Source organism: Commensalibacter papalotli (ex Servin-Garciduenas et al. 2014), assembly GCF_000527695.1.
In the GTDB taxonomy this organism is placed as follows: Bacteria; Pseudomonadota; Alphaproteobacteria; order Acetobacterales; family Acetobacteraceae; genus Commensalibacter; species Commensalibacter papalotli.
This window is the reverse complement of record NZ_ATSX01000003.1, coordinates 1-57,671: the sequence shown is the minus strand read 5'-3', so window position 1 is coordinate 57,671 and position 57,671 is coordinate 1. Positions and strand designations below refer to the sequence as shown.

Genomic DNA, 57,671 nt, shown 5'->3' with positions numbered 1-57,671 from the left:
CTGGAGCTGCCGCCAGTTTTTCCTCTAGATCTTGTAAGTCATTATGTTTAAAAATAACACAATCAGAACCCTTGGCTCCTTTAATTCCGGCAATCATAGAGGCGTGGTTTTGTTGATCTGAAAAAGTAATCCACCCTCCAGACATACTGGTCAGGATTGTTTGTAAACTGGCTTGATTGGAAACATAGCCTGATACAAATAACAATCCTGCTTCTTTACCATGTAAATCAGCCAGCTCAGCCTCAAGAGCCACATGTAAAGGGTGTGTTCCTGCGATATTACGTGTTCCACCAGCCCCAGCGCCATATTCCTGCACAGCAGTAATCGCAGCATTCATGACCTCTGGATCAACACCCATTCCAAGATAATCATTTGAAGACCAGACTATAACGGGTTTATCTTGTTGTGGTAAGTTTCCTTTATCATAAACAGGATAATGTGCAGATCGCCTGCTTAGCGAAGTAAATCTGCGATAACGACCCTGTTGTTCGATTTCTTGTAATGCGGTTTGACAATATGCGTAAAAAGGATGCACAGGCATCGCATGCTCTGTCACTGGAACTTACTCCTAAAATATAATAAAGATATTTTTCTTAAGTGCATAACTTTATAAGTCTCTCTATTACTTTTAAAATAGTATTTTATTGTATATTGACTTGAACCACGTTCTTTTGCACGGAACCATCAGCTTTTGCCGTCATATGAATCTGTTGTGGTTTAGCCCCAGCTTTGACAATGGCCTGAGCAACATCTTGAGCATTTTGTTGAATGGTTTTTTGCATTTGCTCTTGTTGTGCATCAGGGGTCTGAGAAATCGGGGTTAGGATGGTTACAATAAACATCGCATCTGATTTTCTTTGTAATGCGTCTTTGACCAAGCCTGTTAACGGTTTGCCCCACTGTTCTGCAGGTGTCCCTTGAACAATTTCAATTGGCGGAGCCGGTGGAGGAGGTGCAGGAGGCGCAGGGGGAACATAAGGAATAGGTTTACGCCCAGCACTGGGGTTAAAGGTTCTTTGATCAATAAGTTGGCAACCGCCAAGTATTAAAAGGCAGCTGGTGCCCATAATGATTTGAGAATATTTGGTCATATTTTATACTATTTACAAACGATCTGTATTGATAGAGTTCATTTTAAAAAGAGTAGCTTAGTTAAGTAATGCACTTAGAGTTTTGCTTTTATCATATTCAAAAGAACATTGTCTGCAAAATAAGTATGAAATTGGAAATAAATTCAGAATAACAGGGTAAATTACACACAGATTTACCATCATAAGAAATTATAAAATTTAATACAATCTTATATTTGTAAAAAAAACGTGTAAATATAGTGATGCTTTATAATTTTCGATTTTAATCAAAAAAATATTGACACGTCTAAGATAAAGTTTTCACACTAAATTATATTAAGAAAATCAAAAATTTTTTAAATGATATGAATATGTATTTTTTCTATTAAAAGTCATTAAAAAACTGTGACGGATTTTTAAAATTTGAGTATGATGGTGAAGGCTTAGCAGACTTATGGAACATGGCGTTAGTTCCGAGTAATTAATATATATTAGGAGATTTTATTATCATGGCTATTAAAGTTGCAATTAACGGTTTCGGTCGTATCGGTCGTTTAGTATTACGCAGTATTATTGAAAAAGGTCGTACAGACGTAGAAGTTGTATTAATCAACGATCTTGGTAGTGCAGAAGCAAATGCACATTTATTAAAATATGATACCGTTCATGGTCGTCTTCCTGCAGATATTACGGTCGAAAATAATACCATGACCATTAAGCATGCAGGTAAAACTTTTGGTCCAATTAAAATTACCGCTGAAAGAGATCCAAGCAAATTACCGCTTCAAGGTGTTGATGTTGCTATGGAATGTACAGGTTTGTTTACAAGCAAAGCTGCTGCGGGTGAACTTTTAAAAGCTGGTGCTCGTAAAGTATTAATTTCTGCTCCTGGTAAAGAAGTTGATGCAACCGTTGTTTACGGTGTGAACCAACAAGTTATCACAGGTGACATGACTGTCATTTCTAACGCATCTTGTACTACAAACTGTCTTGCACCTATTGCAAAAGTACTCGTGGAAACCGTTGGTATTGAATTCGGTAGCATGATTACCATTCACTCTTATACAGGTGACCAACGTACAGTCGATACATTGCACAAAGATTTACATCGTGCACGTGCTGCTGCTCAAAATATTATTCCAACAACAACTGGTGCAGCAAAAGCGGTGGCTCTTGTTATTCCTTCATTAAAAGGAAAACTAGACGGTATTGCCATTCGTGTGCCAACACCTAATGTTTCTTATGTTGCACTTGAATTCGTTCCAAGCAAAATTCCAGGTTCAATCGAAGAACTAAATGCATATTTCAAAAAAGCAGCTGAAGGCGAATTAAAAGGTATTCTGGCTTATAATGACGAACCATTGGTCAGCTCTGATTTCAACCACACATTTGTATCTTCTACATTTGATGCAACTCAAACAGGGTTTATCGAAGGTGGTAAAATGATCCGCGTTGCTGGTTGGTATGATAATGAATGGGGTTTCTCTACTCGTATGTCTGATACAGCAGTATTGTTAGGAAGCAAATAATCATGGTTGATCAAAAAGCGTTTAAAACGCTTGATGATCTTGTTGATTGTAAAGGTAAAAAAGTCTTATTGCGTGGGGATTTAAACGTTCCCACTCATGATGGCAAAATATCCGATACCACAAGATTAGAGCGTTTAGCACCTACTATCCAAGAACTTGTGAAAAAAGGTGCTAAGGTTATTATATGCAGCCATTTTGCTCGTCCAAAAGGCAAAGTGGTTCCAGAAATGTCTTTACGTCCAGTGGGCGAGGCATTGGCTTCTATTTTAAAGTTGCCAGTTGCTTTTGCAGATAACTGTGTTGGTCCAGATGCTCAAAAAGCTGTGGATGCAATGAAAGACGGAGATGTTCTTTTACTTGAAAATACTCGTTTCCATGCGGGTGAGGAAAAGAACGATCCTACATTATCTCAGGACTTGGCTGCATTGGCTGATGTTTATGTTGATGACGCATTTTCTGCGGCTCATCGTGCACATGCATCGACAGAAGGGGTAACACGTTATCTTCCTTCTTTTGCTGGTCGCTTGATGGAAACAGAACTAAATGCGCTTAGCCGTGCATTGGAAAATCCAAAACGTCCAGTCGGTGCGATTGTGGGTGGTTCAAAGATTTCGACGAAACTTGACCTTTTATCCAATATGATCAGCAAAGTTGACGTATTGGTAATTGGTGGGGCAATGGCGAATACATTCCTTGCTGCCCAAGGCGTTAAGGTTGGTAAGTCATTACAAGAAGCAGAAATGCATGATACAGCCCGTGACATAATGAAAAATGCACAAGCTAAAGGTTGTAAAATCCTGCTTCCTGTAGATGTTGTTGTCGCTGGTGAATTAAAAAATGACCCAGTAACGAAAATTGTTGACGTGAATGCGGTCCCTGATGATCAAATGATTTTGGACGTTGGTCCTAAAACCGTTGAATTGTTGAACAAAGCGCTGACTGAACTGAAAACTTTGGTTTGGAATGGGCCTTTGGGTGCGTTTGAATTTACACCGTTTGATAAAGCAACCAATGCTGTGGCTCAAGAAGCTGCAAAATTAACCAAAGCTGGCAAGCTGGAAAGTGTTGCTGGTGGTGGGGACACGGTTTCTGCATTGAAACATGCAGGCGTTATCCATGACATTTCTTATGTTTCCACCGCTGGTGGGGCATTCCTTGAATGGTTAGAGGGCAAAGCCCTTCCTGGTATTGTCGCTTTGACAACATTAGCACGAGAAAGCTTTCCTTTATAGGATATAAAAAAAGGGCTGAGTTTTCAGCCCTTTTTTATTGTTATTTTAATTTATCCATTAATAATAAAAAATCTTTTTCATTTAATCGAGGAAATAAGGGCTTTTTATATTCTTTTATTGTTGTTTGAATAAAAGTAATTTCTGAATCTTGCCCCATATATATTGACTTTTCGATAATTATATTATCTAGAAAAAATTGTAAACCCTGATCATTTGTTAAAAAAATGAATTGACTTTCATTGAAGCCTGGCATGCTTCTAAGTATGTTAAAATAATGAATAATTGATAGATCGCTTATAACATTATAGGCATTTTCTTTTTTGATATCTTTTGTGGGTTTTATCAGCTTTCTACATTCTGAACTACCTGCGATAATGGCTAAACAAGCAATAACAATATAATGATTTTTTGGTATTTTTAGTTTTTGAGCTGTTTCTATTATTTTATCGCACTGTGGTAATATTTGTTCATTTTTTACGTCTGAGAATATAATAGAATTTACGTTTTCTAAAAAATTAGCAAATAAATTAAATTCTGAATGTATAGGAGCTTGATCACTTTCTTTTTTTAAACCAGATATGGCACTTAGTAGTGGCGTTTCATCTACTTTAGCTTTTTTAAAAAAGCTCTTAAGGATTAAAATTTCTTGTTTGCTTGTTTCCTCAAACTCTTGAGTTGTTTGTTGCCGTTTATGATGACCTTCTATTGCGGAGAGCATGCAGCTAAAGGTATTGTTGCTTTCATCTAGTGTTTGTAGCTTATCTATCAATTTTAAGGAGTTATCATTTAAGGACTCTTTATTTTTTTGAAATTTTTCTATATCAATAATTATATTTCTATCAAGTAGATATATGTTCATTATGCTTGTTCCTATAATTGAATTAAAAACCCATCGGTTACGTTTTTTTGATCCTTTGATTTTGATCAATTTATAATAATGCTTTTGTTAATGTTATTATAAATTTTGAATTTTTCAACATTATTTCACATACGAACTATATTGACAATATATTGTCATACTGTTAATTTGTTGTCATTATGACAATGCAAATCATATCTCAACAAAATAAAATAATTATCGGGCTTTTCAGAGCCTATCATGATATCAGCTTGATCGGCGACCAGTTGGCATCAGAGCATGGGTTGACGACATCAAAATGGAAAGTTTTGGGGGCGATTCGGTTAGAAAATACGGCATTAACAGTGCCACATATTGCGCGGCTGATGGGGTTAACGCGTCAGGCGGTGCAACGAACCATTGATGAGTTGTTGAAACTTGAATATATCCAACAGCTTCATAACCCTGCTCATAAAAAATCATCGCTGTTTCAATTGACTGAGATTGGTGAAAAGGCCTTTGATGCCATTAATAAAGAATGGGAAAAAATGGCAGTGAGTATTTTTAAAAATCTTAACAAGCAGGATATTGATATTACTGTAAAGAGCTTAACGGATATCATTGCCACAATTGAAAATATGAAATGACAAAAAAGCAAGTCCTGTCCCTTATCCATCGTATTACTGGGGTCATGGCCTTAGTGATTTTATTAATCTTTTGGCTTTCAACTGTTACGTCAGAATTAATAGGGAACATTGATTATATCAAAAGCGTAAAATTTTTAATTCCTTATGGTTTTTTCATTCTTATACCTGCATTAGTCGCAACAGGAGGAACAGGGTTTAATATTGCAGGAAAAATAAATAATAAGACTGCTTCTAATAAGAAAAAGCGCATGTCGTTAATTGCATTAAATGGTCTTTGTATCTTAATTCCCTGTGCTTTATATTTGCGTTATCTTGCTGTTCATGAACAGTTTAATTCCATATTTTTAATTGTACAAATGATTGAGCTCATTGCTGGTGGGGTGAATATTGTGATGTTGATACTCAACGTAAAGGCAGGAATAATTTTAACAAAAAATAAACCTATAAAAAAATCTTAATAATAAATCCATCACACTCTAAAGATTATTTTTAATAATAATATATTTTATTCTTAACATATAAAGATATTTTGTTATCATAAAATTAAGTTTTGAGTAATTTTAGTAAAGATAACGAGGTGAAAGTGATGGAAATTGAGCTGGTTCAGTTGGAATGTAAAGATGGTGATCTGGAATATAATTTAAATAAAGTTCGTCGTGCAATTAAGAATAGTTCAGATGCAACGGATATTATGGTGTTTCCAGAAACTTATTTAAGCGGCTTTCCTACGCAAGAAAATCTTAATATGGTTTCTCAAAGTTTGGATGGTTCCGGCATCCAGCAATTAAAATCCCTTTCCAAAGAAAAAAACATTGCTATTACCGTTGGTATGGCAGAGGCACATGAAGGTAAATTCTATAATACCACCGTGTTCATTACACCAGAAGACGGATTGTTGGCTTATTATCGTAAGACGCATTTATGGCTTACTGATCATGGTATATTTGATGCTGGGGATCGATATAGCTGTATTGAATGGCAAGGGGTTAAAATCGGTTTTCTGATTTGCTTTGATATTGAATATCCTGAATCTGCACGTGCTTTGGGTGAGTTAGGAACCGAGTTATTGATTGTTACCAATGGGAATATGGACCCTTATGGATTAACGCACAGAACTGCGATTATGGCCAGAGCACAAGAAAATCATATGTTTGCGGTGATGACTAATCGTGTTGGATTGGGAAATGATGGTTTGGTTTTTCATGGGGGCAGCTGTGTGGTGAATCCAATGGGACAGTTGTTATGTGAGGCGGGTCGTGAAGAATGTAGTATAAGAATGAACATAGACCCCAAACAAATGACTCAATTTCTAACTGAATTTAATTATTTAAAAGAACGTAGAATGAAGATAACGGGTCAGAAAATACAACATCATACCAAGCATTCAGATTGGATTATTTCTTAATAAATTCTTAGTTTTTTAATTATATATATTTATAGGGAATAAACCTATGCCTCATTTAACACGAACTCTTTCATTAGCAGCAGTGGTTTTATTCGGTGTTGCTTATATGGCCCCCATTATTGTTCTGGGAACGTTTGGGGAGTTGGCTAAAGAGACAAGGGGCAATGTCCCGATGGCTTATTTGGCTGCTGCTGTGGCAATGTTTTTTACTGCGTTAAGTTACAGCCATATGGCGAAAGCTTATCCAGTAGCAGGCTCTGCATATACTTATGTGCGTCGATCTATCAGTAATAAACTGGGATTTCTTGCAGGTTGGGTTATTTTATTAGATTATTTCTTTATACCGATGGTGATATGGTTGATCGGAGCATCCTTTTTACATGATGCGTTTCCGAGCGTTTCTTTGAGTCTTTGGTTAATTGCTTTTATTGTTGTGACAACGGTGATTAATGTGATTGGTTTGGAATTTGCGAAAAGTGTGAATAGCCTTTTAATGATTATTCAAATATTAATTATTGCGGCGTTTGTTACTTTGAGCATTCACTATGTAACTACGGATGGCACGACCCCTTTATTTTCGTTAAAACCTTTTTGGAATGAATATGCGCATTTATCCTATATCTTGGCAGGTGGAGCGGTTGCTTGTTACTCATTTCTTGGGTTTGATGCGGTAACAACGCTTGCCGATGAAACAAAAGATCCACAAAAAACAATCCCAAGAGCAATTATTTTGGTGACTTTGGCGGGAAGTGTTCTTTTTATTGTTACCTCTTATTTTGTGCAATTGGCGCATCCTTCATTTATTTTTCAACATATTGATTCCGCAGCTATAGAAATTGCAAAAAAAATTGGTGGGGATGTGTTTGTTTCATTCTTTCTGATTGGTTTAGTGGTTGGGCAATTTGCTTCTGGTGTTTCTGCACAAACCAGTGCGTCACGGTTACTATATGCGATGGGGAAAGATAATGTCATTTCAAAGAATTTTTTTGGGAAATTAAATAATCGTTTTTCAACACCTACCAATAATATTCTTCTATGTGGAGTGATTGCGTTGATCGGCACTCAAATAGATGTGTTAACCGCCGCGTCTTTTATTAATTTTGGGGCATTCTTGGCGTTTATGTTTGTCAATTTATCGGTTATTAACCATTTTTGGGTCAGGGAAAAGCAACGTTCTGGTTGGCAAATTCTTTCTTATCTTATATTTCCAGTAATAGGCTTAGGAACGACTTTTTGGCTGTTTATTAGTTTAGATAAACTAGCATTTACACTGGGTATAATCTGGTTATGTCTTGGCATTATCTATTTAGCCTTTTTAACAAATATGTTTAAAAAAGATCCACCAGAAATGCAATTTGATTGATGTGACTATTATTAATAAAAAAAGCCCCTTACCATGATGATAAAAGGGCTTTTTTAAAATATCAAAATAGCTTTATTAAACTATTTTAATTCAAACCATGCTTCGACTTCAACGCATGCATTCATAGGTAAACATGCAACTCCAAAAGCAGAGCGTGCATGTCGTCCAGCATCGCCCAGGATTTCTACAGCAAGGTCAGAGGCGCCATTCATAACAACGGCTTGTTGAGTAAAATCTGGGGTGCTGGCAACAAAGCCACCAAGGCGAACCAATCTTTTAATTTTTTCTAAATCAACTAAAGCAGCTTGAGCTTGTGCAAGGATATTGATCATACAAAAATGGGCTGCTTTGGCACCGGCTGCGACATCAACGTCTTTGCCTAATAATCCTGTTGCAAATAATTTGCCATCGACCAAAGGGAGCTGACCAGAGATAATCAAATTATTTCCGGTTTGCACGGTTGGTACGTAATTTGCTACGGGAGCAGCAGGGGTTGGCAGAATAATTTTTAATGCTTTCAAGCGTTCTTGTATGGTTGGCATACTGCTTTCCTTTAACTAACCAATTTAAATTTACGATTACGAGGATGGGGTGAAGAAGGAGGGGTTTCATCATCCTCTGGTAGTTCCAAAGGTAACATAGGAACCATATCCTCACCAACATGTAAATTATTGGGTGCATCAGCGAGGGATTCATTTAAATAAACATCTGAAAGCACTCTGAAACTATAATCTAAGAATGATGTTGCATATAGAGCATTGGGATCACCCTCTACCGTGCCAGCAATTCCAAATCGACTATAGGCAAAGTGAGATACATAATCTTGTAAGGGGGCACCATATTGCAACCCAATACTGACGGCCTGACTTAAACTGTCGAGCAGACCTTTGACCATAGCACTTTCTTTGGTTGGGGTAATGGAAATTTCCCCAAGTGTTCCGTCTTCATATTCCCCAGTACGCAGAAATAATCCACGTCCTGCAATACTTGCTTTCTGGGTAATACCCTTGCGACGAGGTGGTAAAGGCCTTTTGGTTCCACGTGTCAGCATTGCTTTTTGAGATAAAGGATAAGTAATTTGATTTGGCCGTGCAGGCATATGGGTTACAAATCCAGCCAAAGCTTGATGCATAGCATAATGAGCTTGCTGTGATGGTGGCGTCAAGAGTTGCTCGCCTGCTAAAGAGGCTGCTAGAGCCGATTCTAATGTTAACCCCTTATGAGCTAATCTTGCCAGCGTGCTGAAATTTAATAAGCCATCTTCTCTTAAAGGCGAGAAAATAGGAGCAAGGCCGCATGCTTCTGACCCTAATAATAAATCAGTAGGATTGCCAGGCAAGGAAAAGCTGGTATCAATTCGCTCAAGGCGAGATGCTGGTTCTTCAGAAGCCAACGCCCATATATCTTTTGCTGTTGAAGTCAACTCTGGTAAAGCGTTCCAATCAGGAGATAAAGGAAGGAAATCAGCACCACATCCTGCGTTTGCTAATAATGTTGCAAAGCAAGCCAAGCAACACGCAATATCCCTACCGTCATGACTGTCATAATCAAAACCCAGTTGAGCCAAGCATGCATCTAGGTTAGACAAGTAAATAATGCCAGCACTTGGTTGAGGCGTTAAGTCAAATTGTTTATTTTGGCTTTGTTTATCAATCGATTCTGTAAGCTCTGTAAAAGGCAACTCGCCATTCATAAAGTTGGCTTGCTGTCTATATAAGATACGCAATGTGTGCCCAGCAATCTCTAATACATGGCGATAAGCACGGGCATCAAATCCTGCCTCAGCAGAAGCAAATGCGGCCAAATTAATGGTAATGCCCAGTTTTTGGCTGGTATCATTTTTCCAAATACTGGCATTTGGACAGGCTTGCCTATGTAATAGGATATGCTCCCAATCTTCCACTGTAAATTGATCTGTCTGTTCGCATAACGGGAACACCCAATTGGCAATTAAGATATCGGCCTTAATCGGGGATACATCCAACTGATGCTCGGGGCACAGTTCTAGTATCGCGGTTGCTGCGTTGTTTTCCCAATCTTCGGGAATGGTTACAGAGTATAAGGGGGCATCGGGATCAATCGCAGTTTGCAGATTGCGCATCCTGACGCTATTCCAGAAATGTTGTGCTTTCATAATAGATAAAGTGTAAGTGCTTTTTCATCATAATATAAGAGCTATATTGGCTTAAAAATTTATACAGCCCTATGGATATAGTGGATATTGTGGATAAAATTATCGATCGGTAAAAATATGCTTTTAAAGGGGCAAAATTACTTATTTACAAAGTTAGTATTATGCAGTTTAAAGAAAGGGCTGAAAAATTAATTGAAAAGAATTTTTGCTCTTTTTTAACGAAAAGGGTATATTTTTGTTTAAGAGAATTCTATACAAGAATTCAAAGTAACCGTTATTAATAGATTGAATATATTGAACTAAGATCATGACAACATTTGGAACACGCCTTCATACGATGTTTAAAGGACGTTTGGTCGGCAAAGATGCTGATGGACGCTCTTATTACGAATCTCGTAAGTTAACCCGCCTTGGCGGTGGTGAGCACCGTCATGAGCGTTGGGTTATTTATAAAAAAAATGAGGATCCTTCAGCGGTTCCTCCTGAATGGTGGGTATGGTTGCATCACGGTGCTGATGTTGCGGTCCCTGCCTCTAAACGCCATCCATGGCAAGCCCCTTATCATTCAAATTCAACAGGTAGTGCAAACGCATATCATCCACAAGGCAGCGATTATGCTGGTGGAAAACGTGCCAAAGCAACTGGGGATTATGAAAGCTGGTCCCCTGGGGAATAAGGAATAGAGTTTATCCATATGTTTGTTACGTCCTCAAAAAAAACACAGCAGATTATAGAGCTTATTACAGGATTAATTGTTATTGTTGTGTTTATCACAGCAGTTACTTTTGCAATTATTGGACATGGGCAACGCAATGATGGTGGATATTCATTAAAAGCTTCTTTTGAGCACATTGATGGGCTGGATGTTGGCTCTGATGTTAAATTAGCGGGGGTTACCGTTGGTCAAGTTACTGGTCAAAAGGTTAATCCAAAAGATTACAAAGCCACGGTTGTTTTTACTGTACGCCCCGATGTCAGTTTACCCACCGATACAGCTGCTGTGATTACGAGTGACAGTTTGTTGGGGGGGAAATACATTGATCTTTCCCCTGGCGGTGATGAAAAAGTTTTAAAACCCAATCAATTTTTAACCCATACGCAGGGTTCAATTAGTTTACAAGAATTACTTAGTAAATTTATTTTTTCTGTTACAGACAACATGTCAAAAACAGATAATAAAACAACAGGTGATAAACCTTCTGATAAATTACAATAAAGAGCAAAGCTGATGATAGAATACCCTGTATGGTTGCAATCAGATCAACAGCCTGTTCTTTGTAAAGAAAAAATTAAAATCCTGAATGAGAACTATGTCGAGTTAATACAAGTGATGCAAGATTCATTTGAAGATGCTTTGATCATGGGGGTTAATGAACAAGGTATGAGGGATTTATTAAAACAAATTGTGGATCAGTTACGGAGTCCTGTAGTGTGAAAAAGTTTTTGCTTGCTTTATCGATGTGTTCGTTTTTTTTGGTAGAGATGAATGCGTATGCAGATCCACCAGCGGCGAATACATCAGATCTGAATAAACAACCAGTAACACATGTAGATAATACTTGGTACAGTCAGCCTAAAGCAGAAATTCGTATTTTAAATAAACTAGAATCTAGCGTTACAAACTTAACTATTCCTGTTGGTGGATCTGCGCAATATAAAACGCTAACTGTTGCTGTTAAAAAATGTATTGTGCGTCCAATAACTGCTTCTCCAGACAGTGCAGCTTTTGTAACGGTAACCGACAGTCAATTGCCAACCAATCCTTTTGCAGCTTGGATCTTTGTAGCAGAGCCAGGGGCTTCAGTATTTGAACATCCTCTTTATAATGTGAGTATTGTTGGATGCACAGGTGAGGTTGATAAAAATCCTATAGTAACGAAACCTTCTTCTACTCCTGCTACAGAGCAAAAAGGACAAAGTTCTCCTAATGATTTAGAACAATCTTTGGAACGCTCTATTCAATCTCAACACTAGAATTTATAAAAATAGATAACTTAAAAAGCCTTGAGTAGAAATACTCAAGGCTTTTTTCTATAAAACAAATTGAATATTTCATTTAATACGTGTTTGATTTATTATTTTATAGTAAAATACAAGACTTATATTTTTTATAGTTTTGAAGGCTTCTCATCGTGTCTTATCAACAGCGACAATATATCAAAAATCTTACGGGAATCTTTATCGTTCTGGCTGGAATATTCGCATTAGGATTTGCTTGGGTTGCCGAAAATATGTGGAATATGGCACCTTGTGGTTTATGTTTATTAGAGCGTTGGCCGTATCGAATTTTAATCGCTGCAGGTGTTTGTTTATTGCTTGTAAGAGGAAGTTTTGTTGCTTGGGTCAAGGCAATTATTGTATTGACTTTATTGGTTTCTCTTGGGCTTTCTTTTGTACATATTGGTGTAGAAGAGGGGTGGTGGTCCAGTCCGTTACCTGAATGTTATGCTGTGGCCAGTCATGCTCAAGATTTAGCAACACGTTTTATGGATATGCCTGATCGTCCTCATAAACCTTGCGATTTACCTTCTTATTTATTTTCGTGGTTACCTATTTCTTTGACTATGATGAATGGTTTTTATTCTCTGGTATTATTATTTTGGATTGTAATAAGCAGTGAGATAGAAAAGAAACATTCTGGTAAATTTCGCTAATTTTAATATTGTTGTTGTATTTTTTGGCCTTTTAAATTATTTGCTGGAGCGTTTCTTTTGAAAAATTTCTATTCTATTTATGAACATAATTTATTAAGAGGAGCGACTTGTAACTTTACTGTTAAATTGGCTGATCCTTTTGCCAATAGCCAACAAATTATCCAACTTGCTAACACTGTAGATAAGCAAGGGGGAGGTTTATGTGTGTTTCCAGAATTATGCCTAACAGGATACTCTATTGAGGATTTAAGATTACAACAAATTTTGTTAGAAACAACCATCAAAACTCTCGGTAAGATTTGCCAGGATACGAAAGAACTATCCCCAGTTTTAGTGTTGGGCGCACCATTGGTTTTTAAAGGTGCATTATATAATTGTGGTATTGTCATGCATAAAGGAAAGATTTTAGGTATTGTGCCAAAATCTTTTTTACCAAATTATCGTGAATTTTATGAGGCTCGTCAATTCATTAGTGGTCAATATATTCGTCAAGAAGAAATGAATCTGTTGGGGCAAACAGTCCCTTTTGGTATAGATTTACTTTTTACTGCCAAAGACTATCCAGACTTTGTTCTGGGAGTAGAAATTTGCGAAGATTTATGGGTGCCAGTTCCTCCAAGCAGTCATGCTTGCATGGCTGGGGCGACTGTCATTGCTAATTTATCAGCTAGTAATATTACGATTGGTAAGGCGGATAAACGAACTTTGTTGTGCCAAGCGCAATCAGCCCGAGGGATTTGTGCATATTTATATGCCGCAGCTGGACAAGGAGAGTCCTCAACGGATGTTGCGTGGGATGGGCAGTTATCTATTATAGAAAATGGTCAAGTGCTAGCACAAAGTGAACGTTTTCCCGAAGGGCAGCTTTGTTTAGTTGCTGATATAGATCTGGATATTTTACGACAAGAACGTTTACAAATGGGCAGTTTTCATCAAAATGAATCTGCGCGCTATCAATATCGCACTGTAGAGTTTACGCTCAATCCCTCATTGGAAGATATAGGATTAAAAAGACCGTTAGAGCGGTTTCCTTTTGTGCCTTCTGATGCCCACCGTTTGGAACAAGATTGCTATGAAGCATATATGATTCAAGTATCTGCGCTAAAACAGCGGATTCAAACTATTGGCGCCAAAAGGTTAGTGATTGGTATTTCTGGAGGGCTTGATTCGACTCAAGCGTTATTGGTTGCTGTGCAAGTGGTTGATGAGCTGAAGATGGGAAGAGATTCCATCCTAGGTTATACAATGCCAGGGTTTGGAACGAGCTCAGAGACAAAAAATAATGCTGAGGCCTTGATGGAAGCTTTGGGTATTCAGTGGCAATGTTTGGATATTCGCCCCGCAGCCGAACAAATGCTAAAAGATATGGACCATCCATATGCAAAAGGACAAGCAGTCTATGATATAACTTTTGAAAATGTACAAGCGGGGCTTAGAACGGATTATTTGTTCAGGCTGGCTAATCATCATAATGGTATTGTTATTGGAACAGGTGATTTATCTGAACTCGCACTTGGATGGTGTACGTATGGAGTTGGCGATCAAATGTCACATTATAATGTGAATGGGGGGCTTCCCAAAACGCTTATTCAACATCTTATTCGCTGGGTTATTCAATCAGAGCGTTTTTGTGATCAAGCAGGTGGAATTTTACAACGGATTATAGATACCGAGATTTCACCAGAGCTTATCCCTTCTCAGGATAATAAAACATTGCAAAGCACCGAGGAAAAAATTGGTCCATATGCGCTGCAAGATTTCAATTTATATTATATTTTACGATATGGGTTAAAGCCGTCCAAAGTTGCGTTTCTATCTTACTCTATTTGGTCAGATATTCAAAAAGGCACTTGGTTAGATGGTTTTCCAGAAGAGAAAAAGAAAGCCTATGCACTTGCTGAAATACGTCATTGGTTAGAAGTCTTTGTGAACCGCTTTTTTGCTTTTAGCCAATTTAAACGCTCTGCTATGCCTAATTCTCCTAAAGTCTCGGCAGGCGGAGGGTTATCCCCTCGGGGAGATTGGCGCGCGCCATCTGATGGAAATGCAACGATTTGGGTGAATGAATTGCTGGAAAATGTGCCAGAGAAGTAAGGAACTGCTTGATATCTTGTAAAGTGTGTATGCTTTACAAGATATCAATATAATTTTTAATTTAATTATTTTTTATCGTGTAATCTTTTATAGTTTATACAGCCTTGCTTGCTGTTATTTTCACAAGCTTTTTGATAATTTTCTTCTGCAGCTTTTTTGCTTGAAGAAACATTTATACCATGCTCATAGATTGCACCAGTATTATTGTAAGCATCACCATAGCCTTGAGCAGCAGATTTGTTGTACCATTCGAGAGCTTTTTTACCATCTTTTTTAACACCTCTGCCATCTTGATACATGACACCAAGGTTATATTGGGCAACGGCATCCCCTTTAGCAGCAGCTTGTTCAAAGAGTTCTTTGGCTTTACTATAGCTTTTAGGAACGCCTAATCCTTTTTGATACATATCGCCTAGATTAATCATAGAAGCAACATTACCTTGAGCAGCAGCTTTTTCATACCAATCTCTGGCGGTAAAGTAATTCTTTTTTACACCATATTTTCCGTTTTGATAGACTTGCCCCAATAAGCTTTGGGCTACTACATCCCCTTGAGCAGCTCTTTGTTTCATTGTTTCAAGAAGTTGCGGCGTCATATTCGGCTGATTTACAAGATCCTTACTTGCAATTGCTTTTTCTTTTGCAACTTCAAGTTGTTGAGGCGTAAGGGGTTGTGTTTGAGGCACAGGTGTTTGTGCGAAAGCACCACTGGTAAAAAAGCTTAAACCAACTGCAGCAAGTAAAGTATATTTTAGTTTCATTGAAAATCTCCTTAATATATTATTTTTATTATATATTTTTATTATCTTATCGTCTTGATAGCTTTATTGCAATATTTAGTTACTTTTATTTTACATCTTTAAATAAGGCAATTTTAAGGAGAAACTTGGATTTTATTATATTCTGTTCTTTTATCAGTGTGTATTTGATTCACAACTTTGTTTTTATGTTGGGTTATCGTATAGGTTGTTTTACCTGTGCTGAATTGTAAAATACTAATTTTTAAGCTGTGTTTAGATAACCATTCATAGTTAATACTCAGTCCATCGCCATCATTTTTTAAAGCATATCCTTTTTGTTTACCAATCTTTGGTAAAGGATAGTGAAGAAGGTGTGAAGCATATGAGTTATTCAGGAGTTTGTCCTGCATAGTTCACCTTTTGATTTTCTAAAGCTTTTTGACGTTCAGGAAAAAAATCACCGAAACGGCCCTCATCAATTGCGGGATGATTTGCCCCTTGATAAATTTCTGGCACTAGATAATCAGAAAATTGTGGTGCATCAGCAAAGGCGGATAAAGGAATAAATAATACGAAAGCCGACAAAGATGTAATTTTGAATATGGGTTTTGTCTTGTAAAATAAAAGATCAATACGAAAGAGTATTGACCTTTTAAGAAGTGCTATTTGTTTTTATTAACCCAAGGAGACTCTTCTGGAAGAACAAGTTTAACCCAAGGATGCCGCTCGGCAAGATATGACGTTACTTTGGGTTTATGATAAGTTTGCTCAGTTACTGTGTTTGTCATAGAAGCAACATGTGCCCTATATTCAGCAATTGCATCTTTGACTTGTGTGCCTTGAATACCTAATTCTGCTAGGCGACACCAAATGTCATAATCTTCCCAGCCCATAGCATCGCGTTGGACATAGTAACCTCCAGCTGCCGCCCAAGCCCATTTAGCCAACATCACCATAGCATCAATATAATTGCCTACAGTTAAACGTAGTGGATGGTATGGTACGTGCCCACCGATGGCTTCGCCTGCACCAAAATGACGCAAGTGAGGATATGCATAACCAATAGCAGTCCCTTGAATCTTGGCTAAAAGTTTTTCACAACTATCAGGCAGTAACCGATTGTCAGCATCTAGCTGCATAGAATATAAAGTCTCACTGGCAGCAATACCGATATTACGAGCACCACCTAATCCAACATTTTTTAAAGAACGATGTAGTTGTAAGCGATTAAATCGGTTTTTATGTTCTTTGGCCCAAGTAATAATGAGTTCTACAGAATCGTCAGATGAGCCATCATCTACAACAATCAGATCTATATATTTTAATGTTTGTGCTCTAACTGATTCCATAGCCTCAATAATATAGTTACTATAATTATAAGAGGTAATTACAACCGTTACTTCGGATTCTTGCAAAGCGTCATGCTCAAAAAGAATTTCGCTTTCTGGAACAATTGGCATACCAAGGTTTTTATAGTCTTTGCGTGCAATGATAGTCTCCATTGCTTGTGCAGCACCTTTTTCTCCAGTCAAGCTTAACATCATTGTATCGCACAGATGAGACTGACGTTGTATACCAAAATTCCATAAAACATCATGATATGCATTTTGTGCCACTTGGCGACGCAGTGACGGATCATCAATTAACGTAAGTAAATATGTTTCCCATTCTTCAGTATTTTTAGCTAAAAAACCAGTAATACCATGTTGAATACAACGCGTTAAAGGCCCTGTAGGAGATACAACTGAGCAGACATTTGCCAAGGCTGCTTCAAAGAATTTAAGCTCACTTTTGGCATTGCAAAAAACATTTTCTGCTTCCAAAGGCGCAATTGAAATATCAAAGCGTGCTAGTTCTTGAGGAAGTTGTTTCAAAGGAACTGTATCTCGCCACTCAATGCGATCTTGGAAATCATTAAGTTCAGGAAACTCATTCATATGCAGAATGGGGCGATGATTTTCAGGCTCTCTGAATAAAACTAAACGAACATCTGGACGTTTTCTAAAAATTGTTAATAGCGCAGGTATGACTAAAGCAAAGTCGCGTTGGTGGGTGCGTGTTCCAGAAGCATAGCCAATTCTGATATAATTATCATTTTTATTGGCTATTTTGATACGGCTAAAAAAGCGAGAAATACGCACGCAATCATCATCAAAGATATTAGGTAAAATAAAAACTAAAGGCCCTGCATGCTTTGGCATAAGCTCTTGAGCCATATGTTCGCGCATTTCTTGGGTAGTTGCAGTGGCAAAGTCTGTACGTATCAAGGTTTGCTTCATATTGCCAAAGGTACGGGATGTTTCGGCTTCTGTCGTGCCAATTGTACGAATACCATCAATGATTTCAATATAAGCAAAATGAGGTTTGAAAACGATATCGTCAGCGTCGAAAGCTGTTAGAGTCCCATATTCTTTTGCAAGCTCTACGATACCAAGGATATGACCACTAAATTCAACACGCCATAAAATCAATATATCTGCCCATTGAATATCATCAGGAGAAACATCTGCAGCATTAATTACTTTTGCTTCATGCCCAGCTATAGTACATGCTTCGGCATTGCGATAGCATCGATAAATAACGCCAGGAGTATTGGGTTCACCTGCAATAAAAATAATATGACGAGGATGCTTTATGAGAATATTTTTTTCATGATCCTGTTGTGAAATAGAAAGTTGATGATAGGTGTTAGTATAAATTTCTAATTGTTGGGACAGACTATGGTTTTGCTGCGTCAGGTTATGATTTTGTTGGGACAGACTGTGGTTTTGCTGCGTTAGGTTATGATTTTGTGCACGCAAAGTTTCTATTTTTGTAGAAGTTGTTGTCTGAACATGTTCTAAAGAACTTTTATAAGCTTTTTCTCGATAATAAATATCTTGTTGCAATAAATATGTTTCTGTTTTTGCTTTTAGAATTTGTTCTTTATTATTTATTTCTTGGGCATTGTTTGTTTGTGTTTTTAACTGCCAATAATCATCCAATAAAGCACAGTGTGTTTTAAATACTTGTTCTAGTTTTGGTGTATTTTTTAAAGAGAAAAGCTCATTAAGAGCGCTGTTTTTCGGAATACCTGTATATAAAGTAAGGAGACCATCTTGGTGTGACAACTCAAAATGAGGATAAGAATCTTTCCACTGATTAATTAGCTTGCGATTTTCTTTGGCAATTGAATTTTGGCTATACAGATTATTGAAAATAAATATTGTATCTGTAGGTACATTTGTTTGGATTATCGATAAGTGGGGATTACTTTTGATCGTTTGATTACTAATATCTATGTAGATCAAAGAGAAAGAAGAAAGCGGTATTTCTGAGGTCAGAGGAATTAGTATTTCGGATGGTAAGGAACTTTTAGGATTTGCAGAAATTCCATAACATTGACTAGAAATGCCCAAATTATATATTAATGTGCAAAGATTACCTTGAGTGTTGCGATCTGTAGTATCAAAAATTGCTATTTTTTTAGGTGTTGTATTTTTAGTTAACCATGCCAAAAAAGCTTGGTGTGGGAGTGGGTTTTGTTGGAAAATAGGCAAAGTAAACCAATCATCATAGTAGCTCAGTATGTCTTGCAATGAAATAATGCTTGAAGATGAAGGTTTGTAAGTCATGGTTAGGATCATTCCTGTTCAGTTATATTATAATTTGAGTGATACAGTTTATTTCTTGAAAAGCAAGAAGGGTAGTGAATTTAATATATAAATTTACATTTACATATATAAAAAACTATTTATGTTGTTTATTTACTATTTATAAGCTTTTGAATGTGGCTGATTTTAATAAGAGGTAGAAACAAAAGAATCTATACTAGTATAGTTTATTTAATTTAGATATCTTCAAAAGACGACAAAAAACGAATTTAAACTAAATTTAATGTGGTTTCTAAATAAATTAAGTCTATTTCATTTGCTGTTATGTACAATTTCGATATAATACGTTTCTGCTTAGCTAAAAAGTATTGTTGTAAATATTTTACATTTTATGGGCCAAAGTATTTCAATAGAATATTTTCGCCGCATTTTTTGTAATGTATTTATGAGTAATATTTGGAAACATTTAAATAATAAAAAAAATACTATGAGGTACAAATAAATGGCGATTACGATTACAGGTGCTAATGGAGAAGTTTATACTTTGGCTGCTGCAACAGGTCGAGGAAGAGCACCAGCATTACAGCTTCAATCAAAAATTAATACAGCTGTTGCACAAAACCCAGATTCTGTTGGGTTTTATTCAGAAGCAGGTGTATATCAAGCTTCAAGTGCATATGAATATTTAGTTGTGGCAGATGACACAGACACTTCAACTGGCGGCATTACATTAAATAATGCTGGTTTTTCAGCAAATCTTATCAATATCTTAGCTGGAAGAAAATCAGGAACAACTTATAATGCAAATAATGAATCAGGACAAATTGTAAATACTGCTGGTAGCTTGGATTTTAATGGTGCTGGAAAAACAGGTGCTTGGACCTTATTTACAGGTGATGGTAATTCTACAATCAAATCTACGGATGGTAATAATAGAATCAATACAGGGACTGGTAAAAATACAATTACGCTAGGGTTCGGGAATAACTCTGTTTATTCTGAAGGCCAAGATACGATTACCGGTGGTGGTACAGGATATCAATCTGTTACGTTGGTAGGTTCAAACTCTCAAGTGTCGATTGATGGTACTGCGTTAGTTGCTGATGCAAGCACAGGTGAAAAAAATACTATATCAGTTGGTAAAAATAGTACGGTTACTGGCGGTTCATCTACTACTGTTACTTATACCGATGGTGACAAAAATGAATTCTTAGCAGGTAATCAAAACACAGTGAGTGCATCAGCAAATGTGAATTCACTAAAGGTAATTCATGGTGGTGATAATACATTTAATGTTAATAACAAACTAGGTTTGTTTAACGCTAATGGAAATACTAATGTTACTGTGAACGGACAGTTTGTAGGTTTTGGTGCATCAGATTCTAATTATACAGTAAATGCAGGCGGCAGTGACTCTGGTTTGTTTGTTGCGAATATTGGTAATGAAACATTAAATGCATCAGGTTCGACAGCAGCAATTCAAATCTATGCGAATACAGTGTCTGGAGCACAAAGTAATTTTGTTGCATCAGGTGGCTCTGCTAATGATACTTTAGTTGCAGGAACTGGTAACTCAACATTTAGTGGTGGTGCTGGTGATAATTTATTCTTGTTCACTAAAGAAACTGGTCAAGGCGGAAATACAGTAATTACCGATTTTGCTAATAGTAGCCAAAATAAAATTGGTTTGCTTAACTTTGGTCTAGATGATAACAGCCTTGCACAGCTATTGAAAAATTCTCAAAATGACACAAGTGGTAATGCGGTTCTAAATATTGAAGGACGTAATATTACTGTTGAAAATGTAGCTGTATCTGATTTAAATGCAGATCGATTCGTGCTTATTAATACACCAACACATACTGCATAATTTTTTTTGCATGGTTGTTGTATAATAACTTAGTATTTTTAAAATACTAAGTTATTATAATATAAATGTTAATAATTATAGGTAAAGTCATTGATTTTTATATAAAGTTATTATATTTATATATTGCGCACATACTTGCAGTATTGTGCGTAATTAAGGATATCTAGTTTTAATAATTAAAAATAAAGATTAAGAGTGAAGTAGAATGGGTGAAAGAATAACGGTTGTCGGGGGTACCGATAGTACTATCGCTGTAACATTAGATGGTACTCAAGCTTTGAAATTAGCGAAGCAGTTTAGTCAAGAGTTGCAAAATTACTACTCTGTTGACCAGTTGAATTTTCTTGATGTAACAGCTGACGGAGCCGCTCCAGTTGAGCATAAAATTGGGTATGGTGTGATTACTCAAGGTGGCGCCGCTTATAGTGCTGGTAATGGTTACGATTATATCGTAGTTGGTGGAAAAAACGCTCAATCACCAAAAATGGGTATGACAGCTACAGAAATTAATAATTTAAGTCTGTTGAATGGTCCTGTTACTATTAATTCAGTAATGAATTCCAGTCAGTTTGTTCGTGTTCTATCAGGTAATATTCAAAGTTTTACCTATAATGCAGGGCAAGAAAGTGGTCAGCTTGCAGCAGGAGCTGAAAACAGTAATGTTGTTTTCAATGGTAACACTGTTAATGGTGGTAATTGGGATATAGCGGTTGGTACTGGTAATAATACAATTGTTGCTGGTAGCGGTAATAATAATATTTCAATTGGTAATCAAGCATTGACTGGCCAAGGGCAGAGTTCTATTGATCTTACTGCTGGTAAGATTAATAATGTAACTTCTTATGGCCAAGACACTATTACAGCTTCCAATGATAGTACTGCTCAAAATCGTGTCAGCTTGTTTGGTGGTCTTTCAGAAGATATTCATTCAACAGTTAATCTTAACGAAGGTGCTGCAGTTAACGACTTTAGTTTCTATAACGTTGTAACTGTTGGTGGTGGTAGCACAATCCAAGGTGGTACTTATGGTAACTACACCTTTAACGGTTCAAATGACTCTAACGCAGGTCAGTTGAATGGTGGTCAATCTAGTAGTATTACAGCAACTGGTGACTTACAAGTTGTTCAAGGTGACTCTAATACAATTAATGCAAGCCGATCTTTGTCATTCTTTAATGGTGTTGGTAACACAGAAGCCACTGCTCAAGGTCAATTTGTTGGCTTTGGTGCTGGTGGATTGAATTATACATTGAATGCATCTGGTAATGATAGCGGTTTATTTGTTGCCGATGTCGGAAATGAAACATTAAATGCATCAGGATCTACCTCAGCATTACAAATTTATGCAAATACTGTTGTTGGCGGTAGCTCTGATTTTGTTGCTTCTGGTGGTTCTGGTAATGATACCTTGGTTGCAGGAACTGGTAACGCTACCTTTAGTGGTGGTGCTGGTGATAACTTGTTCATGTTTAACAAAGCTATTACTGATAATGGTAATACAGTTATTACCGACTTCTCTAAAAATGGTAACGGCGATAAAATTGGCTTGTATAACTATGGTCTAGACAATGATAGTATTGCAAACTTGTTGAAAACCTCTGAAAATGATGCAAAGGGTAATGCAGTTCTTAAACTTGATGGACATACAATTACCATTGAAGGTCTTTCTGTAAGTGATCTTACTGTTAATCAGTTTGACGTTGCAAATCCTAATGGTGTAGTTAAGTCTTAGTAAAAAACTTCTACTAATTTAAAAGCCAGTTACAATAGTAACTGGCTTTTTTTATTTATATATAAATTTATTGAATATATTTTGAATAAGAAATATAAATAAATAAATAAAATTTAAAAATAAGATATATATTAGAACAAAATGACTAAGAAAATAAAAAAAAATCTATCAGAAAGCTATAGCAATAGTTTGAAGCTATCAAGCTTAAAAATTTCAAATTTACAGAGTGAAATTTCAAATTTAAAAGGTGAGGTTTCAAATCTACAAAGTAAGATTTCAAATATACAAAGTGAGATTAAAGAAAAAGAGACTTTAATTCAAAGAATTAAAACCCCTCTTTATTGTAAAGTAACATTACTTAATGGCATGGTAAGTTATTTTGTTAAAGGACAATTTTTTAAAGAATATCCTATAAAAATAGTTAAAAAGCGTCTTTTTGAGGTTTATAAAGAAGAAGGCTATAGAGGTATTTATCGTAAATTAATACTTCGTTTTCCAAAATTACGTGCTATTTTTCAAAAGTTTGAATCGACGAAAAAGCAGTCAGAACATTCGCAACATAATGTTGTACCTGCGCAAAACACCTTTATTGATAATATAGATTTAATCTATAATTATCAATTTCCTAATAATAAATCTAATTCACAATACCCATTAATTTTAATTATAGCAGAAGTTACGCTTCCGCAATGTTATAAATACCGTGTGCAACAAAAAGTTGAACATTTAGAGCGTTTAGGGTGGATTGTGAAAGTCAGTGATTGGCGCACGCAAAAACAAGTAATGTCACTATTACAAATATCTCAAGAAGTTATCTTTTATCGCGTGCCTGCATTTCCAAATGTTTTAGAGCAGCTTCAAGAGGCAAAACGGTTGGGGTTAAAACCATGGTGGGAAGTTGATGATTTAATCATTAATCAAGAACGCTATGCGGAATGTGGTTTTATGCAATATTTATCAACTGAAGAAAAAAATCTTTTGTTTTTTGGTACTGGTTTATACCGTAAAACAATGTTTTCTTGTGAGCACGCAATTGCTTCGACACAAGCTTTGGCCAAAGTAATGCAACAAGAAGGTGTGCCTGAAGTTTATGTTATTGAGAATGCACTTGATCAAAATACTTTAAATATTGCGGAAAGATTAAACAGATCTAAAGTTAACAAAACGATAAAAGAAAAGAATTCTGATGAGGTAACTATTGTATACGGCTCAGGCTCGAATACGCATAACGCTGATTTCCTTGCTGCATCAATGGGTATATTATCTGCTTTGAAAAATGAGAAAAGACTTCGTTTATCGATCGTTGGAGAGCTGGATTTACCTATTGAGTTTCAAGATGTTATCAATCAAATAACTTATACGCCACCTCAATCATATGAACGATATTTAGAATTATTAGCCCAAGGAGATATTGCTATTGCTCCATTAGAGCCAATTCTTTTTAATGATGCTAAAAGTAATATTAAATATTTAGAGGCTTCAATTTTAGGGGTGCCATCAGTTTGTTCACCACGGCAAGCTTTCAGTGACGTTATTACGGATTCTGAGAACGGATTTTTGGCAAATACTTCAGATGAATGGAAAGAAAAATTATTATTATTGGCCAGGGATAAAGAGTTAAGGTGCTCTATGGCCCAGCAAGCCTATCAATCTGTGATATCTCGTTATTCACCAAAGGTTATTACTGATCAGCAGGTCCAACCTGTTTTTGGCTTGCCTGCAAAACAAGTTGTAAAAAAGAATAGCTTAAAAATATTAGTAGTTAATGTTTATTATGATCCGTATTCTTTTGGTGGGGCTACATTTGTTGCCGAGGAAATGGCAAGAAGAATTCATCAACATGAAGATGTAGAGGTGACTATTTTCACTTCTAGACCAGTTAAAGGTCAAGAGCGTGGATTATGTAAATATAAAAATCATGGATCAATAGTTTATTCTGTCGACATTCCTTCTGCAATACATGCTTCGCAACAATTCGATAATGTAGAGATAATAGAACCTTTCGAAATGGTTTTAGATGCTGTAAAACCTGATATTGTGCATTTCCATTCAATTCAAAATATGGGATTACAGATGTTGTTTTCTTGTCAAAGCAAACAAATCCCTTATGTAATTACCTTACATGATTCATGGTGGCTATGTAATCGTCAATTTATGACCAGATCAAATGGAAATTATTGTTTTCAAACGAAAATTGATTTAAGAGTATGTCAAACCTGCGAAGCACATGCAGATTATATACCTTTAAGGTCAATGATGATGAAACAAGGATTACAAGCAGCTTCTTTGTTGTTAAGTCCAAGTGAAACGCACCGACAATTATATATTGCCAATGATATTGATGAAGCTTCCATTAAAGTAAATCGTAATGGGATTGTAAGACCCAAAAAGAAACGACCATCTCGTCCAACAAATACGCCTTTACGCTTTGGTTTCGTTGCTGGAGATGAAGCGATTAAAGGTGCCCAAGTTATTCAAAAGGCATTTAAATCATTACGTCGTTCTGACTGGGAATTAAAAATTATTGACAGTAAGATCAATATGGGATTTGCGCCAATTGATGTCAGTAATTGGGGAGTTGAGGGTAAAGTTGTTACTATTCCTCCTTACGATGTTCAAGGTAAAGATGATTTCTTTTATGGAATTGATGTTCTACTTTTCCCTTCACAATGGAAAGAAAGTTACGGCATGACCGTCAGAGAGGCATTATTACGTGATGTTTGGGTAATTTGTAGTAATCCAGGAGGTCAATCTGAAGATGTTGTGGATGGTGTGAATGGCACTTATGTTTCTTTGACAGGAGATTCTGAAGAACTCAAACGAGTTATAGAAGATTTACTCGATAAAGCATCTATGTTTGATAATTATGTAAACACTCATAAAGATCATATTGCGACTATGGAAGAACAAACAGAAGAGTTGCTCGGATATTATTATCAGATTAAAGAGGAAACTCAGCAGTTAAGCCTGACCTGATTGAATAATTAAAAATTAGTCTATTAGCTTTCCTGTTTATGATGAAAAAATATTGAGGAATGTAATAAGATGAAACAGCTTTATTTAGGTTTCTTTATGAGCTGTTTATATTTCATTCATATGACACATAATGGTTTTGGAGTAGCAGAGGTTTATTCCAAAACCAGAAAATCCTGTGTTCAATTTTTTGATTTGTGGAGGCATGCTGAAACAGGAAACCCTTCACCTGAATATAAATATCAATGTGCCATAAGATTAAGTATTACTTTGCATAATGTGGGGGTTGATATGAAGTCTTTTTCACAAAAAGCAGTTAAACCAGCTTCGGGTCGTCAAACTTTGGGACGTACTATAATTGACGGCTTGCCTGTTGCAACCCGTGCTGACGAAATGGCTGTTTGGTTAAAGCAGAATCCGTTTTGTGGATTGGGGCAGGCTGAAGATATTACAGGTCAAAACTGGAAAGATAAAGTTTACGGCAGGACTGGGATTATTGCTTTTTCTAGTTATTGGGGGAAAAATCAAGATGGAGGTCATATTGATATTTGGAATAAATCGCGCTTTCCTTATCCAACACCTAGTTTTAGTATTGATGGAACGTTTGGAATTTTAGCTAACTTTTCTCGTTTTGCTTTTGGTGGATGGGGAATATATAATGGTGGTTACTATTATGGTGTCGGAATTATGCCAAACCTTGCCGATTCAAAGAAAATTATATTTTTTGAAGTAAAGTAGTTTTTCATTTAGGATAAATTATAGGGCAAGAAATTCCTTGCTTAAGGAAATATTGCCAGGCAATTTTCGTGTCATAAGTGCTGGCCAAATATAAAAAACGCTTCCATTTAGGTACAACAGGTAAAGGCCTATTGGGGTATTGTTTTAAATACTCATCTATATATTCTAGTGGAAAATAATGATTATTTTTTAATAATTTACGGTAATAATTTAGCCAAAAAAGTCCATAATAATTATCTCTTATAACTTCTTTTTTAATAAAAGGAACTTGACCAGAGGTGATTACACTAACCCAATCCAAATGCATAGGATTTGTTTGTTTTGGGTCTCTAAGCGGATATTTTTTTAATTTTGACCATTGCCCAGCATAACGAAATTCTGGAATTTCTTGTATGATTTGTCCCAAGCCAAGTTCACCTTTTTGAATTATTTCTGGTTTTGACATTTGGTGAAAAGGTAAATTTAATAATGTTTGAATCTTTGGATGGTGAAAAGCGTGATTGGTAAAACATAAAAACCAGGATTGAAGGTGCCAGTTAATTTCCAAGGTTTCAACCATACCCCAAATATCAATGTTTGGTGTTAACATCTTATCAAAGATTGCATTCATTGAATATAGAGGGCCAAAAATACTATCATTCGTCAGTAAAATATAATCAGCATTTTTGGCAACTCCCTTGTGCATCAAATGTTGCCATGCACCGAAATCTAAGCCTGTATTAGAACGTAGGTGAGGGGTAATATGATGTTTTTTACAAAAATCATCTGTATCAGATGATAAAATTTGCTGTCCAGATAAAGCCAGATGCGTTTCCCACCCACAATGATATAATGCTTTTAAATAATGTTTGACGTCAAAAGGTAACTTATTCGATTGCGTATAATGTGCGAAAAGGCATATTTTTTTAGGCATGGTGAATAGGTTCCATTGGAGGTTGGGATAAACTGGATATTTCAGCTAGAGCAATTTCAACAGATTGATAAATTTTTTTACCTGCTATTTTATCCATTATATCACTTTTTTGTACAATATTTCGGAAGTCGTAATGTCCATTAGCGATAATAAGATTGATATTTTTTGTCTGAAGTAAAATGTAAAGTTGATTAAGAGCATAAAGGGTGCTGGCATCTCCTCTGGTCATCACAGATGCATCTAAAATAAACCATTTAATCGATTGGTCTTCATGTTGTTCAAGAACGGTTGCACAACGGCTAGAGAAATAACCTTCATTAAAAAAAATAATAGAAGCCTCGAATAAATAGATAATACAATGAGGAACAGGGACAGCTGTGGGCTCTAAATTAAGATTTACGAGCTCTTTGGTATTTGGGAACATTCCTAACAAAGAATCTCTGGGTCTGGCAGATAGTGCGAGGCCATGTAAAAGTGTAATAAAAACAGCCAAGATAATCCCTTGTAAAATTCCTACCCATAAAACACCTAGAATAGTGATAATTACAAAAATAGCTTCTTGCCTACTGACCTTTAAAAGAAACCGAAAAGTTTTAAAGTCAATCAGATTAATTGCGGTTGAAATTAAAATTACGCTAAGAATTGCAGAAGGTAAAAAGCTGAGTGGTTGGGAAAGAAAGGTAATGATCAAAGCAATAGTTATAGCAGAGCTAATACCTACAAGTGCGGTTTTTCCTCCAGAGTTTATAGCAACGGCAGTTCTGGAATCAGCACCTGTTACGGTAAAACTTTGGAATAATCCTGAAATTATATTAGCAATACCAAAACTGACTAATTCTTTATTGCCATCAACTTGCTTGCCTATGGTGGCTGCAAAACTGCGTGCAGTAATAATTCCACTCGAAAAGCTGATTAGGGTTACTGCAACAACGGTTTCTATGAATTCTGTAAGAGGATAATTAAAAGAGGGAATTTCAAAGCTGGGAAGTCCAGATGGCAATTTCCCCAAAGTCATAATTCCATATTGATTTAGGCTAAATCCCCAAGAAAGCAAAATAGAAACGATTACGGTAATAACAGGTGCAGGAATAGAGGGTTTGTAGAAAATACAAGCTCTTATAAAAATAAAAAAAAACAGAGCCATTCCAAAGGTCATCCAGTGAATAGAAGATAAGTGGTGGATAAAAAAAAGGGCTCGTTCAAAGAAATTTCCTGTAGGAGCATAAATCTTAGTGATAATAGAAAGTTGCGATAGGATTAGTTGAATACCTATTCCTGCTAAATAGCCTGTTAAAATTGGTCGAGACAAAAAATTCGCAATAAAACCTAGGCGCAATTTTCCGGCAAAAATACTCACTATACCAACGCCAATCGCGATGGCTGCTGCGCCTTGTATTCTAGCATCAGGGGTTGTTAATGCAAAAGCGGTCAAGCTGACACCAACGATATTACTGACAGCGGTATCGGGTCCTATAATTAAAAAGGGAGAAGAGCCAAAAATTGCATAAGCTAGAACAGGAATAATACAAGCATATAAACCAATAATCGCAGGAACACCCATTAAATTGGCATAGGCCAATCCAACTGGAATAGCGACACTAGAAACTAAAATGCCTGCTAATATATCATTTAGAGCGATGGGAACAGTAAGTCTTTTTAAAGAACGTGCTCCAGCAGGTAACTGGAATATTGCTTTAAAAAAGCTTTGTGCTTTAGCTTGCATTTACAGACCATGTAATCAAGAGTTGAAATATGTTTTAATTTTGTTCTTTTGGAATAGTATTGTAAAGCAATAAAGCACTTTTTTGTTGAAGTTGTGATTGCCATATTTTCCAATCTGGCATGATTTGCGAGACAAGAGAATAGAATTTCTTGCTGTGATTGGGTTGAACTTCATGGCACAACTCATGAATAATGACATAGTCAATACAGTTAAGTGGAGCTTTGATTAAATGTTGATTAAGGGTAATCACTCTTGGCGTATGATGAATATAGCTGCCCCATCGACTTGTCATTTTCTTGATACGCAATAAAGGGGGGTGTTTTTCCCAGTTAATCCATGAAATAGAGGGTTTTATGAGTAAAAGTCGTTTAGAAAATAGATCAATGGCTTGAAAACGATACCAACTATTTAATAAATAAGCGATTTTTTGCGGTGTGTTTTGGCGAATAGTAATTTTAAGCGATTGATCAACAACTTGGATGTTAGGTTTTAGAGCACTATTTTCTATAATATCCAAAGCATAATATTGTCCTAAAAAAAGATGCTTTTCTGATTGTATAAATTGAAGATGATGTGATTGCTCTTGTTTTGCATGTTGTTTATTGATTTGCTGAAGAATCCAATCGCCGTGTTTTTCTAAAATAGCTATAATTTGTTGATGTGTCGTTCTTTTTGGTGCTTTGATTTTAAGGACAAGTTCAGGGGTTAATGATAAAGAAATTTTGGGTTTTTTGGTTAACGGGTGCGGTGGGTATAACTCGCACATAACTTGATGTTGATGATATGTAAATTGGAATCTTTTTAAAGGGGATTTCACAATGAAGATTTTAATAAAAGTTTTTTACTAAAGATTAGATTATAAGAAGTTATATCTTTGTGGAAAAAAAGACTAATCTATACTGAATAATATTATTTATAATTTTAAGGGAATTTAAAGTATGTTTAATGGCTGGGGAGGGAGGGATCGAACCTCCGAATGGCGGAATCAAAATCCGCTGCCTTACCGCTTGGCTACACCCCAACGTTGTTTATGAAACATCTTTTAGACAACTTCTTGGATTACGTAAAGAGAAAAATTAAAAAAAATAGATTTTTTTACGTTTCACTATTGGAACAATAAGATTCGTCTTTGTTTTCGGCCTCTTTTTTTGAAGCTGAATCGTTCTTGTGAACTACAAAATAGGATGCAAATTTGCCAGCTTTTTTAATGGTTTGATCCAAAGAAGCCATGGTTTGAGAGATATCTTGGGTATCATCTTTAATCCATACGCGCATATTAAGTGCCCATATTGCGGTTAAGCCTTTAACGCATGCGATTCCTCTGATGCCATAGGTGTTAATTTGTGCAGATTCGGCAATCCAACGCATGCTATTCTTCGTTGCGATAGCCATCATAAGAGCCAAAGGTGGATTAAAAGGCAGGGCATGTAATGCTGAAATAACGCCTTCTCTGTATTCTTGTAGAACATCAAAGCGGCTCATAAACAAATCAAATAAATAGTCAGCTACTGGTTGATTTTGATATTTTTGGGTTAATGCAGATTCGTCAGCCAAACGATTAAGATAAACTAGCAGAGATGCTTTGCATGGGAAAATTTGGCGCGCTGTTGGCACTGGAACATCTGCTTGTTGTGCAGCTTCGACAAGTGTCATTTTGTGCCACCCTTGTTCAGCGGCAAGCTTCATGGCGGTATTAAAAAGTTTTAAATTAATTTCTTCGTTGTTCATTATACATACCTGAAAAAAGGAAAAGGCTTAGTTTTAAAAATAAGCCTTTTTTCATTACTTAGGAAGACATTTCTTTAGATCTATCAGCTGCGGCTTGAATTGCTTTGGATAAAGATTCTGGCCAGGCCTTGGATTCAATTAAAATATTTATTGCTTGTTCGGTAATGCCTCCAGGGGTTGCTACTGCTTTGCGTAAATCTTCTGATTCTTTATCAGATTTTCCAAGTAAAGCAGCAGATCCAACAACGGTTTGCCTAGCCAGTAAGCGGGCCAGATCTTTGGAAAGGCCTTTTTCTTCACCGACTTTTTGTAATAATTCAGCGAGCAAGAAAATATATGCAGGACCTGAGCCTGCAATAGCGGTGGCAACGTCCATATCTTTTTCAGTTGGTAACCAGGCAACCTGACCAATAGCATGCAACAGGGCATCGGTTAGTTGTTTTTGCTCTTTGGTAACCGTAGAACCAGCAACGACTGAAGTCATTCCTAATCCAAGTTCAGAAGGCGTGTTAGGCATAACGCGGATTACTGCTTGAGTATCTCCGAACTGAGATTTTAACCAATTTAGATTACGTCCACCCAATACAGACAGGATAACAGCATCTTTTGTCCAAGGAGATAAAGAAGGAATGATTTCTGTAGCTTGATCGGGTTTCATGGCCAAAATGATGGCTTTTGGGTGGAAATCTTTGGAGATTTCATCAATAGATCGCACATGTTGATGAGGAGAAGGTAAATCTAGATCATGACGATGGACAATCACTGAGGGATCCAGTCCTTTTTTTAGCCATCCATGCAGCATTGCATGGCCCATATGCCCACATCCAACCAGTAAAATAGGAGGTAAGTTCGCCATTATAATTTCCTTAGGTCTAAATAAAATATTTGGAATACTATAATTATCTTAACGTGAAACAGAGATGGCGTTAAGAGATTTTTGTCCCATTAGGCACGGGGCGTTCAATGGTAGAAATCACAATTCCTTGATCTGTTTGAAATCCTGTTAATAAAAATTGAGACCGAAATGGGCCAATTTGTTTTTCTGGGAAATTAATCACTCCGATGATTTGTTTGCCTATAAGTTCTTCTTTACTATAGAGCCTGACGATCTGAGCACTCGTTTTGCGTTCACCATAAGCCCCGAAATCTACCCATACTTTATAGGCAGGTTTTCGAGCTTCTGGGAATGTTTCGACTTTCATAATCGTGCCAGCAACCATGATAATTTTTTCAAAATCCTTCCATTCAATGAAATTCATGAAATAGAATCCTTTCAAAATTGGAATAGTGCGACTGGCATTAAAAGGGTTTCAAACGACAGAGATCAGTCGTTATTTTGTTTGCTTTCCAGTCGTGCAATGCGTTTTTCTAGATTTTCAACTTGCTCTTCTAGTTTTTCTTGAGCAGAGCGAGTGCGACTGGCGATTTCGGTGACAATGTCAAACTCTTCACGACGGACAAGATGTAAACTTGATAAAACCTCATCAACACGTCCTTTGACAATGCCAGAGATTTCTTCTTTGATTCCACCTAAAACAGAAAAAGCACTGCCAGTAGCTTTAGAGGCATCACCAAATATTTTTTTAGGATCAGGCATGATTTTTACTCCTAGTTAAAAAAGCGAATATAGAGACTAGTATAATTGATTATAGCTAGGTATCATGATTTTTGTAAATTTGTCTTTGGTTTTTCACTTAATAAATCTCTGAATTTGAAAAAAATATGATTATTATTACAGGCGCGACTGGTTTTATTGGTTCTTGCTTACAAGCAAAATTGTGGGCGTTAAAAGAAGATACAGTTATTGTGGATTGGTTGGGTGATCAAGGCAAGTGGCGTAATATTGCTAAACATGCCCCTGATTATGTAATTGCACCAGAATATTTAGATGAATTCTTGGAAACAGCACAAAATGTTACTGCAGTGGTTCATCTAGGAGCAATCAGCGAAACGACAGCCAAGGATGGTGATTTAGTATGGCAAACCAATGTCGATTTATCGATGAAATTATGGCAATGGTGTGCTGAACGTGAGGTTAGATTTATTTACGCATCTTCTGCTGCGACATATGGTGGCGCTAATAAGGTTTCTGAGTTTAGAGATGATCATAATTTTGTTTATCAGTTAAAACCTTTAAATTTATACGGATGGTCTAAGCAAGTGTTTGACACACAAGTGTTGAAAATGATTAGAACCAATCAACCTTGTCCTCCGCAATGGGTAGGACTTAAGTTTTTTAATGTTTACGGCCCGAATGAATATCATAAAGGGAAAATGATTTCTGTTGTCAAAGTCAAATTTGACGATATTCAAAATGGCAAAGCTCCAAAACTCTTTAAATCTGATCAACCCCATTTAGCTGACGGAGGTCAGGCGCGTGACTTTATTTGGGTTGGGGATGTGGTTGATATGATTTTATGGTTCCTTGAGAATCCAAAGACTATTAGTGGTATTTATAATTGTGGAACGGGTCAGGCCAGAACGTATTTAGATCTTGCTTATGCGGTTTGTGATGCGATGAATGTCAGTAAAAAAGTTGATTTTGTTGAAATGCCAGATGCATTAAAAGGGCAATATCAATATTTTACTCAAGCCCATATGGAAAAAATTAGAAAAGCAGGCTATACCAAGCCTTTCACCTCGCTTGAGGATGGAATAGGACAATATATCCAAGACTACTTGCTTAAATCAGATTCTTACCTTTAAAGTGCTGGTTTTTTAATCATTTCGATGAAAGATAATTAATTTCATGTTTGGCCCTTTGTATTATCCCCATTTTGATCCTGTGATGTTACAAATTGGGCCGTTTGGCATTCGTTGGTATGCAATGGCCTACATTACAGCCTTAATTCTGGGCTGGGTTTTGGTACGTGGTTTAGTGCGCAAAGATCCAATTGTTGCTACCAAAGTGCAAGTGGACGACTTTCTTACTTGGGCAACGCTTGGGGTTATATTTGGTGGCAGGCTTGGATATTGCTTGTTTTATCAACCAGGATATTATTTGCCACACCCTATAGAGATTTTGAAAGTTTGGCATGGCGGCATGTCGTTTCACGGTGGGGCGTTAGGTGTTATTATTGCTCTCATTTTATTCACCCGCAAATACCAGTTGAGCTTCCTTGGATTTTCAGACCGCGTGACAACGGTTGTGCCTTTGGGTCTTGGGTTAGGGCGATTGGCTAATTTTATCAATGGCGAGTTGATTGGCCGTCCAGCACCGGATTGGTTACCATGGCGCATGATATATCCAAACGTTGTTAGTGCCAGACATCCTTCAGAACTGTATGAAGCATTATTAGAAGGGTTTATTTTATTTACGATTATGATGATTTTGGTGCATCGCCGTTATATTCGTGAACATGCTGGATTTCTTTCTGGCATATTTTTGCTTGGTTATGGAATTGCACGTATTATATGTGAAATGTTCCGTGAACCCGATGATTTCCTAGGATTTATTTTTAGTGGGATTACCATGGGGCAAATTTTGAGTATTCCAATGTTGATCGCTGGGGCATATTTTATTTGGCAATCATATCGCTTGCCTAAACTCAAGGGATTAGTGGTTCAGAATGACTAAGGGTCAACCCGTTAGACTGGATCACTTTATGGCAGCTGCTAACGCTGCCTATTATGGACGAAAAAATCCTTTTGACGATTTTATTACTGCTCCTGAAATTTCTCAGATGTTCGGAGAGTTAATAGCTGCCTGGGAGATCGCGGTTATTCGTTCTATGCCAGCCTATGAACAGATCGCGTTAGTAGAGTTAGGTCCAGGTCGTGGCACGTTAATGGCGGATATGCTGCGCGTTATCCGTCGGGTGGCTCCTGATATTTATCAAAAATGCCATGTTATTTTTGTGGAAACGTCTCAACGGTTACGTCAAATCCAAAAAGAGGCGATTGCCGATCATACAGAGCTGTCGGTTAGTTGGTATAATACGATTGACGAAACACCTAACCAACCGATGATCATAGTAGCAAATGAGTTTTTAGACGCCTTACCCATTCGTCAATTTGTTAAAATAGGTAGTGATCAATGGGTGGAACGTTATGTTGATCAAGAACAGATCATCCAAATTCCAATAGAAACCTTACCAGAAGCACCCATATTCCAACGTCCTGTTCAAAATGGGGATGTTGTAGAAGTTTGTGAAGTCGGGCAGGATATTGTTAAAAATCTTGCCAAAAGATTGTGCCATGACGGTGGGGCTGCTTTGTTTATTGATTATGGTTATGCCAGTTCAGTTTGGGGAGATACAATGCAAGCCATTGCAAATGGAGAGAAAACGTCCCCATTTGTTCATCCAGGTGAGGCAGACCTTACCGCTCATATAGATTTTTTGGCATTAAAAGAAATCGTGATATCAACAGATGCGCAGGCTTTTGGTATTCAGACCCAAGGTGAATTTTTAAAACAACTTGGATTAATTATCAGAGCAAAAATGTTGGCGGCACATGCCAGTATGGAACAGCAACAGCAACTTTCTGAAGCTGTTTATCGTTTAAGTGACCCTAGTGAAATGGGGGATCTCTTTAAAGTGTTAGCGATTGCGCATCCTGATATACCTCCCCCTCCAGCGTTTGAATTAAAAAAGGAAGAACAATAAATGAGTGCTGAACTTTTGGTTATTCGCCATTCTTTGCTTAAAGACAAAGTTCGGCATGGTTTTTTTACACGATTGGGAGGCGTTTCCCAAGGGGGCTATGCGTCTTTAAATTGTGGGATTAAAACCGAGGATAATTCAGAATATATTACTGAAAACAGACATCGTGTTGCTCAGGATATGGGGGTTAAGGATCATTATTTGTGGGGTGGCATGCAGGTGCATAGCACCAAAGTTATTCATGTTACCAAAGATAATTGTGAACGTTGTGAAGTGGATGGTGGGGTTACTGACGATCCTGATGTTGCGGTCAGTGTCTTAACCGCCGATTGTGGGCCGGTTTTATTTAGTACGTTTGATGGTCGTATTGTTGGTGCTGCTCATGCAGGATGGCGGGGTGCTTCTGGTGGTATTTTAGAAGAGACCGTTACGCAAATGGAGGCTCTGGGTGCGAAAACAAATGAAATAATAGCGGTTATTGGTCCTTGTATTGACGGATCACGTTATGAAGTCAAAGAGGATATGAAGCATCAAGTATTAGAGCAAGATCCTCATGGAGGGGTTTTTTTCAAACAGTTAACAGATGATCAGTACCTTTTTGATTTGGGACATTATTGTGTTGATCGCTTAAGAAGACGGCGCGTGGCAATTGCAGCTTTGCTTGGTAGGGACACGCTGGGGGATGAAACACATTTTTTTAGTCATCGTCGTCGGACTTTGGCGGGTGGTGGTCCTTTGGGGCATCAAATCTCAGCAATTGCTTGTAGTAAAAGGTAAGAATAAATATGCATATTCAAAGAACATCGCTTTTCAAAGTGGGATTAAGTTTGCTGGTATTAATTCCTTTGATTGGATGTGTCCAGGTTCCTCATCCTTTTGAAAAACAATCAGGGGTTGGTGGGAAATTAACGGCACCTCCACCGACAAGGCTGATTGTGCCAGTGCCTACAGAAGCTTTATTAACCGATAAAGATTCTGCAATTTTGGCACAAGATTTGGTCAAAGTGATGACAGATCAGACATTACCGCCAGTTGTTGGTCCTGCTCAAAAAGGGGAATGGCTGTTATTGATGAAAGCAAATTCTAAAGATGGTATGGTAACGCCACAATTTAGTATTATTGCTCCAGATGGTAAGGTTGCTGCAACGCGTCAGATGATGCCAGTATCGGCTCAGGATTGGTCTAGTGGGAATGAGGCTATTCTCGCTCAAGTTGCTGAGCAAACAGCTCCTATGGTTACAGACGTACTAAAAGGATTAGAGGCTCGCGTGATGGCAGCAGATCCTCATAGTTTAAAAAATCGTCCAGCACAGGTTTACTTTGAAGGTGTAACGGGAGCACCTGGTGATGGGAATAAAACCATTTCCAGACAGTTCGTGGCTTCTTTTGTGGATAAATCAAATGCTATTCAATTAAAAAAAGAAAAAGCAGATTATATTGTCAATTGCATTGTTAAATTGACCTCTGGAGCAGCTGGAACACGTGGAAATCCAGTTCAGCATGTTGAAATTGTATGGCGTATTGTTGATGCCAAGGGAAAAGAAGCAGGGAAAGCTTTTCAAATAAATGATGTTCCTGCACATAGTTTGGATGTATATTGGGGCGATGTTGGTGCAGCTGTTGGACAAGAAGCAGCAGGAGCCGTTCAACGTATTATTAACAATCATTCTGAACGAAATGTAAAACCGTTGCCTACAAATGGTGAAAAGACACAGGGTCCTTTATTGGCTCCACCAGATTTACAAAAAACAATGTAAAATGATAACTAGATTTAAAAATAAAGACCTTATGGATATTGGAGTTGCGTGAATGAAAATTATTTCTGGGAATAGTAATCGCCCACTAGCAGAAGCTGTGGCTGCTGAGTTAAAAATGCCGTTGTGTGATGCATCTGTTCAGCGTTTTGCAGATAAAGAGGTGTTTGTAGAGATTTACGAGAATGTACGTGGTGAAGATATGTTTGCCGTACAAAGCACCAGCTATCCAACAAATGATAATTTAATGGAATTACTCATTATGCTGGATGCACTGCGACGCGGGTCAGCACGACGTATTACAGCGGTAATGCCTTATTTTGGTTACGCTCGGCAAGATCGCAAATCAGGTCCCAGAACGCCAATTAGTGCAAAATTAGTGGCTAATTTACTAGTTGAAGCAGGCGCTGGACGCATTTTAACGTTGGACTTACACGCTGGGCAAATCCAAGGGTTCTTCGATATTCCTGTTGATAATCTTTATGCAGCTCCTTTGTTTACTCAAGATATAAAGAAAAAATATGCAGGGAAAAGCAATTTGTTGGTTGTATCCCCTGATGTAGGTGGAGTGGTCAGAGCCCGTCAATTGGCAAAGCGTCTAGATGTTGATTTGGCAATTATTGATAAACGTCGTGAGCGTGCTGGTGTATCCGAAGTGATGAATGTGATTGGTAATGTTGAGGGACGTCATTGTATTTTAGTTGATGATATAATTGACAGTGGTGGGTCTCTTTGTAATGCTGCTCAAGCATTGATTAATTCAGGTGCCGAGGCAACGGATGCATATGTTACCCACGGTGTTCTCTCTGGAAGTGCATCTGAGAAAGTCCAAAATTCTGTTTTGGGTGAATTGGTTATTACGGACAGTATTATCAAAACAGATGCTGTTCGTAGAGCGACAAAAATTCGCCAAATTCCACTTAATAATTTATTGGGCAAAGCCATTCGTGCAGTTGCGGATGAAAGCTCTGTTTCTTCTTTGTTTGATTAATTCATTTAAATAGATAAAGGTATTTTGTAATGACAGCTTTACTTACTCGTCCCTATTGGTATTTACGCCATGGCCAAACAGATTGGAATGCGCGCAATTTATCCCAAGGTCGCACCGATATTCCGTTGAATACGGTTGGCTTATCTCAAGCGGTGGCTGCCGGCAGTGCGATTGCTAATCATTGGGATCATTTAGAGTTGCCAATTACTCAGATTGTAAGCTCTCCTTTGGGGCGTGCGCGTAAAACGGCTGAAATGACAGCGGATATTATTCATAAAAAAACAGGCATCAAGTTGCCGATTGAATTGGATGATGGTTTAAAAGAAGTGTGCTTTGGGGTTGAAGAGGCACAACCTATGGGGCCATGGTATGATGATTGGATTGCTGGGACGTTTACCCCTGAAAATGGAGAACCATTTGCGGTTTTAAGTAATCGTGTTGCTGAGGCGGTTAATCGTTCGATGTGCAAAGCACAAAATGGCACTGTTTTAATTGTTGCTCATGGGGGTATTTTTCGTGCATTGCGCCACTTAATGGGCTTAAAAGCCAATGTTCGATTAGCCAATGCCCAACCCATGTGTGCCCGCCCTCCTGAAAATGGAGGAAAGGCTTGGGAGTTACATGCGTTGCCTTTAGGGTAAAATTTTAGAGTAAGCTGCTTATAGAAATATAAGCAGCTTTTTTATAAGTTGTAGTTATTCTGTTGATTATATTTGTTGTATTATAAGAGGTAAGATTTTTAGATGGATGAAAAATATCACAAGATATATTAGACGGAATGTCTCTTATAATAAATACAATACACGAGTATAAAAAACGTTATGATGAACATTATGAATGTTCCAATCCACTTAGTCAGGATTTGCGATAGCCCCAAAAAGGTCATTTTAGATTAAAGATTGTTAAAGCAAGGAATGGGTGTTTTTAGTCTATGTGCACAGCTAGAAATACACTCAAAGGATATGAAGTCATTCTCTGGGTAAAAAAAACTTGGATTCAAAGGAAAATGGATGATCAAAGACTAAATTAACTTCATTTAAAAGCTCTTTGAATTAAATAATCCGCCTCCTCACTAATTCATCAATTCTATACCAAAATACAATCCGGTCTCAAAATTGCGACAAGACCAAAAATCAAACTACTTGTATAATTTTTGATTGTTAGTAACAAATAAATTGAAGTTTCTTTTTTTATCCATAGCTCTGCATAAATATTTTTATTGGTCTTTTATTTTAGTATAAATTTAGTAAATTCCAACCATTCAAGGTAATATAACCAACACGAACATCTTGTTCTAGAATAATCATATTAGAATATTAAATTTGCAACGATCCCTCTAAAAGCATCTTTTCTATTTCTATTCCCATACGTATAAGATCAGCAAACGATTTAACTTGCATTTTTTGCATAATATTAGCACGACGTACTTTAACCGTTATTTCACTGACATTGAGTTCTGCTGCTATTTGTTTATTCAGATGCCCTTTGATTAAGAATGAAACTACTGCCTTTTCACCAGCATTGAGTGAATTATATATTTTCTCAACATGGTTGCGTTCTTCGTGTTGTTTTATTTTTTCACGGCTGACTTCGAAACCGCGATAGATAGCTTCAAGTATATCTTGTTCGCGAAAGGGTTTACTCAAAAAATCTATTGCACCACGTTTAATTGCCGTGACCGACATTGGAATATCACCATGACCACTAATAAATATAACGGGTATGTCTAAACCATTTTTTTGCATTTTATGTTGGAAATCCATACCGCTTTGTCCTGGCATACGCACATCCAGTATAAGACAGGATAAAATAGGATTTTTTTCAGATTGTAAGAAACTTTCAATGCTGTCAAAACTGCGTGTCTCAATATCGACAGAAGCTAGTAAGTCATCAAGAGCGTCACGCACGGACATATCATCATCGATTATATAAACCAGTTTAGGCTCCACTATTGTTACTTTCTTTGTTTATTTTACACGGTAATATGATCTCAAATATAGCACCACCATGGGAATTTTGTCTTGCGGAAATAATCCCTTTATGTGCTTCAACTATAGCCCTGCATAACGTCAATCCAAGTCCAGTACCTCCATCACGTTTAGTCCAAAATGCATCAAAAATATGTTTTATATCCTCTTCACTTAGTCCAACACCTGTATCAGTCATCCTGAAACAAGCTTGAGCATTCATAGTAAAAGTTTTTACTGTTATAAAACGTTCTGTAACAAGGCGTGGTTGCAATGCCTCAATAGCATTAAGAAATAGGTTTCCTATAACTTGCATCATTTGTACTTTATCTACGTGAACTATAAGGGGAGCATCATATCGGTTCCAAGTTAACTCAATATCGTGATGTTCAATAAGTGCGTTTGAAAGCGCTAGCGTATCAGATACAATATCGTTTAGATCACATATTTCTTTTTGCGTTATCTCATTTTTTGAAAGACGACGAATTCTTTCAACGACTTCAGAAGCCCTGCGCGTTTCGCGCCTAATTCGTTCCAATGCCTGAATAGCGCGGTTAATATCTGGTTTATCACGCATTAACCAATTTCGACAGGCATCTGCACTAGCAGTTGTTGCTGCTAGTGGTTGATTAATTTCATGAGCAATTGATGCAGTTAGTTCTCCTAGACTCTGAATACGCGCTATGCGCGTCATTTGATATGTTGCATTAATTGCATTGTTTTCTGCCACTTGTGTACGTAAAATAATGTAGGTCGTCAAATATAATGCTGACAGAGCGATAATACAATTAATCAGTCCAGTCTCAAACAGTCCTTTTGTCGTTAAAAAGAACGAAACAACCGTTAGTAAAGTACAGATAGAGCATAAAACTATAACGCCTTTTGCCGAAATAAAACGTGCCCCGACCAGTATCACAGCAATATAGAATACTGCAGCTGCTATTTCCAATCTCGATAATGTATCAAAAATGAAAATAGTCGTTAAAATTAAAATAAGTATAACACTCTTTATTATGATGTGTAACTTCAGTTGAATATTCCTTAACTTAGTGTGGATTACGTTTGATTTATTACCAATATTTTTTTTCGATTATAAACATAAAACAGCACCCACGCATTCGTATTATGAGCATGGATATTATAAAATAAAAGAGAATATCAGCATAAATAAGATTGTTTTTATTCAGAATTTTTTCAATTGCCAATGAATGGCAACTGTATGTTGCATAGGAAAATATATACCAAAGTATATATTTTATATCAAAATAGATAATTGTTTTTATATCTCCCTAGTGCGAAATAAGCAGTGTCTTGTAGACATAATTTTAAGAGTTTCATTTTGAACAAGGGGGGCAATATGGACGATCCTTACAGTACGAAGGCTGATACCACGTATTTGTGTTGTCAGCCGTTGAAAACAGATAACATGATAATGAATTTAGTCGAAATAAACAGCACAAACATAACGATCATAGTATAAATATTGATCGTCGTTCTTGTTGCTGTTTATGCAACAGGAAAGAATATTGCCATGAGCGATATCAATGATAATAAACAAATAACGCCCCCGAAAAAGAACTCCCTTTCCATGCGTGTTGTTCGTGAGGCACAAAACCAATTAGAAACAAGTTTATTAAACGTCAATGCGAGTTTGGACGGATTAACAACCTTGGAAGCTGCGTCAAGATTAACCAATGATGGTGCAAACGAAGTCGCTCATGATCGACCACCCCATGCTATAATACAGCTTATATTGGCTTTCAAAAACCCTTTTATAGGCGTTTTGATGATGCTTGCAGCGATACAGTTTTACACTGACTTTTGGCTGCCATTTCGTGCAGGTGAGGAAACTGACCTGACGGGTGTTATCATCGTTGTCACGATGGTATTGATTAGTGGTATTTTACGTTTCTGGCAAGAATATCGCTCTAACAAAGCGGCCGAAACGTTAAAAGCGATGGTGCGCACAACTGCTACAGTGTTGCGTCGTGATAATAATAGTTCCGAATCTGTAATGCATGAAATTCCAATGCGTGAGCTCGTTGCAGGTGACATTGTACATTTATCTGCTGGTGATATGATTCCTGCTGATATCAGGTTGATTGATTCACGTGACCTTTTTGTCTCTCAAGCTGTATTAACTGGTGAATCTTTGCCTGTTGAAAAATATGATACTTTGGGCGCCGTGGCTGAAAAAAATGCAGGAAAAGTCGTAAAAGATCAAATGGACCTGCTAGATTTGCCGAATATCTGTTTAATGGGAACAAATGTAGTAAGCGGTACAGCGCGCGCATTAGTTGTCTCTACTGGACCTAGGACATATTTTGGATCACTGGCTAAGTCTATAGTTGGTTCACGTGCACAAACTGCTTTTGACCGAGGTGTTAATTCCGTCAGTTGGCTGCTTATTCGTTTTATGCTGGTAATGGTTCCGATTGTTTTCTTTATCAACGGATTGACAAAAGGCGACTGGCTTGAAGCGTTTTTGTTTGCTGTAGCTGTGGCAGTCGGTTTGACACCAGAAATGTTGCCTTTAATTGTATCCTCTAATCTTGCAAAAGGTGCAGTTTCCATGGCACGACGCAAGGTAGTGGTCAAAAGGCTGAACTCCATTCAAAATCTTGGTGCTATGGATATTCTTTGTACCGATAAAACGGGAACATTGACGCAGGATAAAATTATTCTTGAACATCACCTCGACTTTGAAGGTAAAACAAATAATCGTGTGTTTGAGCTTGCATGGTTGAACTCTGTCCATCAGAGCGGTATGCGTAACCTTATGGATCAGGCTGTTGTATATTTTGGTAAAAAATTCAACCACAACACTGTAATTCGTGCCTATCGTAAGATTGATGAGGTTCCTTTTGATTTCCAACGTCGCCGCCTTTCTATTATATTAGAAGATACCGATAATCAGCATCTTCTTGTATGTAAGGGTGCTGTTGAAGAGATGCTCGCTGTATCCGTAAGCGTAAGAGAAGGCGATCGGTTACAACAACTTGACGAGGCAACAAAAGCGAAACTTCTGTCGCTCTCTCAGAGCTATAACGAAGACGGTTTTCGCGTTCTGATTGTTGCATCAAGAATTTTTGCGGAAAATGAGAAAGCGGAACTTTATAGTGCTGCTTTTGAAAAAGACCTTATTATTGAAGGATTTCTTACTTTTCTTGATCCACCAAAAGAAACTGCCCGACCAGCAATTGCCGCTCTGCGTGCAAACGGTGTTGGTGTAAAAGTATTGACTGGTGATAACGCTATTGTAACCGCAAAAGTATGTCGTGAAGTTGGTCTAGAGCCCGGAGAAGTGCTTTTGGGGCGTGATGTAGAGACAATGACTGAACAGCAATTACAGCAAGAAGTCGAACAACGTACGGTCTTTGCAAAACTATCACCTTTGCAAAAATCAAAAGTTCTTAAGGCATTGCAAGCTAATGGGCATACGGTTGGGTTTCTTGGGGATGGTATAAATGATGCACCTGCACTACGAGATGCGGACGTGGGTATATCAGTGGATAGCGGTACCGATATTGCAAAAGAATCTGCCGATATTATTTTATTGGAAAAAAGTCTTATGGTGTTGGAAGAAGGCGTTATTAAGGGGCGTGAAACTTTTGGTAACATCATGAAATATCTTAATATGACGGCAAGCTCAAATTTTGGCAATGTGTTCTCCGTTTTGGTTGCAAGTGCCTTTATCCCATTCCTACCTATGTTATCTATTCATCTGCTTTTGCAAAATTTACTTTATGATATTTCGCAATTATCTCTTCCTTGGGATAGAATGGATAAAGAGTTTTTAGCAAAACCACGAAAATGGAGTGCACGAAATATTGGTCGGTTTATGTTGTTCATCGGGCCAACATCCTCAATCTTTGATATTACCACCTTTGCATTGATGTGGTTTGTTTTTGGTGCCAATACGTCTGCAATGCAATCATTATTTCAATCTGGATGGTTTATCGAAGGGCTTTTGTCACAAACACTTGTTGTTCATATGTTACGGACGCAAAAGATCCCCTTCTTTCAAAGCACAGCGGCTTTACCAGTGCTATTAATGACGGGATCAGTGATGATACTTGGCATTTATATTCCGTTTTCACCACTTGGTCATTTCATAGGCTTACAACCACTTCCTTGGTCTTATTTCCCTTGGCTTGTTGCTACATTATTTGCCTATTGCTGTGTTGCACAGGGTATGAAAACATTATATATCCGTAAATTTGGTCAATGGTTCTAATAAACAAAATTATAATTCTTGCAAGAGAGGGTATGATGTTAAAGCGATCATACTCTCGCTTTGAACCATTTAGATATTTTACAGTTTTCTTTCTTGTACATAAGTTTATAAAAACTTAATAATTTGATAGTATCTATTGATTTGATAAAACTGTAAAATTATCTTCTTGCGGTTTTATCTTTTGTCGTTTCATTGAAAAAATAAAAATTTAGTCATTAAAGTTTATAGAAAAGGCAATGTCACAATGCAATTCATACAAAATTTTTCCTTTGTAGCTTTTTATGATACGACGTTGTCGCTGCTGATTGCTTTTGTCCTAGGAACTTTAATAGGCGCTGAACGTCAATATCGTCAAAGAACTGCGGGATTACGTACAAATGTGCTGGTTGCAATTGGTGCAGCTACTTTTGTTGATCTTGGTCAGCGTATGGGGGGAAATGTTGAGGCGGTTCGTGTTATAGCTTATGTCGTTTCTGGGATAGGTTTTCTTGGTGCTGGTGTCATCATGAAAGAGGGCATGAATGTACGTGGTTTAAATACTGCCGCGACATTATGGTGTTCTGCTGCTGTCGGTTGCTGCGCAGGTGGGAATATGATAACTGAAGCAGTAACACTCACTTTTTTTGTTATTTTTGGGAATACATTTTTACGCCGCTTAGCAAATGCCATCAATCGTATCCCTCTTAACGAGGAAACGGGTGAATCAACATTTGAAATACGCTTAAGTGTTGATCGGAAGGCAGCTCCAATATTGCGTGAATTGGTGGTGGATCTATTGGAAAAAGCACAATATCCTGTAAGTGATGTCGAATTTTTTGATCTTTCTGACGATTGTGTGGAACTTGTGGCTACTTTAATTAGTACAGCAATTGATAAAGAAGAAATTGAGGAAGTCGTAAAAGCATTGAGCAAACGAAAAGATGTATATCATGCCAATTGGGAAAGTAGTACTAAAGAATAAATGTCTTGTCTCAAATTTAGAGTGTAGTGCATTATCTGCTATAAGTATGAATGTAGTGTTGATATTTAAGAACGGACGATGCTTATTAAATTACGAAAGAAATTTATTTTAAGATCCAAAGATGATTTTAAAGATCGTCACTTTAATGGATTGATGATTACTCAAGCGATCAATTGGAATTTGCGCTATTCCTTAAGCTATGGAGATATTGTAGAACTCTCCTTAGAACGGGGGTGTAAGTGTTGATTATAGCACGTTAAATCGTTTGCTCTTTACAGTTATTATGCTCTCCTATTAGAAAAACGCTTGAGAGGTTTTAGAAAGCAGTATTGTGGTGCGATCAGAGTGGATAAACCTATAGCAAAGTCAAAGGTAATTGGAAATATCTATATAGAGCTATAGATAAGGATGGCACTTTGATTGATTTCTAGCTTACAGCAAGGCGTAATATACAGGCAGCTCAACGCTTCTTTGGAAAAGCATTCAAAGAAGGTACGCTTTTTGCACCAACCCATGTAGGCACTGATGCTTTTCCTTTTCCAAAAATCATACAGACCATGAAGAAAGAGGCTATACTCCCTAATCATTGTCTTCATGAGACAAAGAAGTCCTTACAACAGCGCATAGAAAAAGATCATTTCAGATTAAAGAAGGTTATACCAAGGAATTGTGATTGCGTCTTTTTTACACAGCTAAAAAACACTCAAAGGATATGAAGCCATTCTCTGAATGAAAAAGGAATTGGATTCAAAGGAAAATGGATGATCAAAGACTAAATTAATTTCATTCAAATTCTCTTCGGATTAAATAATCCGCTTCTTTGTTAATTCGCCAATTCTGTACCAAAAAATAACCCAGTCTCAAATCCGCGACAAGACCTCATAAACTCCTTCCTCCACCGAATGAAAACGAAGAAGACGATAAAAAAGAAATCTTATATAAAGATATTTGCTTTTTCTTTATTTTTTCGTTAAAGGATAATTTGCACGAACACCCCTGGAGGTTGGTGCTTATTGTTTTGCCTTTTATATTCAAGGAGCTTTTTAAAGTGGCAGCGAAAAAATTTGTAGAGTTAAATGTTGAAATGCGTGCGAAGGCTGGTAAGGGGGCAGCGCGCGCAACACGTCGTGAAGGTCTTGTCCCTGGCGTGGTTTATGGTGGTAAATCTGAACCTGTAATGATTGCAATCGACCCACGCTTAATTATGCGTGAATTACACGGTTCTTGGCGTTCTCAATTGTACCAAATCCTTGTTGATGGTAAAAAAACATCAGTTGCATTAATGCGCTCTGTGCAAATGCATCCAGTAACAGACCGCCCATTACACGTTGATTTCCAACGTATGGTTGCTGGTCAACATATCCGCGTTGAAATTCCTGTTCACTTTATTGGTGAAGATGAATGCCCAGGTTTCAAACGTGATGGCGTTTTAAATACTGTATATCACTCTGTTGAAATTAACTGTGACGTTGATCATATTCCAGAAGCATTTGTTGCTGATCTTACTGGTTTAGATATTCATGATACCATCAGTTGGTCACAATTAAAGGGAACAGAAAATGTTACCCATACCAATCAAAATGAAGAAGATTTCGTGATTGCTAGCATTTCTGCTCCAACAATTGCTGTTGAAGTTGAAGATGAAGCAGCTGAAGGTGCAGAAGGCGAAACAGCTGAAGCAGCAACAGAAGCAGCAGCTTCTGAAGAGTAATCTTCTTTTAATTAATGAAAGAATAGATCATGTTACTGTTGACTGGGCTTGGTAATCCCGAGTCTGGAATGCAGGCAAATCGCCATAATATTGGTTTTATGGCGATCGATCGAATTGCGCAACGCCATGGTTTTTCCCCATGGCGTAAGCGTTTTCGTGGGGAAATTGCCGAAGGCACCATAGAAGGTGAAAAAATCCTTTTGTTAAAACCAATGACTTATATGAATCTTTCGGGGGAAAGTGTTCAACCAGCAATTGCTTTTTATAAAATCCCGTTGGATAATTTAATTGTTTTTCATGATGAACTTGATCTTCAACCTGGGCGTATACGCATTAAAAAAGGTGGGGGGGCTGCTGGTCATAATGGCTTGCGTTCTATTGATAAAATGATGGGTAATCAAGATTATTGGCGTGTTCGTTTGGGTATAGGTCACCCTGGGGACAAAGCGCGAGTAGCTGGTTATGTATTAAGTAATTTTTCCAAACAAGATCAGGAATGGCTTGAGCCATTCATTGATGCCGCCGCACAAGCATCTCCATTACTGGTTGCTAAAAACTGGGATGCTTATATGTCTAAAATTGCGTTGTTAACCAAGGAGTAAAACAACATGGGGTTTAATTGTGGTATTGTTGGATTGCCAAATGTTGGAAAATCCACTCTTTTTAATGCGTTAACCGCAACTGCTGCAGCACAATCAGCAAATTATCCATTTTGCACAATTGAGCCTAATGTTGGTCGTGTGGCGGTGCCAGATACACGGTTGAATATTTTGTCACAAATTACGAATTCTAAACAAATTATTCCAACCAGTTTAGAATTTGTAGATATCGCTGGATTGGTTAAAGGGGCTTCCAAAGGGGAAGGTCTTGGTAATCAGTTTCTAGCGAATATTCGTGAAGTCGATGCAATTATTCATGTATTACGTTGCTTTGATAATGATGATATTACCCATGTAGAGGGCTCTGTTGATCCTATTCGGGATGCAGAAATCATTGAAACCGAATTGATGATTGCGGATTTAGAAAGCCTTGAGAAACGCATGATTGCGTTGCAAAAAAGAGCCCGTGGAAATGATAAAGAAGCTCAAGCAACTTTGGTTTTGGTAGAACCTTTAATCAAAGCTTTGCAAGATGGCACACCCGTGCGTGATGTCATTCCAGCAGGTGAAGAAACAGCTATTTCGCGTTTACAGCTTTTAACCAGCAAGCCAGTTTTATATGTATGTAATGTTGAGGAAGAATCCGCAGCAACTGGTAATGCATATTCAGCCAAGGTGCTGGAAATGGCCAAAGCACAAGGTGCCGAGGCTGTGATTGTTTCTGCTGATATTGAAGCCGAAGTAAGCCAGTTGGGTAAAGAAGATCAAATGGAATTCCTTTCTGGATTAGGATTGGAAAATAGCGGTCTGGATCGTGTGATCGCAGCGGGCTACCATTTATTAAATCTAATTACCTATTTTACTTGTGGTCCCAAAGAAACCAGAGCTTGGACGATTTCTAAGGGCACCAAAGCACCACAAGCTGCGGCTGTGATTCATAATGACTTTGAACGTGGCTTTATTGCTTGTGAAACGATTGCTTATGATGATTTCGTTCAGTATAAAGGTGAAACTGGTGCAAAAGAAGCTGGTAAAGCACGTATCGAAGGTAAAGAATACATTGTCAAAGACGGTGACGTTTTACTCTTCCGTTTCAATGTATAATTTGCTTTACTAATAAAATAATCGATTTTAGATGTATGGCTTGCCAAGGAAAGATATAACGATGGTCTCTGTCAGTTCAAATTCGGTGCAAACAATTACAGAGCTTGCACAAAAAGTCAGAGATGCTGCTTATCAATTGGCGCGTACCGATATTCAGCAGCGTAACCAAGCGTTACGCTGTGCAGCCAAAGCATTACGTGCTGCTGAAACAGAGATTTTGATGGTGAATGCTAACGAGGTCGCAAAAGCTGATGTGTCAGCGGCATTCAAAGATCGTATGACTTTAACTCATGAACGTTTAGAAGCGATGGCTAAGGGGTTAGAGAACATCGCCGAGCTACCAGACCCTTTAGGTAAAGAATTGGCCAGTTGGGATAGGCCGAACGGGTTGCATTTTAAACGCGTTTCTGTGCCTTTAGGTGTCGTTGGGATGATTTACGAAAGTCGTCCAAATGTCGGTGCCGATGCTGTTGGCATTTGTATTAAATCAGGCAATGGGATTGTTCTGCGTGGTGGGTCAGAAACGCATTTAACCTCTATGGCGATTCACAAAGCAATGCAACAAGGATTGATTGATACGGGGTTAAATCCTGATTCCGTTGCGATGCCTCCTGACAGTAACCGTCAACATGTTATGGATATGTTGCATGCGGTTGGTGTTATTGATGTGATTATTCCCAGAGGGGGATACTCGCTGATTAAATTTGTCCAACAAGAAGCAAGAGTTCCTGTGTTGGCACATGCTGCGGGTTTATGCCACACGTATATCCATGAAAAAGCTGATTTTGACAAAGCACGTAGCGTGTTAGTAAATGCCAAAATGCGTCGCACTGGGATTTGTGGCGCAACAGAAACGCTTTTGATTGATCAAGCAATAGCAGGGGAATTATTGCCGATCCTAGTATCTGATTTGCAAAAACTTGGCTGTCGTTTTGTAGGTAATCAAGCTGCATGTAAGATATCTCAAAAAATCGAACGTGCTTCTGATGAGGATTTTGCTACGGAATGGTTGGATGCCGTACTATCCGTTGCTGTTGTCAAAGATATTGATGAAGCCATCCACCATATCGTGAAGTATGGCAGTGGTCATACCGAAGCAATCCTGTCCGAAGACGATAAATCAGTTCGATATTTTATGGATTCTGTCCCCAGTGCTGTGGTCATGCGCAATACGTCGACGCAGTTTTGTGATGGTGGAGAGTTCGGGTTTGGGGCAGAAATTGGGATTGCAACAGGCAGACTTCATGCCAGAGGCCCTGTTGGAATCGAACAATTAACCAGCTATCGTTATGAAGTGTATGGTGATGGTCAGGTGCGCGCCTAGATGATATCAATACCGACTTGGGGGGATCGCAGGAATATACGCGTTGGGTTGTTTGGTGGATCGTTTAATCCAATCCATGAAGGACATTTACAGCTTGCTAATCGTGCATTAAAATTTCTTCAACTTGACCAAGTGTGGTTAATGGTATCGCCTGGGAACCCTTTGAAAGTCGGAAAAGAGATGGCACCATTTAAAGAACGCTTTCAAATGGCTAAAGAACGCGTAACAGGTAGAAAAATCATTCCCACCGATATCGAATGCAGATTACATACGCGGTATAGCTGTGATACGATTCGTTTATTAAAACAACGTTTCCCTTGCTGCAACTTTGTATGGTTGATGGGCGCAGATGGTTTGGCCCAAATGGCTTTATGGTCGCATTGGAAAGAAATATTAAAGATTGTGCCTATGGCAGTTTTCCCAAGACCATCTTATATATATAGTGCATTAAATGGACAGGCAGCACAATGGGCTCGAAGAGCTAGGTTGCCGTCTCGTTGTGCGACAATGTTGGCTGATTTGCAATCACCAGCATGGGTTTTTGTTCCAGCACCAGAGAACAGTATTTCAGCAACCGCGTTAAGACAACAACGCCAACAATGATTAAAACGCCTAAGTTAAGTAAGATTAAAAAGGAATAAACTTATATGAATGAACAGATTTCACGTAAAGAAGTCGTGCAAACAGGTCCAGAGCAAGCTGTTAAAAGAGTGTCTGTTTTAGATGAAGCCAAATTAAATCAAGTCGTTGCATTGATGGTAGAGTCTTTGGAAGATGACAAAGCCGAGAACGTCATTGTTATTGATTTGGTTGGCAAGGCTTCTTTTGCAGATCGTATGATTATCGCAACAGGTCAAGTAGACCGTCAAATCCTTGCAATGGCAACCCATTTGGATAAATTATTATTTGAAAATGGTATTAAAAAAGTAACGATGGAGAAAAGTGCGGATTGGGTTTTATTGGATGCCGGCGATATTATTGTCCATTTATTCCGTGGAGAAGCACGTGAATATTATAATATTGAGAAAATCTGGAATGTAGAAATTACAGATGCACCACAATCTGCGGAAAAATTAAGCGAAGAACCTCAAGAATAATGTTTTCGATTATTGCCGTAGGTAAAATGCGGCAGAAAGCTGAACTTGAACTTGTGGATCGTTATGCTAAACGGATTCGCCCTAAACTTTCGATTATAGAAGTTGGTGAAGCAAAAGGCGGTCCAGAAGAAACCAAATATAAAGAAACACAAGCCTTGTTAAGTGCTGTGCCTAATCGTTCGGTTGTCATCAGCCTTGATGAGGGTGGGAAAAATTACAGTAGTCTTGTTTTTGCGAATATCATGCAAAAATGGATTGATGAATCCAGACCTATTTCTTTTTTAATCGGAGGGGCTGAAGGGTTGCATCATGCTGCCATTCAACGTTCTGATTTGGTTTTATCCTTGGGAAGCTTAACTTGGCCCCATATGCTTGTTCGTATTTTACTTGCTGAACAAATTTATAGGGCACAAAGCATTTTACAAGGGCATCCTTATCATCGACAAGGACGTCCTTAAATGTATGGATATTATTTGATTGAACGATCTGGTGCGTCAGCAAAGAAATCATCAGATACATTTGGGTTTAAAGCCACTTGGGTTTGAACTTTAGAGTATCCTTTGGTTGTTGCTGCATCAGCTGACCATGTTTTGATATTTTTGTTTGGCGCTTTACGTTTAGCAGTAACATTTTGTACACGACCACTATTTGGATAAATAAATCCATGTGTTGGATAGATACTTCCAAAATTACTTTTATCGCCATTCGTAGCAACACGAACTGCAGTCCAGTCATTGTTAGGAGATACGTCAATTACAGGAGTATCTCGGCTTATACCTCTTTGTGCCCAATGTGATTGATCGATAATGACTGTTCTAGAATCAATTACTTTTGTAACAACAGCAACATGTCCATAAGGCATCTTGCGTGTTGAGCGGAAACTTAGAACGCTGTTTGGTTCTGGAGCATTTCCACGATCGTAGACGCCTGCTGCATTAGACCACCAATTTCCTGCATTACCAGATAATTGCACATCAGAGGCAGAGCGTGCAAACGCTACACATTGGATAACATTACCACCATGTCTGCCACTTCTATGTCTATAGCTTACTTTACGGGTTTTAAAATGGCTTTTTTTTGCGCTGTGGCTACTTTTACTTTTTAAAGAAACTTTTTGTGCATGAGCGCTTTTGCTTGCATGATGAGAAGTTTTTTTAGTTATATGATGTGTAGTTTTAGCTTGTGCATAAGAGGTTGAAACAACCATACATGAGAACATTAAAAGAAATGAGGAAAATTTCGTTTTAGTATTACGATGCACATAGACGTTTTTCATTCGGCAACCCTATAAAGTCTTAAATCTTAATTGTTGTGGAAATGTATATCCTTCATACGGACAGGGTTTGTTTAGGTCAAGATAAAATGTAGATAATTCTATTTTTTTTAGATTTTTGAAGGTGTTGTGTCGTTTTTTGATGTAACACTGCAACAAAATAAACATAAGAAAATAGACTAAATAAACCTAAAAATTCATTATTATTGGATAGATAAGGGAAATACTTTATTCTTTTTATGAAGATTACAGTATTGTTTATGCTAAAAGTAAAATTATAATTTTTTAAAATAATATGGAGCGTTTTTTGTTTCTTTCAATTGCATCTTTAAGAATAGAGATTATGCCTGTAACAATGTTACGTCAAAATTGTATGTTGATATGGGATCAAGGTCTGAAAAAAGGTATTGTCAGCGATCCTGGTGGGGATTTGCCTTTGATTATTCAGGCTATTGAAGCGGATGATATAGAGATACAAGCAATTTTATTAACACATGGTCATTTTGATCATGTCGGCGTTACCACAGCCTTACAACATTATTTACAAGATAAATACCAAAAAGAAATCCCTATCTTAGGTCCTTCTCAAGAAGACCAGTTTTTACTTGATAAAGTTCAGCAAGATGTTCTTAATTTTGGTACTAAGATAGATAATGCTCAAAATGTAAAACCTACACGTTTTTTAAATGATAAAGAAAAACTTTCTTTTGATGGCATTAATTTGGAAGTTTTGCACGTTCCTGGTCATACACCTGGTCACATAGTTTTTTATGAGCCTAAGGCGCGTTTTATGATCACAGGGGATGTATTATTTAAAGGAACAATCGGCCGAGCTGATTTTGCTTATGGTAACGAAGGGTTACTTATAAAAACAATCAAAGAAAAATTACTTCCCCTAGGTGATGATATATATGTATTACCAGGGCATGGGATTGGTAGTACTATTGGTTTTGAAAGATTAAATAACCCGTTTTTAATTTAAAGGAATATATTTAAAGTGAAAAAGCATTTTATTCATTTAGCGCTAGCGTCAGTATTAATGGTAGGTTTTGGATATGGCTCACTGGCTATAGCTGAAAATATCGAGCATGATATTATGAAAGCTCAACCTGAGTTAGCAAAGCAACCTTTGACGATTATAACTAAAGATGCTCAAAAGCACGAATTTTCGGTTGAAATTGCAAAAACCCCTCAAGAGCAGGAAGTTGGCGAAATGTTTAGAACCAATATTCCTGATAATGGCGGAATGTTGTTTATTTGGCCAGCCCCGCAAGGTAGTAGCATGTGGATGAAAAATACGGTAGTACCTCTAGATATGGTATTTATTGATGCAAATCATCGTATTCAAGCTATTGCTGAAAATACGATTCCATATAGCTTGGCGCCGATTAGTAGTCATGGTGCAGTGATCGCAACTTTAGAGCTTAAAGGTGGGATAACTGAAAAGTTAGGTATTAAGGTAGGAGATACGATTGAAAGTCCTGCACTTGAGGCTGACAAGGCAGAATTAATGAATAAACATGTTGTTAAGCAAGAAACTAAAAAGAAATAAGCTCTAAAACAAAAAAAGAATCTTTATAGATACTATAAAGATTCTTTTGATATCAAGTGAAATAAACTTGTTATATTATACAGGTTTATGAGCTTCTAAAAACCATAATTGTTTATCTAGTGCTCTAGAAATCCCTGTAAATAAATCAGCTGTATTGGCATCACCTGCTTCATCAGATTCATCAATCGCTTTACGAACAGCATTAGCAAATACACCATAACGTTCGATAAGTGCATGAATGTGATCTTCTACTTTATAGATATCAGTAGGATAGGGATTAATTTTTGATGTTTTGGTAATATTTTGTGATGTACCATAAGCTGTTCCGCCAAGGGCTGTGATACGTTCAGCCATTTCATCATTAAAAGTATCTAATTCACCACGGAATCCATCAACCATTTCATGAACGCCGATGAATTGAGGCCCTTTCATATTCCAGTGTGCTTGCTTAGTCAAAAGTGCCAAGTCCAAACCATCAGCCAAGCGTTCATTTAATAATTGAACAATAACTGTTTTGGTATTAGAGGGTAAATTATTTAAAGTAGGGTGTAATTTATTTTTAGGCATAATAAGAACTCCTTATAAAAAATTATATTAAAGTATAAGTGTAACTTAGCTACTTTGACAATAAACTATTCAAGATATTTGTATATTAATTAATATTCATAACGCTAATCGATAATATTAATTGATTGAATATTTTGAATGTTACGCTTTAAAAAATTAGAGATAAAAACCTAATAATTAATATTTTAGTTTTCTATTAAAAGTTTATAGTTTTTAATTAAGATATTATTTGTGTAGATACCATTTTAAAAATAGAAAAGCGAAGGTAAGATTTGTATTTAAAATAAGATGCTTTTCCTAATATTTTAAGTGATTTAATTTAAACTTTATATATTAGATAATTTACAAATCGAAATATAATAACTATATGTACGATTTTTTAAGTATGGATAATAATAATCTTGCTATTAAATAATTTTACAGTGACAATTAATTATATTTTGTTAAAACAAGATAACCTCATATAAGGGCATATATTTATATTCGTTTATTATTATACTAGGATGTTAATGTGGTTTTTTTAATAACAGGGGCCAGTGGTTTTATAGGTTTTCATCTTGCAAAAGCATTACTGGCACGTGGAAATACCGTGATTGGTATAGATAATCTTAATGATTACTATTCACCTTTATTAAAACAAGCCCGTTGTGATCAATTAAAACAATTTCAAAATTTTTATTTCTATCAAATGGATATAGCTGATCAACCCGCAATGGAGAGTATCCTCAAACAACATCATGATATTAAGATTATCTTTAACCTCGCGGCTCAAGCTGGAGTGAGATATTCTCTAGAAAATCCGTTTGCTTATATTCAAACAAATATCACAGGCCATTTAACTATTCTGGAATTGGCACGTCACTTGCCCAAATTGCAGAGAATTTTTTATGCATCATCGTCATCTGTGTATGGATTAAATAAACACCTTCCTTTCAGTGAGCAAGATCGTGTCGATCGTCCAAGCTCTGTGTATGCGGCATCAAAACAATCTGCCGAGCTTTTATCTTTTACGTATCATCATTTATACGGACTAAAACAAACAGGTTTGCGTTTTTTTACGGTTTATGGCCCATGGGGTAGACCTGATATGGCATATTATCTTTTTGCCAAAGCTATTGCTGAAAATAAACCGATTACTCTATATGAAGGTGAGAATCTGTCACGCGACTTTACCTATATAAGTGATGTTATTGATGGGTTAATCAGTTTGCTGGAATGTCCTGATTTAGATGGGTATGAAATTTATAATATTGGAAATAGTCGTCAAGAACAGGTAGAAAATCTCATTACTTGCCTTGAGAAGAGTATGCAAAAAAAAGCAAAGATAAACCGTATTACTCGTCCAAATACAGATATAGAAGCTACCTTATCTGATATTACGGCGATTTATAAAAAAACTGGTTGGTCACCAAAAACTAGATTAGACGAAGGCATTCAATATTTCACTGATTGGTTTCAAAATTTTAATAATTAAAAATAATTACAAATCTGTAATAATAAATAATTAACTGGTTAAATTTATAAAAGGGAAATAATTTAGTCATTTCCCTTTTATCACTATAAGTCTATATAAAATATATTTTTAAGATTGTGAGATTGTATCTCTGCGTGTTCTTGTGCCCCATAATCCAAATAATGCACTTACAATAGCACCAATTACAAGATTAATAAAGCCCCATAAAGCCATACTAGACATTACTTTTGCAGCTTGATCTGCTTTCTCTTTGGCTTCTTTTTTAAAGGTAATATAGCTTTGCTTAGCATGCTGCAAATTGTCTTCTAGGTTATTAATTCTTTGTTGAACTTCGTCCATCGTATTATTGTATAAATTAATGTAATTATCGACGGCTTTATGCACTTCTTTATTGTTTAATTCAGAATTACTAGCAATAGTTTGTTCAATTTGCTCACGATTAATTGGTTGTGCGATGGCTTGACCCCGTTTTTTTAATTTCTCTACTAGTTGAGAAATTAAAGTATCGGCTTGATTTGGATTCATTCCAATATCTTTGATGGTTTGTGTTAGATCATTTTTAGTATCATTAAGTTGTTTCTTAAGATAATTAGGTTGTAATGTTGGAATATTAGTTTTTTCTAAAACATCTCTGACATTTTGATCCACATTATTGGTATTAATATTAGTGTTAATATTCATTTCACCAAAAATCTTTTTTCCAATATCAGCAGTTTTATCAATCCCACCTCCTGTTGCAGACGCAAGACCACCAATTACATTTCCTGTTGTAGAAACAGTTGATCCAACAACTGATCCAACAGTTTGAATAACTCCACCAATAATAACAGAGCTTAAAATTGCACTGATAACAAAAGAAGTGGCCCAGACTAAAAAGCCATGAATAACACCATCACTTCCTGCTAAACGTCCTGCAATAAAGGCACCTAAGCCAAGGCTGACTAATGTAATAATAATCGTCCAGACAAGAAAACTAGTGCCAATGTGACTAGCCGTATCTGAAGTGCGAGGGGAAATGACAGCGGCCCCCAGCATCATTAATGCTAGATAAACAGCAATAACAGCAAACACGCCAGCAATGATGCTGCCCCATGAAATACGTTTTTGCAAAGTTGTAATATTATGATCGTTCATAGTGATTCCTAAAATAGAGCTGAAGATAAATATTCTTGAAATAATATTAATTGAAAATATATGTTTAAAACAAATAAAATACTATATTTATAACTATTAATTAATAAATGTGATTTTTAATCAACAATTTTGTTAATATAATTTTATATTTGTTAATTATTTATTAATAATATTAATATTTTATTAATGTTTCTTTTAAAATGGCGTTGAGGTATGGATTCCTTAATAGGGCCAAGAATGGGATGTAATTCATAACTTATTGATAATTATTAGTTTTACAGAAAGTTTAAGAAACTTTAATAAAATATTAAGAATCTTATTGACGTTGCTGGTGAGTTTATGTAGA

Annotated in this window: 56 protein-coding genes, 1 tRNA gene and 1 pseudogene (1 of these 58 running past the window's edge); 36 read left to right on the top strand and 22 right to left on the bottom strand. The window is 37.0% G+C overall.

Annotated elements, in window-relative coordinates; translation table 11 throughout:
* Together hemA and COMX_RS09175 are read right to left on the bottom strand one after the other, a co-directional pair.
* On the bottom strand, positions 1–541 hold the beginning of the coding sequence (gene hemA / locus COMX_RS09180) for a 5-aminolevulinate synthase (protein WP_034340706.1). It extends 662 nt beyond the left edge of the window; the window shows 541 of its 1,203 coding nt (coding positions 1–541); it begins with the start codon at positions 539–541; its stop codon lies beyond the left edge, outside the window.
* 100 nt (positions 542–641) lie between these two features.
* Positions 642–1,091: a hypothetical protein gene (locus COMX_RS09175; RefSeq protein WP_034340406.1), complete on the bottom strand. Its 450-nt coding sequence runs from the start codon at positions 1,089–1,091 to the stop codon at positions 642–644.
* 488 nt (positions 1,092–1,579) lie between these two features.
* Here COMX_RS09175 and gap point away from each other — a divergent pair, with 488 nt between their 5' ends.
* Positions 1,580–2,599, top strand: coding sequence for a type I glyceraldehyde-3-phosphate dehydrogenase (gap, locus tag COMX_RS09170; RefSeq protein WP_034340404.1), 1,020 nt, complete (start codon positions 1,580–1,582; stop codon positions 2,597–2,599).
* Between the two features lie 2 nt (positions 2,600–2,601).
* Positions 2,602–3,831: a phosphoglycerate kinase gene (locus COMX_RS09165; protein WP_034340402.1), complete on the top strand. Its 1,230-nt coding sequence runs from the start codon at positions 2,602–2,604 to the stop codon at positions 3,829–3,831.
* A 40-nt stretch (positions 3,832–3,871) separates the two neighbouring features.
* Here COMX_RS09165 and COMX_RS09160 read toward each other — a convergent pair whose 3' ends face one another.
* On the bottom strand, positions 3,872–4,690 hold the full coding sequence (locus COMX_RS09160; RefSeq protein WP_034340399.1) for a hypothetical protein: 819 nt from the start codon (positions 4,688–4,690) through the stop codon (positions 3,872–3,874).
* Positions 4,691–4,869: 179 nt separating this feature from the next.
* Between COMX_RS09160 and COMX_RS09155 the strand changes: the two genes are divergently transcribed.
* From COMX_RS09155 to COMX_RS09140, 4 genes are all read left to right on the top strand, one after another.
* A complete protein-coding gene (locus tag COMX_RS09155; protein WP_034340396.1) occupies positions 4,870–5,316 on the top strand; it encodes a MarR family winged helix-turn-helix transcriptional regulator in 447 nt (148 codons plus the stop codon).
* Positions 5,313–5,774 (top strand): hypothetical protein, encoded by a 462-nt coding sequence (locus COMX_RS09150; protein WP_034340393.1) that lies wholly within the window; start codon positions 5,313–5,315, stop codon positions 5,772–5,774. The genes COMX_RS09155 and COMX_RS09150 overlap by 4 nt, the downstream gene beginning before the upstream one ends.
* A gap of 128 nt (positions 5,775–5,902) precedes the next feature.
* On the top strand, positions 5,903–6,721 hold the full coding sequence (locus COMX_RS09145; RefSeq protein ID WP_034340391.1) for a carbon-nitrogen hydrolase family protein: 819 nt from the start codon (positions 5,903–5,905) through the stop codon (positions 6,719–6,721).
* Positions 6,722–6,767: 46 nt separating this feature from the next.
* A complete protein-coding gene (locus COMX_RS09140; RefSeq protein WP_034340388.1) occupies positions 6,768–8,084 on the top strand; it encodes an APC family permease in 1,317 nt (438 codons plus the stop codon).
* Between the two features lie 80 nt (positions 8,085–8,164).
* Here the strand turns inward: COMX_RS09140 and COMX_RS09135 are convergent, their stop codons facing one another.
* Both COMX_RS09135 and COMX_RS09130 read right to left on the bottom strand, forming a co-directional pair.
* Positions 8,165–8,626 carry a RidA family protein gene (locus COMX_RS09135; RefSeq protein WP_034340384.1) on the bottom strand — a complete coding sequence of 154 codons (462 nt, stop codon included), beginning with the start codon at positions 8,624–8,626 and terminating at the stop codon, positions 8,165–8,167.
* A gap of 11 nt (positions 8,627–8,637) precedes the next feature.
* On the bottom strand, positions 8,638–10,185 hold the full coding sequence (locus COMX_RS09130) for a TSCPD domain-containing protein (protein ID WP_051462079.1): 1,548 nt from the start codon (positions 10,183–10,185) through the stop codon (positions 8,638–8,640).
* 340 nt (positions 10,186–10,525) lie between these two features.
* Between COMX_RS09130 and COMX_RS09125 the strand changes: the two genes are divergently transcribed.
* The 6 genes from COMX_RS09125 (at position 10,526) to COMX_RS09100 (ending at position 14,966) form a co-directional block, all read left to right on the top strand.
* Positions 10,526–10,894, top strand: coding sequence for an NADH-ubiquinone oxidoreductase subunit NDUFA12 family protein (locus tag COMX_RS09125; RefSeq protein ID WP_034340378.1), 369 nt, complete (start codon positions 10,526–10,528; stop codon positions 10,892–10,894).
* An 18-nt stretch (positions 10,895–10,912) separates the two neighbouring features.
* The gene (mlaD, locus tag COMX_RS09120) at positions 10,913–11,434 is read left to right on the top strand and encodes an outer membrane lipid asymmetry maintenance protein MlaD (RefSeq protein WP_034340376.1); all 522 of its coding nucleotides are present in this window, start codon (positions 10,913–10,915) and stop codon (positions 11,432–11,434) included.
* 12 nt (positions 11,435–11,446) lie between these two features.
* Entirely contained in the window at positions 11,447–11,653 is a 207-nt protein-coding gene (locus COMX_RS09115) for a hypothetical protein (RefSeq protein WP_034340373.1), read from the top strand.
* A complete protein-coding gene (locus tag COMX_RS10765) occupies positions 11,650–12,192 on the top strand; it encodes a DUF2155 domain-containing protein (RefSeq protein ID WP_051462077.1) in 543 nt (180 codons plus the stop codon). Before COMX_RS09115 ends, COMX_RS10765 begins: the two co-directional genes overlap by 4 nt.
* 158 nt (positions 12,193–12,350) lie before the next feature.
* The gene (locus COMX_RS09105) at positions 12,351–12,872 is read left to right on the top strand and encodes a disulfide bond formation protein B (protein ID WP_051462075.1); all 522 of its coding nucleotides are present in this window, start codon (positions 12,351–12,353) and stop codon (positions 12,870–12,872) included.
* A gap of 57 nt (positions 12,873–12,929) precedes the next feature.
* Positions 12,930–14,966, top strand: coding sequence for an NAD(+) synthase (locus tag COMX_RS09100; RefSeq protein ID WP_034340370.1), 2,037 nt, complete (start codon positions 12,930–12,932; stop codon positions 14,964–14,966).
* 65 nt (positions 14,967–15,031) lie between these two features.
* On the opposite strand, the gene COMX_RS09095 is transcribed toward COMX_RS09100, so the two are convergent.
* The 4 genes from COMX_RS09095 to COMX_RS09080 all read right to left on the bottom strand — a co-directional run bounded on the left by COMX_RS09095 (position 15,032) and on the right by COMX_RS09080 (position 19,320).
* Positions 15,032–15,727: a tetratricopeptide repeat protein gene (locus tag COMX_RS09095; RefSeq protein WP_051462073.1), complete on the bottom strand. Its 696-nt coding sequence runs from the start codon at positions 15,725–15,727 to the stop codon at positions 15,032–15,034.
* Between the two features lie 113 nt (positions 15,728–15,840).
* Positions 15,841–16,116 carry a hypothetical protein gene (locus COMX_RS09090; RefSeq protein WP_034340367.1) on the bottom strand — a complete coding sequence of 92 codons (276 nt, stop codon included), beginning with the start codon at positions 16,114–16,116 and terminating at the stop codon, positions 15,841–15,843.
* Positions 16,094–16,291: a hypothetical protein gene (locus tag COMX_RS09085; RefSeq protein ID WP_034340364.1), complete on the bottom strand. Its 198-nt coding sequence runs from the start codon at positions 16,289–16,291 to the stop codon at positions 16,094–16,096. The genes COMX_RS09090 and COMX_RS09085 overlap by 23 nt, the downstream gene beginning before the upstream one ends.
* 77 nt (positions 16,292–16,368) lie before the next feature.
* Positions 16,369–19,320, bottom strand: a complete 2,952-nt coding sequence (locus tag COMX_RS09080; RefSeq protein WP_051462071.1) for a glycosyltransferase — start codon at positions 19,318–19,320, stop codon at positions 16,369–16,371.
* 481 nt (positions 19,321–19,801) lie between these two features.
* Between COMX_RS09080 and COMX_RS09075 the strand changes: the two genes are divergently transcribed.
* The 4 genes from COMX_RS09075 to COMX_RS09060 all read left to right on the top strand — a co-directional run bounded on the left by COMX_RS09075 (position 19,802) and on the right by COMX_RS09060 (position 26,612).
* Positions 19,802–21,169, top strand: a complete 1,368-nt coding sequence (locus tag COMX_RS09075) for a beta strand repeat-containing protein (protein ID WP_034340360.1) — start codon at positions 19,802–19,804, stop codon at positions 21,167–21,169.
* Between the two features lie 205 nt (positions 21,170–21,374).
* Positions 21,375–22,901, top strand: coding sequence for a calcium-binding protein (locus COMX_RS09070; RefSeq protein WP_034340358.1), 1,527 nt, complete (start codon positions 21,375–21,377; stop codon positions 22,899–22,901).
* A gap of 141 nt (positions 22,902–23,042) precedes the next feature.
* A complete protein-coding gene (locus tag COMX_RS09065; protein ID WP_051462068.1) occupies positions 23,043–25,877 on the top strand; it encodes a glycosyltransferase in 2,835 nt (944 codons plus the stop codon).
* A 69-nt stretch (positions 25,878–25,946) separates the two neighbouring features.
* Entirely contained in the window at positions 25,947–26,612 is a 666-nt protein-coding gene (locus COMX_RS09060; RefSeq protein WP_051462066.1) for a type VI secretion system amidase effector protein Tae4, read from the top strand.
* 4 nt (positions 26,613–26,616) lie between these two features.
* Here COMX_RS09060 and COMX_RS09055 read toward each other — a convergent pair whose 3' ends face one another.
* The 8 genes from COMX_RS09055 to COMX_RS09020 all read right to left on the bottom strand — a co-directional run bounded on the left by COMX_RS09055 (position 26,617) and on the right by COMX_RS09020 (position 32,573).
* Complete coding sequence (locus tag COMX_RS09055; RefSeq protein ID WP_051462065.1) at positions 26,617–27,525, bottom strand: rhamnan synthesis F family protein; 909 nt, start codon at positions 27,523–27,525, stop codon at positions 26,617–26,619.
* A complete protein-coding gene (locus COMX_RS09050; protein WP_051462064.1) occupies positions 27,518–29,248 on the bottom strand; it encodes a SulP family inorganic anion transporter in 1,731 nt (576 codons plus the stop codon). Before COMX_RS09050 ends, COMX_RS09055 begins: the two co-directional genes overlap by 8 nt.
* Positions 29,249–29,282: 34 nt before the next feature.
* Positions 29,283–30,014 (bottom strand): M48 family metallopeptidase, encoded by a 732-nt coding sequence (locus COMX_RS09045; RefSeq protein ID WP_034340356.1) that lies wholly within the window; start codon positions 30,012–30,014, stop codon positions 29,283–29,285.
* Between the two features lie 180 nt (positions 30,015–30,194).
* Positions 30,195–30,269 (bottom strand) — tRNA-Gln (locus COMX_RS09040).
* A gap of 74 nt (positions 30,270–30,343) precedes the next feature.
* Positions 30,344–30,976 carry a hypothetical protein gene (locus tag COMX_RS09035; RefSeq protein WP_051462063.1) on the bottom strand — a complete coding sequence of 211 codons (633 nt, stop codon included), beginning with the start codon at positions 30,974–30,976 and terminating at the stop codon, positions 30,344–30,346.
* A 58-nt stretch (positions 30,977–31,034) separates the two neighbouring features.
* A complete protein-coding gene (gene proC, locus COMX_RS09030) occupies positions 31,035–31,832 on the bottom strand; it encodes a pyrroline-5-carboxylate reductase (RefSeq protein ID WP_034340353.1) in 798 nt (265 codons plus the stop codon).
* 70 nt (positions 31,833–31,902) lie between these two features.
* Positions 31,903–32,235, bottom strand: coding sequence for a tRNA-binding protein (locus tag COMX_RS09025; RefSeq protein ID WP_034340350.1), 333 nt, complete (start codon positions 32,233–32,235; stop codon positions 31,903–31,905).
* A gap of 65 nt (positions 32,236–32,300) precedes the next feature.
* The gene (locus COMX_RS09020) at positions 32,301–32,573 is read right to left on the bottom strand and encodes an accessory factor UbiK family protein (protein ID WP_034340346.1); all 273 of its coding nucleotides are present in this window, start codon (positions 32,571–32,573) and stop codon (positions 32,301–32,303) included.
* Positions 32,574–32,698: 125 nt separating this feature from the next.
* Between COMX_RS09020 and rfaD the strand changes: the two genes are divergently transcribed.
* Genes rfaD through COMX_RS08985 form a run of 7 tightly spaced genes read left to right on the top strand, consistent with a single transcriptional unit; the run spans position 32,699 to position 38,966 of the window.
* Complete coding sequence (gene rfaD / locus COMX_RS09015) at positions 32,699–33,682, top strand: ADP-glyceromanno-heptose 6-epimerase (protein ID WP_034340343.1); 984 nt, start codon at positions 32,699–32,701, stop codon at positions 33,680–33,682.
* Positions 33,683–33,725: 43 nt separating this feature from the next.
* The gene (gene lgt / locus COMX_RS09010; protein ID WP_034340341.1) at positions 33,726–34,553 is read left to right on the top strand and encodes a prolipoprotein diacylglyceryl transferase; all 828 of its coding nucleotides are present in this window, start codon (positions 33,726–33,728) and stop codon (positions 34,551–34,553) included.
* Positions 34,546–35,583, top strand: a complete 1,038-nt coding sequence (locus tag COMX_RS09005) for a class I SAM-dependent methyltransferase (RefSeq protein WP_034340338.1) — start codon at positions 34,546–34,548, stop codon at positions 35,581–35,583. The genes lgt and COMX_RS09005 overlap by 8 nt, the downstream gene beginning before the upstream one ends.
* Positions 35,584–36,357 carry a peptidoglycan editing factor PgeF gene (gene pgeF, locus COMX_RS09000; RefSeq protein WP_034340335.1) on the top strand — a complete coding sequence of 258 codons (774 nt, stop codon included), beginning with the start codon at positions 35,584–35,586 and terminating at the stop codon, positions 36,355–36,357.
* An 8-nt stretch (positions 36,358–36,365) separates the two neighbouring features.
* Positions 36,366–37,337 carry a hypothetical protein gene (locus tag COMX_RS08995; protein ID WP_034340334.1) on the top strand — a complete coding sequence of 324 codons (972 nt, stop codon included), beginning with the start codon at positions 36,366–36,368 and terminating at the stop codon, positions 37,335–37,337.
* Between the two features lie 52 nt (positions 37,338–37,389).
* Complete coding sequence (locus COMX_RS08990; protein WP_034340332.1) at positions 37,390–38,325, top strand: ribose-phosphate pyrophosphokinase; 936 nt, start codon at positions 37,390–37,392, stop codon at positions 38,323–38,325.
* 29 nt (positions 38,326–38,354) lie between these two features.
* Entirely contained in the window at positions 38,355–38,966 is a 612-nt protein-coding gene (locus COMX_RS08985; protein WP_034340330.1) for a histidine phosphatase family protein, read from the top strand.
* A 675-nt stretch (positions 38,967–39,641) separates the two neighbouring features.
* On the opposite strand, the gene COMX_RS08980 is transcribed toward COMX_RS08985, so the two are convergent.
* The gene (locus COMX_RS08980; RefSeq protein WP_034340328.1) at positions 39,642–40,274 is read right to left on the bottom strand and encodes a response regulator transcription factor; all 633 of its coding nucleotides are present in this window, start codon (positions 40,272–40,274) and stop codon (positions 39,642–39,644) included.
* Positions 40,264–41,241 (bottom strand): sensor histidine kinase, encoded by a 978-nt coding sequence (locus tag COMX_RS08975; RefSeq protein ID WP_200867638.1) that lies wholly within the window; start codon positions 41,239–41,241, stop codon positions 40,264–40,266. The genes COMX_RS08980 and COMX_RS08975 overlap by 11 nt, the downstream gene beginning before the upstream one ends.
* A gap of 534 nt (positions 41,242–41,775) precedes the next feature.
* Here COMX_RS08975 and mgtA point away from each other — a divergent pair.
* The 10 genes and pseudogenes from mgtA to COMX_RS08925 all read left to right on the top strand — a co-directional run bounded on the left by mgtA (position 41,776) and on the right by COMX_RS08925 (position 51,783).
* Entirely contained in the window at positions 41,776–44,529 is a 2,754-nt protein-coding gene (gene mgtA / locus COMX_RS08970; RefSeq protein WP_235176855.1) for a magnesium-translocating P-type ATPase, read from the top strand.
* A gap of 244 nt (positions 44,530–44,773) precedes the next feature.
* Positions 44,774–45,490, top strand: a complete 717-nt coding sequence (locus COMX_RS08965) for an MgtC/SapB family protein (protein ID WP_034340321.1) — start codon at positions 44,774–44,776, stop codon at positions 45,488–45,490.
* Between the two features lie 78 nt (positions 45,491–45,568).
* Positions 45,569–46,266: pseudogene (locus COMX_RS11480) on the top strand (IS6 family transposase).
* Positions 46,267–46,538: 272 nt separating this feature from the next.
* Entirely contained in the window at positions 46,539–47,201 is a 663-nt protein-coding gene (locus tag COMX_RS08955; RefSeq protein ID WP_084051590.1) for a 50S ribosomal protein L25/general stress protein Ctc, read from the top strand.
* A gap of 29 nt (positions 47,202–47,230) precedes the next feature.
* Positions 47,231–47,803, top strand: coding sequence for an aminoacyl-tRNA hydrolase (gene pth / locus COMX_RS08950; RefSeq protein WP_034340319.1), 573 nt, complete (start codon positions 47,231–47,233; stop codon positions 47,801–47,803).
* Positions 47,804–47,809: 6 nt separating this feature from the next.
* Entirely contained in the window at positions 47,810–48,904 is a 1,095-nt protein-coding gene (ychF, locus tag COMX_RS08945) for a redox-regulated ATPase YchF (RefSeq protein WP_034340316.1), read from the top strand.
* Positions 48,905–48,965: 61 nt separating this feature from the next.
* Positions 48,966–50,228 carry a glutamate-5-semialdehyde dehydrogenase gene (locus COMX_RS08940; RefSeq protein ID WP_084051589.1) on the top strand — a complete coding sequence of 421 codons (1,263 nt, stop codon included), beginning with the start codon at positions 48,966–48,968 and terminating at the stop codon, positions 50,226–50,228.
* Positions 50,229–50,831 (top strand): nicotinate-nucleotide adenylyltransferase, encoded by a 603-nt coding sequence (locus tag COMX_RS08935; protein ID WP_034340310.1) that lies wholly within the window; start codon positions 50,229–50,231, stop codon positions 50,829–50,831.
* Positions 50,832–50,875: 44 nt separating this feature from the next.
* The gene (gene rsfS / locus COMX_RS08930; RefSeq protein ID WP_034340306.1) at positions 50,876–51,325 is read left to right on the top strand and encodes a ribosome silencing factor; all 450 of its coding nucleotides are present in this window, start codon (positions 50,876–50,878) and stop codon (positions 51,323–51,325) included.
* Positions 51,325–51,783, top strand: a complete 459-nt coding sequence (locus tag COMX_RS08925) for a 23S rRNA (pseudouridine(1915)-N(3))-methyltransferase RlmH (protein WP_034340303.1) — start codon at positions 51,325–51,327, stop codon at positions 51,781–51,783. Before rsfS ends, COMX_RS08925 begins: the two co-directional genes overlap by 1 nt.
* Positions 51,784–51,794: 11 nt before the next feature.
* On the opposite strand, the gene COMX_RS08920 is transcribed toward COMX_RS08925, so the two are convergent.
* Positions 51,795–52,532 carry a CHAP domain-containing protein gene (locus COMX_RS08920; protein WP_034340671.1) on the bottom strand — a complete coding sequence of 246 codons (738 nt, stop codon included), beginning with the start codon at positions 52,530–52,532 and terminating at the stop codon, positions 51,795–51,797.
* Positions 52,533–52,905: 373 nt separating this feature from the next.
* Here COMX_RS08920 and COMX_RS08915 point away from each other — a divergent pair, with 373 nt between their 5' ends.
* Both COMX_RS08915 and COMX_RS08910 read left to right on the top strand, forming a co-directional pair.
* Positions 52,906–53,580 (top strand): MBL fold metallo-hydrolase, encoded by a 675-nt coding sequence (locus tag COMX_RS08915; protein WP_235176853.1) that lies wholly within the window; start codon positions 52,906–52,908, stop codon positions 53,578–53,580.
* 57 nt (positions 53,581–53,637) lie between these two features.
* The gene (locus tag COMX_RS08910; RefSeq protein WP_084051600.1) at positions 53,638–54,150 is read left to right on the top strand and encodes a DUF192 domain-containing protein; all 513 of its coding nucleotides are present in this window, start codon (positions 53,638–53,640) and stop codon (positions 54,148–54,150) included.
* A 75-nt stretch (positions 54,151–54,225) separates the two neighbouring features.
* On the opposite strand, the gene dps is transcribed toward COMX_RS08910, so the two are convergent.
* Positions 54,226–54,720: a DNA starvation/stationary phase protection protein Dps gene (gene dps / locus COMX_RS08905; RefSeq protein WP_371827981.1), complete on the bottom strand. Its 495-nt coding sequence runs from the start codon at positions 54,718–54,720 to the stop codon at positions 54,226–54,228.
* Positions 54,721–55,228: 508 nt separating this feature from the next.
* Between dps and COMX_RS08900 the strand changes: the two genes are divergently transcribed.
* Positions 55,229–56,191, top strand: a complete 963-nt coding sequence (locus tag COMX_RS08900) for an SDR family NAD(P)-dependent oxidoreductase (RefSeq protein ID WP_034340292.1) — start codon at positions 55,229–55,231, stop codon at positions 56,189–56,191.
* 108 nt (positions 56,192–56,299) lie between these two features.
* Here COMX_RS08900 and COMX_RS08895 read toward each other — a convergent pair whose 3' ends face one another.
* Positions 56,300–57,325, bottom strand: coding sequence for a TIGR04086 family membrane protein (locus COMX_RS08895; RefSeq protein WP_034340288.1), 1,026 nt, complete (start codon positions 57,323–57,325; stop codon positions 56,300–56,302).
* Positions 57,326–57,671: the final 346 nt, after the last annotated feature.

Excerpts from the sequence above, each read along its gene's own strand:
- COMX_RS09175 (WP_034340406.1), bottom strand. The coding sequence starts at position 1,091 with ATGACCAAATATTCTCAAATCATTATGGGCACCAGCTGCCTTTTAATA.
- gap (WP_034340404.1), top strand. The coding sequence starts at position 1,580 with ATGGCTATTAAAGTTGCAATTAACGGTTTCGGTCGTATCGGTCGTTTA.
- COMX_RS09165 (WP_034340402.1), top strand. The coding sequence starts at position 2,602 with ATGGTTGATCAAAAAGCGTTTAAAACGCTTGATGATCTTGTTGATTGT.
- COMX_RS09160 (WP_034340399.1), bottom strand. The coding sequence starts at position 4,690 with ATGAACATATATCTACTTGATAGAAATATAATTATTGATATAGAAAAA.
- COMX_RS09155 (WP_034340396.1), top strand. The coding sequence starts at position 4,870 with ATGACAATGCAAATCATATCTCAACAAAATAAAATAATTATCGGGCTT.
- COMX_RS09150 (WP_034340393.1), top strand. The coding sequence starts at position 5,313 with ATGACAAAAAAGCAAGTCCTGTCCCTTATCCATCGTATTACTGGGGTC.
- COMX_RS09145 (WP_034340391.1), top strand. The coding sequence starts at position 5,903 with ATGGAAATTGAGCTGGTTCAGTTGGAATGTAAAGATGGTGATCTGGAA.
- COMX_RS09140 (WP_034340388.1), top strand. The coding sequence starts at position 6,768 with ATGCCTCATTTAACACGAACTCTTTCATTAGCAGCAGTGGTTTTATTC.
- COMX_RS09135 (WP_034340384.1), bottom strand. The coding sequence starts at position 8,626 with ATGCCAACCATACAAGAACGCTTGAAAGCATTAAAAATTATTCTGCCA.
- COMX_RS09130 (WP_051462079.1), bottom strand. The coding sequence starts at position 10,185 with ATGCGCAATCTGCAAACTGCGATTGATCCCGATGCCCCCTTATACTCT.
- COMX_RS09125 (WP_034340378.1), top strand. The coding sequence starts at position 10,526 with ATGACAACATTTGGAACACGCCTTCATACGATGTTTAAAGGACGTTTG.
- mlaD (WP_034340376.1), top strand. The coding sequence starts at position 10,913 with ATGTTTGTTACGTCCTCAAAAAAAACACAGCAGATTATAGAGCTTATT.
- COMX_RS09115 (WP_034340373.1), top strand. The coding sequence starts at position 11,447 with ATGATAGAATACCCTGTATGGTTGCAATCAGATCAACAGCCTGTTCTT.
- COMX_RS09095 (WP_051462073.1), bottom strand. The coding sequence starts at position 15,727 with ATGAAACTAAAATATACTTTACTTGCTGCAGTTGGTTTAAGCTTTTTT.
- COMX_RS09090 (WP_034340367.1), bottom strand. The coding sequence starts at position 16,116 with ATGCAGGACAAACTCCTGAATAACTCATATGCTTCACACCTTCTTCAC.
- COMX_RS09080 (WP_051462071.1), bottom strand. The coding sequence starts at position 19,320 with ATGACTTACAAACCTTCATCTTCAAGCATTATTTCATTGCAAGACATA.
- COMX_RS09075 (WP_034340360.1), top strand. The coding sequence starts at position 19,802 with ATGGCGATTACGATTACAGGTGCTAATGGAGAAGTTTATACTTTGGCT.
- COMX_RS09070 (WP_034340358.1), top strand. The coding sequence starts at position 21,375 with ATGGGTGAAAGAATAACGGTTGTCGGGGGTACCGATAGTACTATCGCT.
- COMX_RS09065 (WP_051462068.1), top strand. The coding sequence starts at position 23,043 with ATGACTAAGAAAATAAAAAAAAATCTATCAGAAAGCTATAGCAATAGT.
- COMX_RS09060 (WP_051462066.1), top strand. The coding sequence starts at position 25,947 with ATGAAACAGCTTTATTTAGGTTTCTTTATGAGCTGTTTATATTTCATT.
- COMX_RS09055 (WP_051462065.1), bottom strand. The coding sequence starts at position 27,525 with ATGCCTAAAAAAATATGCCTTTTCGCACATTATACGCAATCGAATAAG.
- COMX_RS09050 (WP_051462064.1), bottom strand. The coding sequence starts at position 29,248 with ATGCAAGCTAAAGCACAAAGCTTTTTTAAAGCAATATTCCAGTTACCT.
- COMX_RS09045 (WP_034340356.1), bottom strand. The coding sequence starts at position 30,014 with ATGTGCGAGTTATACCCACCGCACCCGTTAACCAAAAAACCCAAAATT.
- COMX_RS09035 (WP_051462063.1), bottom strand. The coding sequence starts at position 30,976 with ATGAACAACGAAGAAATTAATTTAAAACTTTTTAATACCGCCATGAAG.
- proC (WP_034340353.1), bottom strand. The coding sequence starts at position 31,832 with ATGGCGAACTTACCTCCTATTTTACTGGTTGGATGTGGGCATATGGGC.
- COMX_RS09025 (WP_034340350.1), bottom strand. The coding sequence starts at position 32,235 with ATGAATTTCATTGAATGGAAGGATTTTGAAAAAATTATCATGGTTGCT.
- COMX_RS09020 (WP_034340346.1), bottom strand. The coding sequence starts at position 32,573 with ATGCCTGATCCTAAAAAAATATTTGGTGATGCCTCTAAAGCTACTGGC.
- rfaD (WP_034340343.1), top strand. The coding sequence starts at position 32,699 with ATGATTATTATTACAGGCGCGACTGGTTTTATTGGTTCTTGCTTACAA.
- lgt (WP_034340341.1), top strand. The coding sequence starts at position 33,726 with ATGTTTGGCCCTTTGTATTATCCCCATTTTGATCCTGTGATGTTACAA.
- COMX_RS09005 (WP_034340338.1), top strand. The coding sequence starts at position 34,546 with ATGACTAAGGGTCAACCCGTTAGACTGGATCACTTTATGGCAGCTGCT.
- pgeF (WP_034340335.1), top strand. The coding sequence starts at position 35,584 with ATGAGTGCTGAACTTTTGGTTATTCGCCATTCTTTGCTTAAAGACAAA.
- COMX_RS08995 (WP_034340334.1), top strand. The coding sequence starts at position 36,366 with ATGCATATTCAAAGAACATCGCTTTTCAAAGTGGGATTAAGTTTGCTG.
- COMX_RS08990 (WP_034340332.1), top strand. The coding sequence starts at position 37,390 with ATGAAAATTATTTCTGGGAATAGTAATCGCCCACTAGCAGAAGCTGTG.
- COMX_RS08985 (WP_034340330.1), top strand. The coding sequence starts at position 38,355 with ATGACAGCTTTACTTACTCGTCCCTATTGGTATTTACGCCATGGCCAA.
- COMX_RS08965 (WP_034340321.1), top strand. The coding sequence starts at position 44,774 with ATGCAATTCATACAAAATTTTTCCTTTGTAGCTTTTTATGATACGACG.
- pth (WP_034340319.1), top strand. The coding sequence starts at position 47,231 with ATGTTACTGTTGACTGGGCTTGGTAATCCCGAGTCTGGAATGCAGGCA.
- ychF (WP_034340316.1), top strand. The coding sequence starts at position 47,810 with ATGGGGTTTAATTGTGGTATTGTTGGATTGCCAAATGTTGGAAAATCC.
- COMX_RS08940 (WP_084051589.1), top strand. The coding sequence starts at position 48,966 with ATGGTCTCTGTCAGTTCAAATTCGGTGCAAACAATTACAGAGCTTGCA.
- COMX_RS08935 (WP_034340310.1), top strand. The coding sequence starts at position 50,229 with ATGATATCAATACCGACTTGGGGGGATCGCAGGAATATACGCGTTGGG.
- rsfS (WP_034340306.1), top strand. The coding sequence starts at position 50,876 with ATGAATGAACAGATTTCACGTAAAGAAGTCGTGCAAACAGGTCCAGAG.
- COMX_RS08925 (WP_034340303.1), top strand. The coding sequence starts at position 51,325 with ATGTTTTCGATTATTGCCGTAGGTAAAATGCGGCAGAAAGCTGAACTT.
- COMX_RS08920 (WP_034340671.1), bottom strand. The coding sequence starts at position 52,532 with ATGGTTGTTTCAACCTCTTATGCACAAGCTAAAACTACACATCATATA.
- COMX_RS08910 (WP_084051600.1), top strand. The coding sequence starts at position 53,638 with ATGGTAGGTTTTGGATATGGCTCACTGGCTATAGCTGAAAATATCGAG.
- COMX_RS08895 (WP_034340288.1), bottom strand. The coding sequence starts at position 57,325 with ATGAACGATCATAATATTACAACTTTGCAAAAACGTATTTCATGGGGC.